The organism is Streptomyces sp. NPDC059009 (assembly GCF_042740175.1).
GTDB lineage: Bacteria > Actinomycetota > Actinomycetes > Streptomycetales > Streptomycetaceae > Streptomyces.
Map to the genome: position 1 here is coordinate 82,977 of NZ_JBHYJB010000022.1, position 56,364 is coordinate 139,340.

Below are 56,364 nucleotides of genomic sequence, written 5' to 3' on the forward strand. Positions count from 1 at the left end.
CTCGCGCGCGCCCTGAAGGTGCGCGCGCCCGTGGTGGTGCACCCGCAGTTCACGGAGCCGGAGGCGGCGCTGCGGGACGCCGGGCACGCGGTGCGCCGGGTGCTCCTCGCCCCCGGGGACGGCTTCCGGCTGTCCCCGGACGCGGTCCCCGAGGACGCGGACCTGGTCGTCATCGGCAACCCGACCAACCCCACCTCGGTCCTGCACCCGGCGGAGTCGATCGCTCAACTGGCGCGCCCCGGGCGGACGTTGGTCGTGGACGAGGCGTTCATGGACGCGGTGCCGGGCGAGCGTGAGGCGCTCGCGGGCCGCACGGACGTGCCCGGCCTCGTGGTGCTGCGCAGCCTCACCAAGACGTGGGGCCTCGCGGGCCTGCGGATCGGCTATGTTCTCGCCGCTCCGGAGACCGTCGCGGACCTGGAGCGGGCCCAGCCCCTGTGGCCGGTCTCCACGCCCGCCCTGGTGGCCGCCGAGACCTGTGTGTCGCCGCGCGCCCTCGCCGAGGCGGGCCACGCGGCGCACCGCATCGCCGCGGACCGGGCCCATCTGGTCGCCGGTCTGCGCGAGTTGGCCGCCGCGGGGGTCCGGGTGACCGGTCCCGCGGCGGCGCCCTTCGTCCTCGTACGGGCTCCGCAGGCGGCCCGCCTCCGGGAGGAGCTGCGGGAGCGGGGGTTCGCGGTGCGGCGCGGCGACACCTTTCCCGGACTCGGGGAGGAGTGGCTCCGGGTCGCGGTGCGGGACCGGTCGACGAGCGACCGGTTCCTGGCGGAGCTGCGTGCGGCGCTCGGCCGCCAGTAGGCCCGACCGCTCTGGTGGTGGCCCGTCCCGCTGAGCCCCGCTGAGCCTCAGGCCCGGTTGCGCGCCCGGCGTGACACGGCCACCGCGGCGCCGCCCGTCACGAGCAGGAGCGCGGCGCCCCCGGCGAGGTAGGGCGTGCGGGAGTCGCCGCCGGTCTCCGCGAGGTTCTCGCGGGGCTCGGCGGCCTTCGCGGCGACGGGCTCGGCCGCCTTGCCCTGCGCCTTGGGGCCCTCGTCCTCCGGCTCGGGCTCGGGCTTGGGCTCGGGCGCCGTCTCAGGCGGGGCCGTGCAGGTGGCGCCCGCCAGGGTGACGGTGCCCTCGACCTCGGCGACGTTGAGCTTCAACGGGTTGACGGACACCTCGAGTTCGAGCGCGGCGGCCGCGGCCGTACGGGATGTCGTGCTCGTCCTCGACAGGTCGAGGCGGACCTCGCCGACGCCCGGCACCTCGACCTGGGTGGTGCCGCCCGCCGACAGCGTGACCCGCTTGCCGAGGACGGTGACGGAGCCGAGCAGGTTCGACTCGGCGACGGGCCGCCTGCCCGCCGCGCACACGGCCTTCGAGGTGACCTGGTCGACCTCGATGAGTGAGAGCAGCGGCAGCCCCGGCACGTGCACCTTGGCGTGCGCGACGTTGCTGTACCCCTCCGCCCGGCCCTTCTCGGCGGTGGCGCGGGCGGTGGCCACGTCGGCGCGGAGCACACTGAAGGGGCGGCCGTGGTCGACGCCCTCCAACTCGGCGGTGAGCGCGGTCTTCTGGGCGCTCGCGGGGGCGTGGACCTCGTTCAGAGCGAGGGTGAGCGGGGCGTTCACCGTCTTGTTGAGCAGGGAGACGTCGAGCCCGGTGCGCAGGACGACGGCGCTCGCCCTGCCCTTGCCCTCGCCGTGATCGCCGGTGGCCTGTGCCGGGCCCGCGGCGACGAGGGCGAGGGCTGCGGCGGCGGCCGCCGCGAGGACGGTGGTGCGGCTGTTGCTGTTCAAGGTGGTGGGACCCCCACGAGAGAAACGGAGTCGGCGCCGGGCGCGCGACGTTCCGCATGGGGGACATGGGACATGACGTGCACGCGCCGATCACCGACATCGACGAGGGAATCTTTACGCACTGAGAGTGAACGGGCGAGCACCTGTGGTGAGTTCACTCCAACGGGAGGTTTCCGCTTTCCCATTCGAATCTGGCGGCACGGCTGTTCCCTGGAGTCACCCGAGTTGCGGAGTGACGCGCATCCGCCTGCCGACGGGGCGCGTGGAGCGGCCATCTCCAACGAGCCACAGCACCCGGGCGTCACGCCTCGTCAACCCCGCATGCCGCGCCTATGCGCGAGCTGTGCGCCGCCCGCTCGCTCCCGATATCCCGGCTGAACATGTGTCGCCCAGGATGAATTCCGGGTCGCCGACGTGCGGATGAGCCGGCGGCTTTTGGATTCGAACCTAAGGAGACCTTGTGTACAAGGGCGACATCGAGCTGCTGGAAGAGATCCAGGAGCAGGACTTCGACGGCATCGCCTACGGCGCTTGCACCACGAACACCTTCTCGCTGTCCAACAAGCTGGGCAACAACGGCGGTTGGTGCACGCTCACCAAGGAATGCCAGCCCAACTGCAACTGATTCCGGCAGCACGCCGACAGCGGAACCCGAACAAGGAGCACCTCATGCAGGACAAGAAGAACGACGTGCTGGGCGGCTACGACGAGGCCGAGCTCATCGAGCTGAGCGAGGCCGACACGCACGGCGGCACCGGCCCGTGGTGCATCGCCACGGTCACCCTGGCCAGCGCGGCCCTGTGCCCGACCACCAAGTGCAGCAGCAAGTGCTGAAGCCCGCTTCGTCCTTCGGGATAGGCGGATAGCACGGCGGAGGCGGAACGGGAGCAGCACCACCGGTTCCCGTTCCGCCTTTCGCTGTCCCGACCCTCGACTCTCGATTCTCGACTTCGCGCACTACGGAGCAGCAAGAACGTGACAACTCCCCTTCAGTACTACCCCGAGTTCGACAGTGCCGAGGTCGAAGAGACCATCACGCCCCTCAAGGAATTCGACGCGGAGACGCTGGCCGTCCTCGACGACCCGGCCGCCGCACGGCTCGGCGCACAGCTCGACGCGCAGCTCGACGCACGGCTCGGCGCGTGGCTCGACGCCCCCGAGGACTACCCGTTCCAGCGCGTCATCCGGAGCGTCGCCGCCGCCGTCGCGGACACGCGTCCGCTCGACGGCTTCGACGGTCTCCTCGCCGACCCGCAGGACGCCCTGATCCAGCTGCTCGGCCGCGCCGAGACCCGCCTGCGGGACGTGTACACCCGCCCGCTGGTCGCCGCGGTCAACCACGCGCGCGAGCAGGGCCTGCTCCAGGGCGCCACCCCAAAGGAGCGCTACGCCTCCTTCGTCGACGGCGCCCGCCGTACGTCCTTCGAGGCGTTCAGCGGCCTGTCCTTCCCGGTCCTGCGGGACGTCACCCGCGTCGTGCTGCGCAATGAGGCCGCGGCCGCCCGGGAGCTGTGCGCCCGCCTGGTGGCCGACCGCCCGGCGATCGCCGCCGCGTTCGGCATCGACGCCCACGACCGGCTGGTCTCCCTCGGCCGCTCGGAGGGGGACACACACCACCACGGCCGCAGCGTGTCGGTCCTGGTCTTCGCGTCCGGCAAGCGCCTCGTGCACAAGCCGCGCGACGTGTCCTGCGAGGCCGTCTACGTGACGCTCGCCGAGGAGCTCAACTCCCGCCTGGGGACCGGGCTCGTCAGTGCGACGGTGCTGCGGCGCGAGGGCTACGGGTACGTGGAGTTCATCGAGGCCGAGGACGTCTCGGACCGGCCGGCGGAGTTCATGCGCGCCAGCGGTGAGCTCGCCGCCGTGCTGTATCTGCTCAACGCGCGGGACATGCACTTCGAGAACATCCTGCCCACCCGCCGCGGCCCGCTCCCGATCGACCTGGAGACGATCCTGCACCCGGAGCGGATCCACACCGGACCGACCCCACAGGCCCCCGGCAACGCGTACGCGACGATCGGGCAGTCGATCTACGGCATCGGCATCCTGCCCCTCGTCATGGCCGGGAAGGACCCGGGCTCCGGCCATGTCGACCTGGGCTTCCTCGGCGACCAGGGCAGCGGCGCCTCGCCGTTCAAGTCGATGCAGTTCGTCCGGCCGTTCACGGACGAGATCGGCCTGGCCTTCCGGGCCGCGGCCGCCGAGCGCCGCCAGACCGTCGCGGGCTCCCTCTCCCGGGACGAGACGTACGAGCTCGGCCGGCACATGGCCGACGGCTTCTCGCGGGTCTTCCGTGCCGTCATGGCGGACCGGGAGAGCTGGACGGACCTGCTGCGCCGGGTCGCCGGGGACGTCCGGGTGCGGTACGTGCACAACCCCACCGCCCTGTACGCGCAGACGCTGCGGATGACGGCGGGGCCGAGCGCCCTCGACTCCCCCGCCCCGTATCTGGCGCTCCTGAAGCGCATCGCGATCGCCAGCAAGACCTCCGACCGGCAGCTCGTCCGCTCCGAGATGCGCCAGCTCGCCGGGCGCGACGTCCCGTACTTCACCGTCGCCGCGACCGGCACCGCCCTGACCGACGGCTCCGGCGCCGAGGTCGGCGCGCACTTCGCGCAGTCGCCCCTCGACCTCGCCCTCGACAAGGCCGCGCGCCTGAGCGAGTTCGGGCTCGGCGAGCAACTCCGGCTGCTGCACTCGGCGTTCGCGTCCCGCTTCCCCGACAACCACCTCATCGCCGACGCGCACCCGGCACCCGCGCCGGGCGGCCGTCCGCCGCGCGACGGCGCGCACACGCCGCTCTCCCTCGTCACCGAGCTGTGCGACCGGATGGTCGCGACGTCGCTGCCCGACACGTTCGCGCACCTGCCCCGGACCTGGATCGGCCCGCTCGCCTCCGCCGACGCGGGCCGCCCCTGGCCGCCCGGCGTCCTCGGCTACGACCTGTACACCGGCCGCACCGGCCCGGCCCTGGCGCTCGCCGCGGCCGGACGCCTCCTCGACCACGGCGCCTACCGCGAACTGGCCGCGCAGATCTTCTCGACCACCGCCGACATCCTGGCGAGCCGCCGGTACGAGACGCGCAGCATCCACCAGGCCGGGTACGGCGGTTACACGGGGATGGCGGGCATCCTCTTCGCCCTGTCGGCGGCGGGCCGCCTCCTCGACGAGCCCGACTGGACCCGGGCCGCCCAGGACGCGGTGCCGCTCGTCCTCGACCAGCTCCGCGCCCAGCCGCCGGGGCGGGTGCCGCTGGACGTCATCGGGGGCGTCGCGGGCGTGCTCGGCTGTGTCCAGGCCATCGGCGGGCCGCACGCCGAGACCGCGGTCCCCGAACTGGTCGCGCTGCTCGGGGAGTTCCTGCGCTCCGACTCCCCGGACGCGGGCGGCGAGGCGGCCCGGTCCGTCCTGACCCAGTCCGGCTTCGCCCACGGCGTCAGCGGCATCGTGCACACCCTGAGCCAAGTCCTGCCCCACCTGCCCGCCGACCGGCGGGACGACGCCGAGAAGACCCTGGCCTCGCTCGCGGGCCAACTGCACGGGTTCTACGACCCCGACGCGCGCAACTGGTCCTCCAGCCTCTCGGCACCGGGCACCTTCTCGACCGGCTGGTGCCACGGGGCCGCGGGCATCGCCCTGGCCCTGTCCTCGTACGCCTCCGTGACCGGCGACGCCTCGGTGGCCCGCCTGCGGGACCAGGCCGTGGCGCGCACCCTGGAATCCGGCTTCGGCCGCAACCTCACCTGGTGCCACGGGGACCTGGGCAACCACGACATCCTCAGCTCGCTCGCCGGGCCCGACGGCGACGCCCTGCGCGCCGAGATCGCGGCGGTCGAGGAGCGGTGGCTGCGCCCCGACGTGTTCGCCCGCAAGACCTCCGACGCCCGCAGCCGGTACGCCCACACCAACAGCCTCATGGTGGGCTCCGCCGGGATCGTGCTGCACCTGGTCAACCGCCTGGACCCGGCCCACCGGGTGTCCCCGCTGACCCTCACCGTGCGGGGGGACTGACCATGGCCCGCCAGGTACCCACCGTCACCCAGGTCACCCAGACCGAGTGCGGGCTCTGCTCGTGCGTCGCGGTCCTGCGCTACCACGGGCGCGCCGAGAGCCTCTCCAGCGCCCGCGACGCCATGGACGCGGGCCGCGACGGGCTGTCCGCGAACCAGCTCGCGCAGTACCTGTCCGCGCGCGGCATGGACGTCAAGCCGTACCGCGTGAGGGACATCTCCGCGCTGGAGAAGTTCACCTCCCCGGTGATCCTGTACTGGGAGGACTACCACTTCCTCGTCCTGGAGAAGTTCGACGGCCGCACCGCGGTCGTCATGGACCCCGCCGTGGGACGCCGCCGCATCGGCCGGGCGGAGCTCGAAGACGGCTTCAGTGACATCGTCATCGCCCCCGAGCCGGGCCCCGGCTTCGAGAAGACCCGGGCGAAGCCGTTCAGCGAGTGGCGCGGCATCCCTCTCTTCGCCGAGGGGGCCAAGAAGCGCATCGCCCTCGTGGCGCTCCTGTCGCTCAGCGGGTACGCCGCGGTCCTCGGCATCCCGATGCTCACCGAGTGGGCCGTGGACCGGGCCGGGCGGTGGCAGGGGCTCGACGACCTCTCCCTGGTCATCGCGCTGGTCCTGGCCGTGGCCGTCGGCTACTTCGCGATCCACCTGGTGCGGATCCTCGTCCTGTCGTCGCTGGTCGCCGTGCTCGGCAAACACCTGATGACGCACACCTTCGCCAAGCTGCTCTCGCTGCCCTACCGGTTCTTCACCACGCGACAACCCGGCGAGCTGCTGTTCCGGCTCAACAGCGTCAACGCGATCCGGGACCTGCTCTCCTCGCGGGTCGCCCAGGGCGTCCTCGACGTGGGCACCCTCGTCTGCGTCACCGTCTATCTGTTCGTCACCGAGTGGCGGCTCGGGCTGATCGCGCTCGTGCTGTTCCTGCTCAACGCCGCCTATCTGGCCAAGACCCGGGTGCGCGTCCGCGAGGCCGTCGACGCCGAGATCGCGCACCTGTCCAAGAGCCAGTCCACGCAGCTCGACGCGATCGTGTCGATCCCGACCATCAAGATGGGCGGCTACGCCGACGAGTTCGTCGCGGGCTGGCGCGAGACGTACGACCAGTCGCTTGACGCCATGAAGCAGCGGATGCGCCTGCAACAGGGCCGCATCTCCGGCGTGACGACCACGACGCAGATGTTCGGGCCGATCGTGCTGCTCCTGGCGAGCCTGTACTTCGTCGGCCAGGGCCAGATATCCCTGGGCGCCGCGATCGCCGTCCAGGCGGTGTCCGCCACGTACTTCGCGCTCGCGACGTCGGTGTTCCAGACGTACACGGAGTTCGCGGAGGCGTCCCGCTACGTGGCCCGCCTCAACGACATCACCGCGGCCCCGGCGGAGTCGCCCGGCGGGGAGCGCACCGAACTCCCGGACACCTCCGTCACGTTGGCGGACGTCAGCTTCCGCTACACCGCGCACAGCGCCCTCGTGGTGCGGAACGTGTCCCTTCAGATCGAGCCGGGCGCCAAGGTCGCCTTCGTCGGCGCGTCCGGCTCCGGCAAGAGCACCCTCGGCCGGATCGTCTGCGGCCTGTACGAACCCACCAGTGGGAGCGTGCGGTTCGGCGGCGTCGACATGGCCGAGTACGACAAGAACGCGCTGCGCCGCGCCATCGGCTACATCCCGCAGGAGGTGCACCTGCACAACCGCACCATCCTGGAGAACCTGACCCTCGGCCAGGACATCCCGGAGGAGCGGGTGCGGGAGTACTGCGCGAGCGTCGGCATCCTCGACTTCCTCGACGACCTGCCCATGGGCCTGAAGACCCTGGTGTCCGAGATGGGCGCCAACTTCTCCGGCGGGCAGCGCCAGCGCCTCGCGATCGTACGGGCCCTGCTCCAGCGCCCCAGGATCCTGCTGATGGACGAGGCGACCGCGTCCCTGGACACCGTCAACGAACGGCGCGTCACCCGGATCATCCAGGACATCGGCGCGACCCAGGTGGTGATCGCCCACCGGCTGGCGACGATCAAGTCGGCGGACCACATCTATGTGTTCGACGGCGGGCGCGTCGTCGAACACGGCACGCACGAGGCGCTGTTGGCCGGCGGTTCGGTCTACGCCGACCTCTACGCAGACAGCGCGGACCGCGCAGACACGACCACGGATGTCCTCGTCGGAGGCGAGCCAGCATGACCGAGCCCCACGTTTCGGCCGAGCCCCATGTCTCGGTCCCGGCCTTCCTGCCGTTCTATCTGAGCCTGATCCCGCGCGAGACGGTCGCCGAGCGGCTGCGCGACGCCGTCGCCGGGGCGTCCGCTCCGGAGTACGGGGACGCGCTGCTCGACCAGGTGTGGCACGAGCTCGTCGGCGCCGTCGAGTTCCACTCGTTCCGGATGCTGATCGGCGAGTTCCACGCCTTCCGGGAGCGGCGCGGGCTGCCGATGACGACGGAGAGCGACCAGGCCCTCAAGGAGTACGGCGGGCGCCTCGCCGACCCCGCGTACAGCCATGAGCTCATGGACCGGTACACGGTGCTGCAGCAGCGCCTCGACCGGGTCCTGAGCAACTCCCTCGACGCGTTCACCGACGTGTTCACCGCCTACGCCGAGGACCGGGCCGTGCTGCGCGACGCCGGGCTCCTCGCCGCCGACGACGCGCCCCTGACCCGGCTCTTCGCCACCGGCGCCGATCTGCACAACGACAACCGGCAGGTCGTCGGCGTCGAGGTCGCGGGCGGCGGCAAGGTCGTCTTCAAGCCGCGCGCCCTGGTCTCCGACGCCTTCGTCCGCGATCTGTACACGGCGGCCGACCAGCACCTCACGTACTCGCTGCGGGAGTGCGCCCCGGCCTCCGTCACCATCGGCGGGCACGGCTGGCAGAGTTACGTCACCCCGCGGCCGATGACGGGGGCGGACCAGGTCGCCCGCTACTTCTACCGGTTCGGCGCCCTGTGCGCGCTGTTCGGCGCCATCGGCGCCTCGGACCTGCACGACGAGAACCTCCTCGCCGCGGGCGAGAACCCGTGCGTGATCGACACCGAGACCATGGTCCGGCCCAACGCCGGGGTGGACAACGACTCGCTGCCGCACGTGCTGATCAACCAGCTGAAGCTGTCCGTGGTCTCCACGATGCTCGTCCCGATGGCCAACCCCAACTCCCCCATCGACCTGGTCATGGCGGGCGTCGGCATCGACGGCGACCAGACGTCGAAGATGAAGCGGCCGGTCATCCACGACAGCACCACCGACGGCGTCCGCGTCCGCTGGGAGCAGGTCACCCACCGCCAGACGGACAACGTGCCCCGGCTCGGCGAGCGGCCGCTGTCGCCCGTCGACCACTTCGGCGACATCCTCTCCGGCTACCGGGACGCGCTCCGGGCCGTGCGCGGCGACGGGATCGGCAAGGTCCTGGACGCGTACCCCGACATGCCGGTGCGCTGCCTGATCCGCTCGACGATGGTCTACACCCGGTTCCTGGACGCCGCCACACACCCGGACTACCTCCGCGAGATCGAGGAGGCCGAGCGGGTCTTCGGGCTCCTCGGCACCTACCCGGACTACCTGAGCCCCGAGGCCGCCGCCTACGTGGGCGAGCAGGAGCGCGCGGCGCTGCACACCGGGAACGTCCCGTACTTCGTCGCGCGCGGCGGCTCCACCGAACTGGCCACCCCCGGGACGCACTTCCCTCAGGTCCACACGACCTCGGCGCTCGACTTCGCCCGCGCGGGCGTCGCGCTCGGCGGCCGCCGCAGCGACCTCTTCCACCACTTCCTGATGGAGGAGTGCTTCAACGAGGTGACCGCGGACCACCCGACCGGCCTGTCCGCGCACAGCGTGTTCGCGCCGACGCTCGACGGGGCCGGGCCGCGCGCCTGGTGGCCGGGCATCGCCCGCACCATCGACGCCGTGAGCGTCGCCCACGACGGGCCGAGGGGGCCGGAGACGGGCTGGGTCTGCGGCATCGGCCCGGACCGGAACGCGCCCACGGTGACGCCCGGCAACTTCATCTCGTTCCACGACGCGGGCGGCATCGTCACGTTCCTGGAGAACGCGGCCCGCCACGACGCGGCGTTCACCGAGGTGGCGCGGAGCGCGGCCCGCGGCTTCGACACGCTCCTCGCCGAGTACGGCGACGTGCTCGCGGACGCGCCGGAGAGCGTGTTCACCGGGGCCGCCTCCACGCTGCTCGCCCGGCCGGGGCAGGTGGACCCGGCGTGGCTGGAGCGGACGCTCGACACGATCGACGCGCGGGCGGCGGCCGGGACGCTGGACAGCGATCTGGCGACGGGGCCCGCGGGCATCCTGATGGTCCTGCTGTCGCGCCTGGAGGCAGGCGAGCAGCCCCTGGTCGACGAGCGGCGGCTGACGGCCCTGCGCGACCTCACGCTCGCGCACGCCCAGGCGCCCAAGGCGAAGCCCTGGTTCGACGTGGCCCACGGCGAACTCGGCATGCGGTGGGCCGCCGCCCGCGTCGGCCGGGTCCTCGGGGACACCGCCCTGGCGCAGGAGTCGGCCGAGTGGCTGCTGCGGCGCCTCGTCGACGGCGACCGCTCCCCCGCGTCCGGCTGGTGCAACGGCGCGGCGGGACTGCTCCTCGCCACGGCGGAGATCCTCACATCGGCCGGGCGCCGGGACCGGCTGTCCGGGGCCCGCCTTGCGGAGCTGGTGGACGGGGCGACGCGGCTGCCCGCCGAGGGCCCGGTGGACCTGTCGGTCTGCCACGGCACCAGCGGCGTCGTGCAGTCCCTGATCGCCACGGGCCGCAGCCTCGAGGACGCCTCCCTCCTGGAGCGGGCGGAGATCTACCAGGAGCGGGTGCTCGCGGCGGCGCGCGACCGCGGCTTCCACACCGGCGTCGCGGGCCGCACCTCGCTCCTCGGCTATCTGCTCGGCTGGTCGGGCGTCGGCGACACGGACCTCATGCTGCGGGCCGCCCGCTCCGGCCGGACCACCGACGGGCCGGCCGTCCCGGTGGCCCTCATCAGCGGCCGGCCCGCCAACTGACGTACAGAGAAAAGGAGTTACCCATGAAGAACCAGAACGGCCAAAAGAACGGCCGGAAGAACAGCATGAGCACCGGCTTCCCGCTGCTCATCGGCGTCGTGATCGCGGCCGTCTGCACCACCCAGGAGAACTGGGGCGGCGCGGGCTTCGCCGTCGTCGTGGGCGGCGCGGTCTCGCTCTGGATGCTGCGGTCGTCCCGCCGCAAGTAAGGGCCGGTCCGTGCACTACTCGATCCTTCTCCCCTTCGGACCGACCCGCCCCGAGCAGGTCGTGCCGTTCGCCAACCTCGTGAAGTGGGCCGGGGCCGAGCGCCTCTGGCAGGGCCAGGGCATGGTCCTGGAGTCCCACCATGTGATCAGCCATCTGGCGGGCCTCGGCATCCGGGTGCCCGCGGGCTTCGGCGTCTCGCTGATGCCGTTCCGCTCGCCGTACCAGGCGGCGGTCGAGGCCCGGTCGGTGGCGCTCGCCACCGGGCACCCGGTCGTCGCGGGCTTCGGCCCCGGCTCCCTGTCGATCCAGGAAGGCGTGCTCGGCAAGCCGTACGCGAGCCCGCTGCGCGCCTCCCGCGAGTACATCCGGATCGTGCGCGGTCTGCTGAACGGCGACACCGTCGACGTCCGGGGCGACTACCACTCCGTCTCCGGGAACCTGATCAAGTCCCTCGCCCCGCCGGTGTCCGTGGGCCTCGGCGTGCTGCGGGAGCGGATGGCGGCCCTGGCCGGCGAGGTCGCGGACGTGGCCATCACCTGGATGGGCAACGCCCCGTACGTCGGCACCACCCTCATGCCCGCCCTGCGCGGCGCGGACCGCGCCCTGGACGAGCCGGTCAGGGTCACCGCCATCGTGCCCGTCGCCCTGTCGGGGCCCGACCGCGACGTCACGGCCCTCGCGGCGGCCGCCTGCGGCTCCCACATCCAACTCCCGCACTACCAGGACACGTTGCGCAGGGCCGGGATCACCGTGACGGGCGAGTCCGGGCCCGAGGACGCCGGGCGCCTCGTCGACGGCGGCGTGTTCCTCTACGGCACTCCGGAGGAGATCCACCAACGCCTGGACGAGTACCGGCAGTTCGGCGTGGACGAGGTCGTCCTCAACGCCACCGGGGTCGGCCAGGTCCACGGTCCGCAGGCCGCGGCGCGCGACCTGCTGAAGCTGCTGCGCACGGCACCGGCGTAACCCCGTATCCCGTAACCCCTGTATCCCCCCACCACCGAGAAGTGACAGGCAATGATCGACGTACAACACCTGACCCAGCGCTATGGAGCGACGCTCGCCGTCGACGGACTGACCTTCCGCGTCGAACCAGGGCGCGTCACCGGCTTCCTCGGCCCCAACGGCGCCGGCAAGTCCACCACGATGCGCGCCATGATCGGCCTGGAGCGCCCGGCGTCCGGCCGGGTGCTCATCGACGGCAGGCCGTACGCCGCGATCCCGCAGCCGCTGCGCACGGTCGGCGCGCTCCTGGAGGCCAAGGCCCTGCACGGCGGGCGCACCGCGCACGGGCACCTGCTCGGGCTTGCCCGCAGCAACGGCATCCCCGCGGCGCGCGTGGGCGAGGTCCTCGACATCGTGGGCCTCGCGGACGTGGCCCGCAAGCGGGCGAAGGGGCTCTCGCTGGGCATGGCGCAGCGCCTGGGCGTGGCCGCCGCACTGCTCGGCGACCCCCGGGTGCTGCTCCTGGACGAGCCGGTCAACGGGCTCGACCCCGAAGGCATCCTGTGGATACGGGAGTTGATGAAGAACCTGGCGGCGGAGGGCCGCACGGTCTTCGTCTCCAGCCATCTGATGAGCGAGATGGCGCTGACCGCGGACCACCTCGTCGTGATCGGCCGGGGCCGCCTCCTCGCGGACACCTCCGTCGAGGAGTTCATCGCCCGCCACTCCCGCTCGTACATCCTCGTCCGCACCCCGGAGCCCGAGCGCATGCGGGACGTGCTGACCGCCGACGGGATCCGGTTCGCGGACGGGCCCGAGGGCGTCATCGAGGCGGAGGGCACCACCTTGGAGACGGTGGGGGCGCTCGCCTCCCGCAACCAGGTGACCGTCTACGAGATCAGTCCCCAAGTGGCCTCCCTGGAAGAGGCGTTCATGCGGCTGACGGCCGACGCCGTCGACTACCGGGCAAAGCAGGAGGTGCGCTGACGATGGCGGCAGATGTGACGACGACGGCAGCGGGTTCGTCGGCGACGGACCTCCGCGCGGCCATGGCCTTCGAGTGGATCAAGCTCCGGACGCTGCGGTCCACCGTGTGGAACCTCGGCCTCTTCCTGGTGGTGAGCGTGGCCGTGGCCGTGCTCACGGGCTCCGTCATGCGCGGTGCGTACGACGACATGGGTGCGGAGTCGAAGGCCGACTTCGACGCGGTCGCCACCGGCTTCGGCGGGCTGCGGCTCGGTCTGATCGCCCTCGTGGTCTTCGGTGTGCTGACCGTGACCAGCGAGTACGCCTCGGGCACCATCAACAGCTCGCTCACCGCGGTGCCCCGGCGCGGCGTGTTCTATGCGGCGAAGGTGCTCACCGGCACCGCGACGGCGTTCGTGGCGTCCGTCGTCGTGGTCGCGGCCGGCTTCTTCGCCACGCAGCTCGCTCTGGGCGGGGCGCTGGCCGCGTCGGTCTCCGACGCGGGGGCGGTGCGCGCGCTGGTCGGGGCGGTGCTCTACACGACGCTGCTCTGCGCGTTCTCGATCGGCCTCGCGGCGGTGCTGCGCAGCTCCGCGCTCACCATGGGGCTGCTGGTTCCGCTGTTCTTCATGGTGTCGACGATCCTCAACAGCCTGCCGGGCGTACGGAAGTTCGCCCAGTTCCTGCCGGACGTGGCGGGCAGCCTGATCCTGTCGAGTCGGCCTCCGGAGGACACGGTGCTGACCGCGTGGACCGGCATGGCCGTCCTGGCCGCGTGGACGGCGCTCGCACTGGCGCTGGGGTACGTGGCGCTGCGCCGCCGGAACTCCTGACGCGCACAGCGTCCTGGTACGAGGCCGGTGCCGTCCCCGCTACACGAAGTCGGGGGCGGTGCCCTCGGCGGTCGAGGCGCGGGCGGCGACGAGCCGGAACGCCGCGTCGCAGTCCCAGGTGAGCGCCGCGGCCCGCATGGCCGCCACCTGGGGCGGCAGGTCGAGACCCAGGTCCTCGGCGAAGAGCTGCTGGCAGCGCTTGACCGCGTTCAGGGCGCCGACGACGTCGCCGCGGATGCAGTGCACCGCGGCCAGCAGCGCCCAGAGCTTCTGCCGGTAGGGCTCCTCGGCGATGACGGTCTCGATCCGGTAGCCGAGCAGCTCGGTCCGGCCGGCGAGGATGCAGGCGGTGAACAGGTCCTGACAGGCGTCGAAGCGGGCGTTGTTGAGGCCGACCGTATGGGCGCTGAACCAGCGCGTCGGCGGCAGGTCCTGTCCGAAGGGGCCCCGCCACAGGGCCACGGCTTCCTCGAGGGTGTCGACGGCGGCGTCGGCCCGGCCGTCGAGGAGCAGGGCGCGGCCGTGCCGGGTGGCCCGCGTGAACCGGGCCAGGTCGGATTCGTCCGGGGTGACGTCGAGTCCGTAGCCGCTCTGGCCGCCGCGGTAGGTCTTGAGGCGGCCGCTGAGCCCGGGAGCGGCCTCGTCCAAGTCGCGCCGCAGTCCGGTCACATGGCTGCGGATGTTCGCCGTGGCGGAGCAGGGCGGCTCGTCCCAGAGCAGTTCGGCCAGCTCTCCCACGGCTATGGACTGGCCCGGTCTGAGCAGAAAGGCGGTGAGGATCGCGCGCCGGACGGGCGAGCTCATTTCAGCGCTCCCCCGCATCCGGAGCGGGCCAAGAATCCTGAAAAGCATGTCCCCGATGCCTCTTCTCTCATCAAGTCGAAGGGAGCAGAGCGGCACTTCTCAGCACGCCGTCGGACCGACCCCGCGCCCCGGCCGCGCGTACGGCGTGAACGGGCGCGAGGTACTTTCCGTAACCCCTGCAGAACGGGCGATTTCGACACCCGCCAGCATGGATCAGCCACCCCCCTTGGCACGGGCTTTACCGTGTCATGGGAGGCGGATCTCGTCAATCTCCGCGAAAACCCCCAAAGGCAGCGTTCGGTGAACTCCCGCCGGAAACAGTCGAGTTCGCCTTCATCCCACCACCCGTCCGTTCAGCACCACCCGCCGCGGCGCCGCGAGCACGCCGACGTCCTGTCGGGGGTCCGCCCCGTACACCACCAGGTCCGCCGCGGCCCCCTCGTCGAGCCCGGGCCGCCCCAGCCACTCCCGCGCCCCCCACGTCGTCGCCGACAGGGCGTCCCGCACCGGGATCCCCGCCCGCACCAGCTCGGCGACCTCCCCGGCCACGAGCCCGTGCGCCAGCGAGCCCCCGGCGTCCGTGCCCGCGTAGATCGGCACCCCGGCGTCGTACGCCGCCCGCACCGTGTCGTAGCGGCGCTCGTACAAGTCCCGCATGTGCGCGGACCACTGGGGGAACTTCGCCTCGCCGCCCGCCGCCAGGTCCGGGAACGTGGCGATGTTGACCAGGGTCGGGACGATCGCCACGCCCTTCTCCGCGAAGAGCGGGATGGTGTCCTCGGTCAGGCCCGTCGCGTGCTCGATGCAGTCGATGCCCGCCTCGACCAGGTCGCGCAGCGAGTCCTCCGCGAAGCAGTGCGCCGTGACCCGGGCCCCGAGCCGGTGCGCCTCCGCGATCGCCGCCTCCACCGCGCCGCGCGGCCAGCACGCCGTGAGGTCGCCGGCCTCGCGGTCGATCCAGTCGCCGACGAGCTTGACCCAGCCGTCGCCGCGGCGGGCCTCCTGGGCGACGTACGCGACGAGGTCGTCGGGCTCGATCTCGTGGGCGTAGTTGCGGATGTAGCGGCGGGTGCGCGCGATGTGCCGGCCGGCCCGGATGATCTTCGGGAGGTCCTCGCGGTCGTCGATCCAGCGGGTGTCGGAGGGCGAACCGGCGTCGCGGATCAGCAGGGTGCCCGCCTCGCGGTCGGTGAGCGCCTGCTTCTCTGCGGTCTCGGCGTCCACGGGTCCGTGCGTGTCGAGCCCGACGTGGCAGTGCGCGTCGACGAGGCCCGGCAGCGCCCAGCCCTCGACGGTCGTCACGTCGCCCGCGGCGGGGCGGTCGTAGGTGACCCGCCCCCCGACCACCCACAGCTCGTCCCGTACGTCCTCGGGCCCGACCAGCACCCGCCCCTTCACGTGCAGCACCGCGTGATCGCTCATGTACGGAAGCTTAGGAGGCTGCGGTTACGCTCGAAGCGGCAGCCCGAGCGCACCGACAGCGGCCTGGCTGCACCAACAGACGAACCATGAAGTGAGATGACGCGACCCGTGAGCAGCAGCGTGACGCACCCCTTCCTCGACCTGGCCCCCCTCAGCGCCGCCCACTTCGCCGCCGTCGAGGACCGGGTCGCCCGCCTCCTCGGCACCGAGCAGGACGTCGTGATCATGCAGGGCGAGGCGCTGCTGCCCCTGGAGGGCTGCATCAAGGGGGCCGCGGGTCCGGGGACGACCGCGCTCAACGTCATCACCGGCCCGTACGGGCAGACCTTCGGCAACTGGCTGCGGGACTGCGGCGCGACGGTCATCGACCTGTCCGTGCCGTTCCACACGGCCGTCACCGCCGAGCAGGTGCGGGCCGCCTTCGCCGCGCACCCGGAGATCGACTTCGTCTCGCTCGTGCACGCCGAGGCCGCCACCGGCAACACCAACCCGGTCGCGGAGATCGGCGCGGTCGTACGGGAGCACGGCGCGCTGTTCATGCTGGACGCCGTCGCCTCGGTGGCCGCCGAGCCGCTGCTGCCGGACGCGTGGGGCGTCGACCTGTGCGTGATCGGCGCGCAGAAGGCCATGGGCGGTCCCGCGGGCGTCTCCGCGGTGTCGGTGAGCGAGCGGGCCTGGCAGCGGATCGCCGCCAACCCGAAGGCGCCGCGCCGCTCCTACCTCTCCCTCCTGGACTGGAAGGAGCGCTGGGTCGACGGTGGCCGCAAGGCGCTCCTGCACGCCCCGGCGCAGCTGGAGATGCTCGCCCTGGAGGCGTGCGTGGAGCGCATCGAGAACGAGGGGCTCGACGCGGTGATGGCCCGGCACGCCACGGCGGCGGCCGCCACGCGCGCGGGCGCGCTCGCGCTCGGCGGGGGACTTGAGCCGTACGTCCACGAGGCGGTGGACGCGGCGCCGGTGGCCACGACGCTGCGCGTCCCGGCCGGGGTCGACGCCTCCCAGCTGGTGGCGAAGGCCCTCGCCGCCGATCCGGTGCTGCCCCTGGTCGCGGGCGGGGGCTCGCTCGCCCAGGAGATGATCCGGGTGAACCACTACGGGCCCGACGCGACCCGTGGCGTCGTGCACGCCTCGCTCGCCGCCCTGGGCGCGGCGCTCGGCGAGGCGGGGCTGACGGTCGACCTGGAGGCGGCGCGGCGCGCGGTGACGGACGCCTGGAAGTAGCCGCACCCGCGCCGCACCCCAGTCGCACCCGCGTCGCACTCGTGTGCGCAATTCGGCGGCGGCGTCCGGCCGTTCATGACAGCGTGGTCGTCATGACGACCATGCCGGACGACGACCGCGTCATTCCCCCGCTGACCGCCGACGAGCCGACCATGCTGATGTCCTGGCTCGACTTCCACCGCGAGACGCTCGCCCTGAAGTGCGCGGGCCTGGACGACGAGCAGCTGCGGCGGCGGGCGGCCGCGCCGTCGGCCCTGACGCTGCTCGGTCTGGTGCAGCACATGGCGGGGGTCGAACGGAACTGGTTCCAGACGGTGCTCGCGGGCCGGGACGTGCCGTGGGTGTACGAGGGCGACCAGTACGGGTTCACGCTCGACCCCGGGCGCTCGCTGGACGACGCGCTGGCGGTCTGGCGGCGGGAAGTGGCCACGGCGCGGGAGATCTGCGCGAGGCGCTCGCTGGACGACACCGGGCGGTTCACCGAGCAGGACGCGGCGATGGTCGGCGGCCGGGACGTGAGCCTGCGCTGGATCCTGGTGCACCTCATCGAGGAGTACGCCCGCCACAACGGCCATGCGGATCTGCTGCGCGAGGCCATCGACGGAACCACCGGGCCCTGAATTACCGCGCCGCAAGCATCACTTTTACGCCGCATTCATGAATTCTTTATGAGCACAGCTTCCCGTATTCTTCTGCCCGCTTTCCCGGGGTCTAAACACTAAGATTTCGGCAACGCCAAACGCCGTAATTCGGTCACGCTTCGAGGAGGTTTCACTTCTGTGACGCACTCCACAGCGCGCCCCTTTTGTCGCGTATGACCGGTGCAAATCACCGCATTTCTCCTGGCGTTCCTGCGGGCGCGCGCCCCCGCGTGATAACACATCGAGGCTTCGTACGTAACCCCTTCCCCCGATGCAATCCCAGGAATTGCTCGGTAAATTCAATCCGCATGACCGCTGCACAAGCCGATCTACCGACCGACCTGCAAGCGAATTACCGAGAAATGCCCGAGGGGCTGCGCCTCAGCACTCCCGACGTCGCCGACGGCGCCGCGATCTGGCGGATCGCCCGCGACTCGAAGGTGCTCGACCTCAACTCCTCCTACAGCTATCTGCTCTGGTGCCGGGACTTCGCGGCCACCTCCGTGGTGGCCCGGGACGCCGAGGGCGAGGTGGCGGGCTTCATCACCGGCTACATCCGGCCCGACCGCCCCCGCACCCTGATGGTCTGGCAGGTGGCCGTCGACCACGCGCACCGCGGCAAGGGACTCGCCGCCGCGCTCCTCGACGGGCTGACCGCGAAGGTGGCGGGCGACCGCGAGATCGACTCCCTGGAGACGACCATCTCGCCCGACAACACCGCGTCCGAGGCCCTCTTCACCTCGTACGCGCGACGGCACGGCGCATCGGTCGCGCGCACGGTCCTGTTCGACGCGGGCCTGTTCCCCGACGACGGGCACGAGCCCGAGGTGCTCTACCTCATCGAGCCGCTCCCGCGCTGAGCGGCGGCAGGCACTCCCCCCACAGCTCCACCCGCGCTTCACCGGACACCCCCACCCCCCACTCCCCCGCACTTCTTCATCTCCCAGGAGATTCGCTGTGACCATCACCCAGCCCGACCTGAGCGTCTTCGAGACCCTGGAGTCGGAGGTGCGCAGCTACTGCCGCGGTTGGCCTACGGTCTTCGACCGCGCGCAGGGCAGCCGCATGTTCGACGAGGACGGCCACGAGTACCTCGACTTCTTCGCCGGGGCCGGTTCGCTCAACTACGGCCACAACAACCCCGTCCTGAAACGCGCCCTGATCGACTACATCGAGCGCGACGGCGTCACCCACGGCCTCGACATGTCGACGACCGCCAAGCGCGCCTTCCTTGAGACCTTCCAGAACGTCATCCTGCGGCCGCGCGACCTGCCCTACAAGGTCATGTTCCCGGGCCCGACGGGCACCAACGCCGTGGAGTCGGCGCTGAAGCTGGCCCGCAAGGTCAAGGGCCGCGAGTCGATCGTCTCGTTCACCAACGCCTTCCACGGCATGTCGCTCGGCTCGCTCGCCGTGACCGGCAACGCCTTCAAGCGGGCCGGCGCGGGCATCCCCCTCGTCCACGGCACGCCGATGCCGTTCGACAACTACCTCGACGGCCAGACCCCCGACTTCATCTGGTTCGAGCGCCTCCTGGAGGACTCCGGCTCGGGCCTGAACACCCCGGCGGCCGTGATCGTCGAGACGGTGCAGGGCGAGGGCGGCATCAACGTGGCCCGCGCCGAGTGGCTGCGCAAGCTCGCCGACGTCTGTGAGCGCTGGGACATGCTGCTCATCGTCGACGACATCCAGATGGGCTGCGGCCGCACCGGCGCCTTCTTCTCCTTCGAGGAGGCGGGCATCACGCCGGACATCGTGACCGTGTCGAAGTCCATCAGCGGCTACGGACTGCCCATGTCCCTCTGCCTGTTCAAGCCGGAGCTGGACGTCTGGGAGCCGGGCGAGCACAACGGCACGTTCCGCGGCAACAACCCCGCGTTCGTGACGGCCGCCGCCGCCCTGGAGACGTACTGGACCGACGGCGCCGCCATGGAGAAGCAGACCCTGGCCCGCGGCCAGCAGATCGAGGAGACCCTCAGCGCGCTGCGCGCCGAGTACCCCGACGACACCGTCGAGTACCGCGGCCGCGGCCTGGTCTGGGGCATCGAGTTCCGCGACAAGGAGCGGGCCGGCAAGGTCGCCAAGCGCGCCTTCGAGCTCGGTCTGCTCATCGAGACCTCCGGCCCCGAGAGCGAGGTCGTCAAGCTGCTCCCGGCGCTGACGATCACGCCCGAGGAGCTGGACGAGGGGCTGCGGACGCTGGCGCGCGCCGTGCGCGAGACCGCTTGACGGCCGCCGCCCCGCACCGTACGACTAGCAGCAAGAAAGCAGGCAACTCACCGTGATCGTCCGTTCGTTCAAGGACATTGAGGGCACCGACCGGCATGTGAAGGCCAAGTCGGGCACCTGGGAGAGCAAGCGCATCGTGCTCGCCAAGGAGCGCGTCGGCTTCTCCCTGCACGAGACCATCCTGTACGCCGGTACGGAGACGTCGATGTGGTACGCGAACCACATCGAGGCCGTCGTCTGCACCCAGGGCGAGGCGGAGCTGACCGACGACACGACCGGCGAGAAGTACACCATCACGCCGGGCACCATGTACCTGCTCGACGGGCACGAGAAGCACACCATGCGGATCAAGGAAGACTTCCACTGCCTGTGCGTCTTCAACCCGCCGGTGACGGGCCGCGAGGACCACGACGAGAACGGCGTCTACCCGCTGCTCACCGAGCCCGAGGCCGACTGACTTTCGCGTTCTACATCCCGAACAGGGCCGTACGAGAGGAGAGGCAGGCAACACCATGACCACCGCACCCGAACGCACCGCCGACCTGTACCCGACGCGAGGCACCGAAGAGGTGCTGATCGAGCGCAAGGACCCCGTGGTGTGGTCCTCGCCGGGTACCGAAGGGCCCATCGCGGCCGGGGACCTGGCGGGGTTCGAACGGGACGGGTTCCTGGCGATCGACCAGCTCATCACGCCCGATGAGGTGGCCGTGTACCACGCGGAGCTGGAGCGCCTGATGGGCGATCCGGCGATGCGGGAGAACCCGCGCTCCATCGTGGAGCCGCGCTCGCAGGAGATCCGCTCCCTCTTCGAGGTGCACAAGATCAGCGAGGTCTTCGCCAGGCTGGCGGCGGACCCGCGCGTCGTCGGCAGGGCCCGGCAGATCCTCGGCTCGGACGTGTACGTCCACCAGTCGCGGATCAACGTGAAGCCGGGCTTCGGTGCCTCCGGCTTCTACTGGCACTCCGACTTCGAGACCTGGCACGCCGAGGACGGCCTGCCGAACATGCGCACCGTCTCGGTGTCGATCGCGCTCACCAAGAACCACGACACCAACGGCGGGCTCATGATCATGCCCGGCTCGCACAAGACGTTCCTCGGCTGTGCGGGCGCCACGCCGAAGGACAACTACAAGCGGTCGCTGCAGATGCAGGACGCGGGCATCCCGTCGGACGGGACGCTCACGAGCCTCGCGTCCGACCACGGCATCCGCCTGTTCACCGGCGAGGCGGGCTCGGCGACGTGGTTCGACTGCAACGCCATGCACGGCTCGGGGGACAACATCACCCCGTACCCGCGCAGCAACGTCTTCATCGTGTTCAACAGTGTGGAGAACACGGCGGTGGAGCCGTTCGCGGCGCCCATCCGGCGTCCCGAGTACATCGGGGCGCGGGACTTCACTCCGGTCACGTGAGGTAGCTCGTACGGCAGTTGGCCCGGCCCCCGTCGTGGGGCCGGGCCAACTGGCGTTTCACAAGGCCGGGTAGTCCGTGTATCCCTTCGCGTCGCCGCCGTAGAACGTCGCCTGGTCGGGCTCGTTGTAGGGGCCGCCGGCCTGCAGACGGGCGGGCAGGTCGGGGTTGGCGAGGAAGAGCGAGCCGAAGGTGAGCACATCGGCGGTGCCGTCCTCGACCAGGGCGAGGGCGTCGGCCCCGGTGGGGCCCTCGGTCTGCGGGTTCAGGACGAATGTGCCGCTGAAGCCCTGGCGCAGCGTGGTGGTGAGCTCGCGGATGTCGCCCACCTCCATGACGTGCAGATACGCGAGGCCGAGCGCGTCCAGCTCCTTGACCAGGGCGGTGTAGGTGGGCTCGGGGTCGGGCTCGGAGATGTCGTTGAAGGGGTTGCCGGGCGAGACGCGGAAGCCGGTGCGGGCGGGGCCGATCTCGGCGCTGACGGCGCGGGCCACCTCGACGGCGAAGCGGATGCGGTTCTCGGGCGAGCCGCCCCACTCGTCGGTGCGCCGGTTGGAGCCCGGCGCGAGGAACTGGTGGATCAAGTAGCCGTTGGCGCCGTGCAGTTCGACGCCGTCGAAGCCCGCGTCGATCGCGTTCCGGGCGGCGGCCACGAAGTCCCCTATGGTGGCGCGGACCTCGGCGCCGGTCAGCTCGCGCGGGGTGACGAAGTCCTTCGGGCCCTCGGGCGTGAAGACCTGCCCCTGTGCGGCGACCGCGGAGGGCGCCACGTTCACGAGGCCGTCGGGCAGCAGCACCGGGTGGCCGACGCGGCCCGTGTGCATGATCTGGGCGAAGATCCGGCCGCCCTTCGCGTGCACGGCGTCGGTGACCTTCCGCCAGGAGGCGACCTGCTCGGCGCTGTGCAGGCCCGGCGTGAACGGATAGCCCTGGCCGATCGCGGAGGGCTGGATCCCCTCGGTGATGATCAGGCCCGCGGAGGCGCGCTGCGCGTAGTACTCGGCGGTGAGGTCGGTGGCGACGCCGCCCTCCCCTGCCCTGCTGCGGGTCATGGGCGCCATCGCGACGCGGTTGGAGAGCGTGGTGCCGGACAGGTCGATGGTGTCGAACGCGGTGGTCATCGGTGCTCCCAAGACATACGGGTGGCTGGGGACCCACATTTATGTGGTCGGCCAAGCTTTTGGCCGTGCGCCCACTGTAGCGCATTCATTGGCCGACCAAGGTATTCTCGTGGGAGCAGCCGGAAGACCGAGGAGGAGCGCGCGATGAAGGCCGACCCCGCCTGTACCGAGGAACCCGACGTGACCCTGGCGGGCCCCATCAGCCACGCCATCAGCCGGGTCGCCCGGCTGCACCGCCTGACCGCGGGCAAGCTCCTCAAGGACCTCGGCCTCTACCCCGGCCAGGAGCTCCTGATGATGCACCTGTGGGACGCGGGCGCGGTACGCCAGTCCGAGCTCATCAAGCGCCTGGAGCTGGACCCCTCGACGGTCACGAAGATGCTGCAGCGCCTGGAGCAGGCGGGACACGTGCGGCGCCGCCCGGACCCGGACGACCGGCGCGCGGTGCTCGTCGAGACCACCGAGGCCAGCTGCGGGCTGCTCACCCAAGTGGAGGGCGCCTGGGGCCAGTTGGAGGGGCACACCGTCGCGGGGCTGGACGCGGCCGAGCGCGAGCAGCTGGCCGGCCTGCTGGCGCGGGTCGAGGAGAACCTCTGCAAGGAGACGGCGGACTGCCCGGTGGAGGCCAGGCGGGCGGCGGCCGCCAACTAGCCCTTACGGGACGTCAGTTGCCGGTGCGGTCCGGCGCTCAGCCGCCCGTCCCGTCCAGCACGTCCAGGATCCGGTCCACGTCCGCCTCCGTGTTGTACAGGTGGAACGACGCCCGCAGATGGCCCGCGCGCGCCGAGGTGAGGACGCCCGCGCGCCACAGCTCGCCGTGCCGGTCGGCGAGGCCGGGCACCGAGACGATCGACGAGCCGCCCGGGACCGGGGTGTGCCCGAGGCGTGCCAGGCCCGCCCGGTAGCGGTCCGCGAGCGCCATGACGTGGGAGTGGATCGCGGCCACGCCGATCTCCTCCAGGAGGGCGAGCGCGGGGACGGCCGCGTGGTAGGCGAGGAAGGCGGGCGGCTCGTCGAACCGGCGGGCGTCCGGGGCGAGTTCGGTGAGCGGCCCGTACGTGGAGTTCCAGCTGTCGGCCGCCGCGAGCCAGCCGCCGTTGCCCGGCGTCAGGGACTCCTGCGCGGACTCGCTCACCGTCAGGAAGGACGCGCCGCGCGGGCACAGCAGCCACTTGAAGGCGCCGGTCACGGTGTAGTCCCACCAGGAGGCGTCGACGGGGTAGGCGCCCGTGGCCTGGGTCGCGTCCACGAGGGTGCGGGCGCCGTGGGCGGCCGCCGCCTCCCGCAGCGCCGTCAGGTCCGCGGTCCTGCCGTCCGCCGACTGGACCGCGGAGAACGCGACGAGCGCCGTCGAGGGCCGCACGGACGCGGCGAGCTCCGCCAGCGGGGCGTAGCGCAGCTTGAAGTCGCCGCGCAGCAGGAACGGATCGATGACGGAGCCGAACTCGCCCTCGGGGAAGAGGACTTCGCTGCCCGGCGCCAGCGAGCCCGCGATCAGGCCGACGTGCACGGCTACGGAACCGCCGGTGGCCACCCGGGAGGCGTCCGCGCCGACAAGGCGCGCGAATCGCTGCCGCGCCTCGTCCACGACCTCGAAGTCCCCCGCCCCGCCGGGCCTGCCGGAGACCAGCTCCGCGGTCAGGATGCGGACCGCCTCGGCGGCGCGGCGGGGCAGCAGCCCGCAGCTCGCGGTGTTCAAGTAGGTCGACTCGGGCGCGAATTCGTCACCGTTGATGATCCCCATGAGCCAACTGTGCCGTCCGCGCACACCGCCGTCCATTGCGGATGTGTACGCGGATCCGGTAAGCGACGCTTATACGTCGCCCTTGGCCTGCGGGACCTCGCAGCCGTCCGGGCCGCAGGCGTCGCCGGTCGCGGCCCCGTCGAGCGTCGTCAGCGGGGAGCGGCTGCCCCACGCCTGGTCCAGGGCCTGGGTGAAGACCACGGCGGGCTGGGCGCCGGAGACGCCGTACTTCCGGTCGAGGACGAAGAACGGCACGCCGTTCGCGCCCAGTTCGGCGGCCTCGCGCTCGTCGGCGCGGACCTCGGCCGCGTACCGCTCGGGGTCGGCGAGCACCGCGCGGGCCGCGTCGGCGTCCAGGCCCGCGGCGGCCGCGAGCTCCACCAGGCGCTCGTCGTCGGCGAAGACGGACCTCTCGTCGGCGAAGTTGGCGCGGTACAGCAGGTCGAGCAGCGCGTCCTGGCGGCCCTGCTCCTTGGCGAAGTGCAGCAGGCGGTGCATGTCGAAGGTGGAGCCGTGGTCGCGGCCCTCGGTCAGGTAGTCGAGGCCCTCGGCGGCGGCGTTCTCGCCGAGCCGTGCCTCGCCCTCCTTCGCCTGCTGCTCGCTCATGCCGTACTTCTGGGCCAGCATCGGGATCACCAGGCCGGTGTCGTCCTTGGCGCGGCCCGGGTCCAGCTCGAAGGAGCGGTGCACCACCTCGACGCCGTCGCGGTGCGGGAAGGCGGCGAGCGCCTTCTCGAAGCGGGCCTTGCCCACGTAGCACCACGGGCAGGCGATGTCGCTCCAGATCTCCACGCGCATGTTCTCGGCTTCTTTCCAGGTCGTGCGGGACGTACTCAGCTCCACAACACGGCCGCGGAGCCGCTCATTCCCCGACCGGCGACTCCCGGACCGGCGACTCCCCGATCGGCAGACGCATCCGTACGTGGCTGCCGCCGTCGTCGCCCGCGCCCAGCGGCTCCCAGCCCTTGGCCGCGTAGAAGCCCTGCGCCCGCGCGTTGTCCGCGTGCACGTCCAGGATCGCCTCGGTCATCCCGTCGGCCCGCCACTCCTCCACGCACGCCGCGTGCAGACAGCCGCCGATGCCGGTGCGCCACAGGTCGGGGTCCACATGGAACTGGAACAGCTTCACCGTGTCCGCGGGCGCGTCCTCGGGGGTGCGGAAGGAGGCGAGGCCCGCCACACGGCCGTCGCGGACCGCGCACAGGACATGGCCGTCGGGGCGCTCTATGGCGGCGCGCCACCGCTCCGCCCAGTCGACGCCGTCGTCCGGGAACCCGCCCTCGTAGTACGTGGCCCGGGCGCGGGCGTGCAGCTCGGTCAGGGCGGGGGCCTCGGCGGGCACGGCGGTCCTGATCATGACGTTTTGGATCATGTTGGGAAAGACGTGCCGCCCCCGGCGGAGGTTCCGCACCCCTCGCTCAGTCGCTCAGTCACCCAGCCGCTCAGTCGCTCAGTCGCTCACGAGCCGTCGCGCAGCCCCTTCGGCCAGTTCGGGCGGAACTCGATGTTCTCGTACGTCACCACGCACCCCTCCCCCACGGGCGACTGCGCCATGAAGCCGACGAGGGCGGCGCCCGCCGTCTCCTCGTCGCCGAGCGAGAAGATCCGGACGAACGTCCAGTGCTCGCCGTCCGTCGAGGCGTGGAAGGCGAACGCGGACCCGGTGCGGCTGATCCGCAGCCAGGCGCTGGAGCCGTCCACCACGAAGGCGTTGGCGTCGTCGGAACGGCCGCGCGTGACGACCGTGCAGATCGTCGGCTCGTCCGGCGACCGCTCCAGGCAGAGCTTGGCCCACTCCCGCTCACCCACGTGCAGATACAGCACGCCCGCGTCGAAGGCGGCCGCGAAGCCGACCGTGACGCGGACGATCAGCTGGAAGTCACCCTCCGGCGCCCCGAGGAGCCGGGGCGCGTCCGACGCCGGGTCCAGGGCGTCCCCGGTCGGGGCCACGAACCGGTCCTGGCGGGGCCCCGCCCAGCCGGTGAGCACCCCGGCCGCATCCCCGCCGGTCTCGTCGGCCTCGTACGACCAGTGGCCGTCAGGCCCGTACGAGCGCAGCGGAAAGGGCAGTTCGGGGAGTCGGAGGTCCATGGGCGTCAGTGTTCCAGGCGGCCGTTGAAGCGGCGCGGCAGCCCCAGCGGATTGGCGTCGCGCAGCTCGGGCGGGAGCAGCGCCTCGGGCGTCGACTGGTAGGCGACCGGGCGCAGCCAGCGCTCGACGGCCGTGCCGCCGACGGACGTCGAGGTGGACGTGGTCGCCGGGTAGGGGCCGCCGTGGTGCTGGGCGGGGGCGACGGCGACGCCGGTGGGCCAGCCGTTGACGAGCACGCGCCCGGCGAGCGGGGTGAGTTCGGCGAGCAGACCGGCGGCCGCGCCCTCGCCCGCCGCCTCGTCCGACGACAGCTGCACGGTCGCCGTGAGGTTGCCGGGGAGCCGGGACAGGACGGCGGTGATCTCGGCGGCGTCGGTGTAGCGGGCCACGACGGTGACCGGGCCGAAGCACTCCTCCAGGAGCAGGTCGTGCACGCCCTCGGCGGCGAGCCGGGCGGCCGGGACGGTGAGGTACCCCGGGGCCACGGTGTGCTCGCTGCCCGCGCCGGGCGTCACCGGGGCGTCCACGTCCGGGAGTTCACCGCGCTCGCGCACGCCCGCGACGAAGTTGTCCCGCATGCGGTGGTCGAGCAGGACGCCCGCCTCGGTGTCGCTGACGGCGGCGGTCAGGGACTTCAGGAGCCGGTCGCCGGCCGCGCCCTCGGGGGCGAGCACCAGACCGGGCTTCACACAGAACTGGCCGACGCCCAGGGTCATCGAGCCCGCGAGCCCCGCGCCGATCTCCTCGGCCCGCTCGGCGGCGGCCGCCTCGGTGACCACGACCGGGTTGAGGGAGCCGAGCTCGCCGTGGAAGGGGATGGGGACGGGCCGGGCGGCGGCCGCGTCGAAGAGGGCACGGCCGCCGCGTACGGACCCGGTGAACCCGGCCGCGGTGACCAGCGGGTGGCGCACCAGGTCCACGCCCGCGTCGAAGCCGTGCACGAGCCCGAGCACGCCCTCCGGTATGCCGTGGGCGGCGGCGGCCCGGCGCAGCACGACGGCCACCAGCTCGGAGGTGGCCGGGTGGTCGGGGTGGGCCTTGACGACGACGGGGCAGCCCGCGGCGAGGGCGCTCGCGGTGTCGCCGCCGGGCACGGAGAAGGCGAAGGGGAAGTTGGACGCCGCGTAGACGGCGACGACGCCGAGGGGCAGCTTGTAGCGGCGCAGGTCGGGGACGGGCGGAGTGGCCGACGGATCGGGGTGGTCGATGACGACGCCGAGGAAGGAACCCTCGTCGACGAGGTCCGCGAAGGCCCTCAACTGGTAGCAGGTGCGGGCCAGTTCGCCGGTGAGCCGGACCGGGCCGAGCGCGGTCTCCGCGTCGGCGGCCTCCACGAGCTGGTCCCTGGCGCCGTCGAGGAGGTCGGCGGCGGAGCGCAGGAAGGCGGCGCGCACGGCGCGGTCCGCGAGCGCGCCGCGGGCGGCGTGCGCGGCGTGGACCGCCTCGTCCACCTCTTCGGCTGTGGCCTCCACCGCAACCTGCTCGCGCTGCTTCCCGGTTCGGGGGTCGACACTCCAGACTGGTGCTGCTGCCACCGCGGGTTCCTCCAGATGTATGCCACTCACCAGGGCCGTTCGATATATTGAACGCTGTCTTCGTTCATGAACGAAGACTGGAGACTATTTCTCGGCGAACTGAGGGGTCAAGGGCGATGGCGGCTGGCGAGACGGGTGGAGCGCAGGTCAAGTCCGCTGTACGGACCGTGGAGCTGCTCGAGTACTTCGCGGGCCGCCCCGGCATGCACACGCTGGCCGCCGTCCAGGAGGCCGTCGGCTACCCCAAGTCCAGTCTGTACATGCTGCTTCGGACCCTCGTCGACCTCGGCTGGGTGGAGACGGACGCTACGGGCACACGGTACGGGATCGGGGTGCGGGCACTGCTCGTCGGGACCTCCTACATCGACGGCGACGAGGTGGTGGCGGCGGCCCGCCCGACGCTCGACCGCCTCTCCGACGACACCACGGAGACCATCCACCTCGCCCGCCTCGACGGCACGAACGTCGTCTACCTGGCGACCCGTCAATCCCAGCACTACCTGCGGCCGTTCACGCGCGTGGGCCGCCGGCTGCCCGCGCACTCGACCTCGCTCGGCAAGGCGCTGCTCGCCACGCACACCGACGAGCAGGTCCGCAAGATGCTCCCCGAGACGCTGCCCGCGCTCACCGAACACACCATCACCGACCGGGAGAAGCTCATCGAGGAGCTCCGCGTGGTGCGGGAGCAGGGCTTCGCCGTCGACCGCGAGGAGAACACGCTGGGCCTGCGCTGCTTCGGCGTGGCCATCCCCTACCGCACGCCGGCCCGTGACGCGATCAGCTGCTCGGTGCCGGTGGCGCGCCTCACCCCCGCGCACGAACAGATGGTGAAGGACGCCCTGTTCGACGCGCGCGACCGGCTGACACTGGCAACTCGTAGGCTCTGAGCCATGGTTGAGTTCACCGGTTTCACCGGATTCCCCGCACGCGAGGCGGCCGAGGTGTCCCTGCGTCCCGTCCACGACAGCGACGTGCCCGTCTTCTTCCGCTGGGCGAACGACCCCGAGTCGAACCAGGTCGCGGCATTCACGTCCCCCCGGTCCGCGGACTGGGACCGTTTCACCGCGCACTGGACCGAGCTGCGCACGTCGGCCGACACCGACGTGCGGACGATCCTCGCGGACGGCGACGTGGCGGGGCACGCGGGGGTGTGGGGCGAGCCGGGCCGCCGCGAGGTCACGTACTGGGTGGACCGCTCCCAGTGGGGCCGGGGCATCGCCACGGGGGCGCTGCGGCTGCTGCTCGCGGAGATCGTGGAGCGTCCGCTGCGGGCGCGGGCCGCTGCGGACAACGTGGGGTCGCTGCGGGTCCTTGAGAAGTGCGGGTTTCGCCCCGTGGGGCGGGAGCGGGCCTACGCGAACGCGCGGGCGGGTGAGGTGGACGAGGTGCTGCTGGCACTGCGTGGCTAGCCCCGTCGTGCCTGCGGCGCCTTCTCCCCAACCCCGCCCCTTCCCGGCTGCATCCATTGGCGCGCTCCGCGCGCGCAGGGGGCTCCGCCCCCAGACCCCCGGACGCGCTGGACCACTCAGCCCGTCCGGCGTTTGAGGACGAGGCGCGAAGCGCCGATGGGGGCAAGGGGCGCAGCCCCATGAGCCCCACCCAGGGCGACGGAGTCGCCGTTTCGGGAAGGGGCGGGGCTGGGGAAAGGACCGCCGGAGGCACCCCCCTCCCCCACGCGGCGGAGGCGGATCACCGGCAGGCAGGATGTCCGCCGCCCCCGCCCACGCGAGCGTGGACGTATGACGCCGACAACCCTCCCCGCAGCCACCGCCACAGCGACAGCGACAGCGACAGCAACAGCGGCGGGCACCCGCCACACCCCCCAGCGCGCCCGCCGCGCCCTGCGCACCCTCGCCATCACCGCCTGCCTCCCCTACATCACCCTCAAGCTCGCCTGGGTCGCGGGCAGCCACATCGGCATCCCCGACGGCAGCTCGCTCCTCGACCACCGCGCGACCATGGTCGTCGCCAACAGCGTGACGATCCTGATGGACGCCGCCGTCGTCGCCCTCGCCCTCCTGCTGACCCGCCCCTGGGGCCTGCGCGTGCCCGCCTGGCTGCTCGCGCCGCCCATGTGGGCCGCGAGCGGGCTGCTCGCGCCGATCATGACCGGGTACCCGCTGCAGCTGCTGGTGAAGGCGGCCGGCGGCACCGTGAACAAGCCCGCGGACACCGGGCGCAGGGCGTTCCTCGACGACTGGGTCTTCGGCGTCGTCTACACCGGGTTCATCCTCCAGGGCCTCGCCCTCGGCACCCTCTTCGTGCTGTACGCCCGCGACCGCTGGGGCCACCTGTGGCGGGGCAGGGTGCGCGACCTGCCGGGCAGCACCACGGGCCGGACGCAGCGCACCCTCGCCGTGGCCGCCGCCGTCGTCGCCCTGTTCCCGGTGGTGACGCACCTGATGTGGGCCGGCGACGCGGAGTGGGGGCGGAGCGAGAGCCGCTCCGGCGGGCTGACCAGCGACGCCCACGTCCTGGAGGCCATGTACGCGGTCTTCCTGCTGGCCGCCGTCGCCGGTGGCCTCCTGCTCGCCTTCCGCGCCGGGCGGACGCTGCCCGTGAAGGTACCGCTCGCCCTGGCCTGGGTGGGCTCGGGCGCCGCGGCCTGCTGGGGCGGCTGGCTCGGTCTCGCCGCGGTCACCCAGGTCTCCGAGCAGCCCACGACGGTCATGAACCTCACTTACGCTGGGCACATGATCGTCGGGATCCTCGTCGCCGCCATCGGTGTGCGGTACCTCAGGGAACGGGCGAACGCCGCGTGAACTCCCGCGCAAGGTCCGCGAGTTCGGCCCTGTTCGGGCACCGGGCGCGCCGCCGCTGGATCCATCTGATCCTCGGCGGCGCGCTCGCCATGCCGTATGTCCTCGTGGGCTCCGTCGTCATCGGTCCGCTCCTCGGCGACGGCGCCATCCTGAGCTCGATCGGCTCCCAACTCCTCTCCTTCGCCATCGGGTTGCCGCTCGCCGCCGTCACCGCGCTGTTCCCGCTGACCCGGCCCATGTCCGTGGCGGCGGTGCGGGCGCTGTGCGCGGTGCCGGACGAGGCGCTCGCGGACGGGCCCGCGCGGTCCCGGGCCGCGAAGCAGCGGACCGTCGCCTGGTTCACGCTGCACCTGGGGTTCGGCGGCGTGATCAGCGGGATGTCGATCGCGCTGCCCCCGTTCGCGCTGTTCCTGATCGCCCTGCCGTTCGCCGCCGTCCTCACCGGCAGCAGGCTCGGACTTCCCCCGTACCTCGACCACACCTGGGTGCTGGCCGTCGCCCCGGTCGCCGGTGTGCTCTTCCTGGTGGCGCTCGCGGCGTGCGCGGCGGCGGCCGGGGGGCTGCTCGCCCGCTGGGCGCCCGCCCTGCTCGGGCCGACCCCCGCCGACCGGCTCGCCGAGGCCGAGCGGCGCGCCGCCGACCTCGCCGTGCGCGGCCGCATCGCGCGCGAACTGCACGACTCGGTGGGCCACGCGCTGAGCGCCGTGACGCTCCAGGCGAGCGCGGCGCGCCGGGTCCTGGACCACGACCCCGAGTTCGTGCGCGAGGCGCTCGCCGCCATCGAGGACACCACCCGGCGCACCGTGGGCGAGCTGGACGCGGTCCTCGGGGTGCTGCGCGAGGCGGGCGACGCCCGGTCCACTGCGCCCGCGCCCACCCTCGCCGCCGACCTGGACGGGCTGCTCCGGCGCACCCGCGCGGGCGGCCTCAAGGTGACGGCCACCGTCGGCCTGGACCCGGCGGAGCTGCCGCCGCTGGTCTCCCGGGAGGCGTACCGCATCGTGCAGGAGGCGCTGAGCAACGCGCTGCGGCACGGCGGCGAGGGCACCGACGTCACCCTGCGCCTGACCCTCGGGGCGGACCCGGCGCGGGCGGGCTCCGAGCTCACCGTCATCGCCGAGAACCCGCTGCCCGCCTCATCCGGTTCCGCCGCACCCCGCCCCGGCGGCGGTCACGGCCTGCGCGGCATCGCCGACCGGGCCCGGGTGCTCGGCGGCGCCGCCGAATGGGGTCTCCCCTGCTCGAACGCAGTTGAGAGCGTGGGGAAAGGACCCGACCCCGCCGCCGGGCTGTGGCGGCTGACCGTACGGCTTCCGCTGAAGGGACATCCATGACCGTGAAGGGACATCCATGACCGAGCCCGCCCGCGACCGCCTCCGCGTCGTCCTCGCCGACGACGAGCGCATGGTGCGCACCGCGCTGCGCGCGATCCTCTCCGCCGAGCCGGGCCTGGAGGTCGTGGGCGAGGCGGCGAACGGCGCGGAGGCCGTCTCCGTCGTGCGCGACCTGGAGCCCGACGTGGTGCTCATGGACGTCCGGATGCCGGAGATCGACGGGATCCGCGCCACCGAGCAGATCCTCAAGGGCATGGCGCGTCCGCCCCGGATCGTCGTCGTGACGACCTTCGAGAACGACGCCTACGTGTACGAGGCGCTGCGCGCCGGCGCCTCCGGGTTCCTGCTGAAGCGGGCCGACGCGGACGAGCTGGTGCAGGCCGTGCAGCTCGTCGCGCGCACCGACTCGCTGCTCTTCCCCGCCGCCGTGCGCGCCCTGGCCGCCGAGCACGCCCGCGCCCGGCCCGCCGCCCCGCCCTGGGTGGCGCGGCTCACCGGGCGTGAGCACGACACCCTGCGTCTGATGGCCGAGGGCCTGACGAACGCGGAGATCGCCGCGCGCCTCGGGGTCGGCCCCGCCACGGTGAAGACCCATGTGGCCGGGATCCTGTCGAAGACGGGGGCCCGGGACCGCACCCAGGTGGTGATCGCGGCGTACGAGGCGGGGCTCATGAACGACCGGAACGGTTCCTGAGCACCCGGTGAGAACCTAAGAACTCGCTGAGAAAACCGCCACAACCGCGCCAGAGTGGAACGAATCGCTCCACCCCGCTCGTCCTCCCGTGAGATGAACAAGACGATCAGGCGCGTCTCGGTCTTCACACTGCTCCTCGTCCTGGCCCTGCTGGTCCGGGTGAGCTGGGTGCAGTTCTACGAATCGAAGGCGCTCGCGGACGACAAGCACAACCGGCGCAACGCGATAGAGCAGTACGCGTACCCGCTGGGCAACATCATCGTGGGCGGTGACTCCATCACCGGCTCCGCGCGGACGAAGGGCGGCGACCTCGCGTACAAACGCACCTACAAGAGCGGTTCCCTGTACTCGGCCGTGACCGGCTACAGCTCGCAGGTGTTCGGCGCCACGCAGCTGGAGGGGATCTACAAGGACGTCCTCGACGGCACGGACACCCGCCTGAAGAACCCCCTGGACGTCCTGACCAACAAGCGCGCCGACCCCGGTGACGTGGTCACGACCATCGACCCGGCGGTGCAGAAGGCCGGCGTCAAGGCGCTCGGGAACACCAAGGGCGCGGCCGTCGCCATCGACCCGAAGACCGGCCGGATCCTCGGCATGGTCTCGACGCCTTCGTACGACCCGTCGAAGATCAGCGGGTCCACGGACGGCGACGCCTGGAAGAAGCTCCAGGAGGACAAGGACAAGCCGATGGTGAACCGCGCGCTGCGCCAGCCGCTGCCGCCCGGCTCGACCTTCAAGCTGGTCGTCGCGGCCGCGGCCCTGGAGGACGGCCTCTACGGCTCGGTGGACGCCAAGACGGACAGCCCGAACCCGTACCGGATGCCGGGCACCGTCACGGACCTGAAGAACGAGAACCCGTCGGCCCCCTGCGAGAACGCGAACATCCGCACGGCCCTGCAGTACTCCTGCAACAACGTCTTCGGCAAGATGGCCGTCGACCTGGGCCAGGACAAGGTCAGGTCGATGGCGGAGAAGATGGGCTTCAACGCCGACAAGCTGGACATCCCGGTGCGGGCGGGCGAGAGCGTCTACCCGTCGAAGATGAACAAGTCGCAGACGGCCCTGTCCGGCATCGGCCAGTTCGACGTGACGGCGACGCCGCTGCAGATGTCGATGGTCTCGGCCGCGATCGCCAACGGCGGTGAGCTCGCGAAGCCGCACATGGTCTCGCAGGTCACCGACTCCTCCGGCAACGAGCTGCAGAAGTTCGACGACGGCGACAGCCAGCGGGTGATGAGCGAGTCCACCGCCGAGGGGCTGCAGTCCGCGATGCAGACGGTCGTCGAGAAGGGCACCGGCACCAACGCCAAGATCAGCGGCGCGACGGTCGGCGGCAAGACGGGTACGGCGCAGCACGGCGAGAACAACAGCAAGACGCCGTACGCCTGGTTCACGTCCTACGCCAAGGGCAGCGACGGCAAGGAGGTCGCCGTCGCGGTGATGATCGAGGACTCGGGCGCGGCCCGCGCCGAGGTCAGCGGCAACGGCCTGGCGGCGCCGATCGCCAAGGCGATGATGCAGGCGGCCCTGAAGGGATGACGGGCGGCGGGGGCGCCCCGGGATGGGGCGCCCCCTGAATCCGGCCTGAGCCCGGTCTGGATCCGGCCTGAGCCCGGTCTACTCCACGAAGTACGTCGGGTTCGGGAGCTTGTACGTCTTGTTCGCGTAGCCGCCCGCGAGGTCCGACGCCTGGTCGCCGAAGCTGCCGACGATGTCGTAGCCCGTCGACTCGATGTGCTTGCGGGTGCCCTCCTTGAACTGCACCGTGTCGCACTTCCAGGCGGCGGGCGTCGCGCAGTGGCTCAGGTACGCGGGCGGGTTGGGCTTGTTCTTGGTGAAGACGTGCGTCGGGTCGAGCTTCGTGTCGTAGCCCGCCTTGGCGAGGTTGGTGACGGCGCCCTCGCGCTGCGACTCGGCGAGACCGGTGAGGAAGAAGACCTCGACGCCCTTGCTCTTGGCGTACTTCACCAGCTCCGGCATGCCGAAGACGGCGGGCCGCTTGGCCGCCTTGACGTAGGCGTCCCACGTGTCGTTGTTGTACGTGAAGTTGGTGCGCTTCTCGTAGTCGAAGCTGAGCAGCGCGGTGTCGTCCACGTCCAGGACGATCGCGGGCTTCTTGCCGTGCTTGCCCTTCCCGGCGTGCGCGGCGGCCCGCTTGATGTCCTTCTTGGCCTTGGCCTGGATGCGCGCCAGGTCCTTGGCGTACGGGCTGTCGGGCGAGGAGTGCCACACGCCGTCGGCGTCCTGGGAGGCGCCGTAGTACTCGTCGATCTGGCGGACGAGCAGGGCGATGTTCTGGGGCTCCGAGGTGTGCCGGGACCCGGCGTTGTCGGCGGTGGCGGCGCCGGTGCCGTAGAGGGCGGCGCCGGCGACGGCACAGGTGGTGGCGATGCCCGCGATGCGCAAGGACTTCCGCATAGAGCGATTCTCCCGATCTGGGGTCTGGTGCTGCTGATCTCTCTCAGCAGGTCAACGACTGTCTACGCGCATCACACGCCCGCCCACCAGACGCTGTCCGGACCCTTTACTCGATCGTTAGGCCCCACCGGGTCCCGTGCGGGTCCAGCGCGGGTCCCGGCCGCTCAGGCCGAGCACCCGGTCAAGGAGCGGCGTGTCGTCCGGCACCGCGACGGGCGGGCCGAACGGCCCCTCGCCGGGCGGCAGTCCGGCGAAGGTGGCGACCAGGCCGTGGCAGGTCTCGACGTCGGCCGGGGCGGGGGCGTACTCCTGGCCGGTGGCGCGGGCCAGGTCCCAGCCGTGCAGCAGGAGCTCGTCGAGGACGACCGTCGCGGCGACCTCGCCCGGCATGGTGAAGCCGCCCGCCTGGGTCTCGCCCGCCCAGGCCGCCGGGTCCCGCCACGCCTCCACGAGGCCGTCGAGGTGCCCCGGCAGCTGGGTGCGCCAGTCGTCCGGCAGCTTGGGGATGTCGCTTCCGGGGGCGCCCTCCGTGACCGGCCCGAGGTTCTTGCGGGCCACGTCCTGGAAGGCCCGGCTCAGGTGCACCACGTGCGCGAGCAGCTGCTCGACGCGGAACTCCGAGCAGGGGGTGGGCGCGTCGAGGCGGTCGTCCGCGATGCCCTCGGCGATCCGCGCCATGAGACGGGCCTGCGGGGCGAGGTCGAACATTCCGGCCGTGGGGGTCGCTTCCGTCATGGTTCCTCCGTGCGTCGTGAGTCCTGGGGTCTGAGTCTTGGGGTCTGGGGCCTGGGTCCTGGGTCCTGGGGCCCGGGGGCCTGGGTCCCGGGTCCCCGGGTCCCCGGGTCCTGGAAGGTAGACCTCAGGCGTGGCCCGAACTCATCGGCGCGCGCCGGACGTTCCTAGGGAGGCTGCCCGATCCGGCGACAGGGGCCTTAGGCCGAGCATCGGCTGGCATGACGCATACGGAGACGGACGCGACCCCGGCGAGGACGTTCGGGCGGATCCTGCGGGACCGCAACGCGGGGCTCTATCTGGGCGCCGTCCTGGTGTCGGGCTTCGGGTCCACGGCGATGTGGCTGGCCTCCGGGATCTGGGTGAAGGAGCTGACCGGCTCCAACGGTCTCGCCGCGCTCTGCCAGCTCGCCCTCTGGCTGCCCACGCTCCTCGGCCCCCTGCTCGGCACGCTCGCCGACCGGACCCGGCGCAGACCGCTCCTGGTCGCGGTCAACCTGGGCCTCGCCGTGCTGCTCCTGCCCCTGTTCGCGGTCGACGCGGCGGACCGGCTGTGGATCCTCTTCGTGGTCCTCGTCGCGTACGGGGCGTGCGGCGTCGTCGCCGACGCGGCGGAGGCCGCGCTGGTGGCGACGGCCGTCGACAAGGAGCTGCTCGGGGACTTCAACGGGCTGCGGATGTCCGCGAACGAGGGCATGAAGCTGGTCGCGCCGCTCGCCGGGGCGGGGCTCTTCGCCGCGTACGGGGGCTCCCGGGTGGCGCTCCTGGACGCCGTCACCTTCGTGCTCGCCGCCGGGATGTACCTGCTGCTGCGGGTGTCGGAGAGCACCCCGGCGCGGGACACGGCAGGGTGGCGGACCGAGACCGCCGAGGGGGCGCGGTACTTGTGGGGACACCGGGAGCTGCGACCGCTGGTGCTCGCGGGCGGCCTGACGATGCTGGCCTCGGGCCTGGGCTCGGGCACGCTCTACGCGATCATCGACGGGCTCGGGCACTCCCCCGCGTACTCGGGGGTGCTGTATGTGGCGCAGGGCGCGGCGACGGTGCTGCTCGGGGTGGTGTCGGGGCCGGTGATGCGCCGGTTCGGGGAGCGCGGCTTCGCTGGCGCGGGCATCGCGCTCACCGGCCTGTCGGCGGCGCTCCAGGCACTGCCGAGCGACGCGGCGGTGCTCGCGGGGAGCGTCGCGAACGGGCTCGGCCTGCCGTGCGTGCTGATCGCGGGGCTCACGGCGGTGCAGCGCCGGACCCCCGACGCCCTCGTCGGCCGTGTCGCGGCCACCGCCAACACGCTGATGTTCGCGCCCACCGCGCTGGGCATCGCGCTCGGCGCGGCCCTCGTCGAGACGGTCGACCACCGCGTACTGCTGCTGATGCTCGCGGGGGCGCGGCTCCTGGTGGCCGCGCCCCTCTTCAAGTCCCTTCCTGTTCCGGCTACTTCACGTCCGCCCAGCGCTTGACGGTGGTGACCGCCTCGGCGAGCTGGGCCGGCGGCAGCTTCTCGATGGCGGCCGTGTGGTTGGCGCCGGGTGCGACGTAGCGGTACGAGTCGTGCGCGCTCGGCGTGAACCGCTCGGAGCTCCACGGGTCGTTCCCGGCGTAGATGAACATCATCCGCTCGCCCTCGGTCCTCACCCAGCGGTCGACGTCGGCCACGGTCCTGCCGTCGTGGTCGGCGCGCAGGGCGGCGGGCAGCAGGGAGTTGGGCTGCCGCAGGCCCGGGTAGCGGAGCAGGTCATCGAGGTGCTTGAACTTCAGGTCGGCCCAGCCGAGTTGGGTGGCGGCCTGCCGGTTGTACGGGTTGCCCTCGGCGTCGTCGTCGTGCTCGACGTACATGCCGTACTTCATCGACCAGGCGTAGAGCTCGTCGTCGGTGGCCTTCTTGGCGTCGGGCACGGTTGCGCAGTCGGCCTCCGTGTGACTCTGCCAGAAGCCCCACACCAGCTCGAGCACGGCGTACTCGTAGGCGCGGTCGGCGGTGCCGAGGCCCTTCTCGAAGCTGTAGCCCTCAGCCTTGGCGTCCGCCTCGAACGTGGGGAGCAGCGCGTCCCGGCGTACGAGCATCTCGCGCTGCACGGCGCCGAGTGCGTCCCTGCACGCGCGCGTGCCGACCGTCTTGAAGAAGCGCTCATAGGCGCTGTCGTCCTTGTTGTTCGCGTCGTTCGGCGCGACGACCGCGACGACGCCGTCCAGGTCGTCCGGGTAGTAGCGCTCGTGGAACGTCGCCGTCTGCCCGCCCTTGCTGGCGCCGAGGCCGATCCACTTGCCCTTCTCGACGGCGCGCAGGGCGCGGGTGATGCGGTGCTCGTCGGCCGCCTCCTGCTGGACGGTGAGCTTGGACCAGTCGTCCTTGGCCGCGCCCGTGGGGCGGGACTCCTTGAAGTACCGGTGTTCCACGCTGACTTGGTTGGCGTCGAGGATGTCGGTGAGCGTGTTGGTGTCGTAGTTGAGGCCGTAGCCGGACGTGAAGAGGACGGTCGGCTTGTCGGTGGCCTTGTGCCAGAGGGTGAGGCGCTGGGTGAAGGTGCCCGCTTCGGGGTGGCCGTGGTCGACGGGCTGCGCGTAGGTGAGCTTGTAGAGGGGGTGTCCCTTGTCGTCCTCCACCGAGGTGACGGTCATGCCCGGGATGGATTCGAGACGTTCGCGGAAGTCGTCGGCGGCCGCCGCGGACGGGCCGCTCACCATCACTGTTCCGGTCATGAGTCCGGCGCAGAGCAGCACGGATATCCCCTTGTTGCGCACCTGAATGCCTCCTTGGGCTGAAGTGACGCCTGGTAAAGAAAGTGTAAATGGCAGTCACTTCAGCCCTGCGGGCACCCCTCTCCTCAAGTGCCTTTACAGGTCGGCTACTTCACGTCCGCCCAGCGCTTGATGGTCGCCACCGCCTCCGCCTGCTGCTTCGCGGGCAGCTTGGCGATGGACGCGCCGTGGTTGGCGCCGGGCACGACGTAGCGGTGGGAGTCACGGTGGCTGGGGGTGAACTTCTCGGCGCTCCACGGGTCGTTCTGGCCGTAGACGAACATCATGCGCTCGCCCTTGGTCTTCACCCAGTGGTCGACGCCCGCGATGGCCTTGTTGGAGTAGGTGCCGCGCATCGCGGCCGGGAGCACCGAGTTGGGCTGGTAGATGTCCGGGTAGTGGCGCACACCCTTGAGGTGCTTGAACGTGAGGTCGGCCCAGCCGAGTTGGGTGGCGGCCTGGCGGTAGTAGGGGCCGGTGCCGTGGGTGCCGAGGTCCTCGTCCTGGTAGACGCTGAAGCCGTGCTTCTTCGACCATCCGTAGAGCTCTTCGTCGGTGGCCTTCTTGGCGTCGGGCACGGTCGCGCAGTCGGCGGCGGTGCCGCTCTGCCAGAAGTTCCACACCTGGTCGAGGACGGCGAACTCGTAGGCGCGGTCGGCGGTGCCGAGGGTCTCCTCGAAGGTCTGGCCCTCGGCCTTCGCGTCCGCCTCGAACTGAGGGAGCAGGGCGTCCCGGCGTACGAGCATCTCGCGCTGCACGGCGTTCAGGGCGTCCCTGCACGCGCGCGTGCCGACCGTCTTGAAGAAGCGCTCGTAACCGCTGTCGTCCTTGTTGTTCGCGTCGTTCGGCGCGACGAACGCGACGACCGCGTCCAGGTCCTTGGGGTAGAAGCGCTCGTGGTACGTCGCCGTCATGCCGCCCTTACTGGCGCCCGTGCCGAGCCACTTGCCCTTCTCGATGGTGCGCAGGGCCCGGGTGATCCGGTGCTCGTCGGCGGCCTCCTGCTCGACGGTCATCTTGGACCAGTCGTCCCCGGCCGCTCCGGAGGGGCGGGACTCCTCGAAGTAGCGGTGTTCGACGCTGACTTGGTTGGCGTCGATCAGCTTGGTGAGGGCGGTGGTGTTCGAGGCGAGGGTGTAGCCGCCGGTGTAGAGGACGGTCGGCTTGTCCGTGGCCTTGTGCCACAGGGTGAGGCGCTGGGTGAAGGTGCCCGCGCCGGGGGCGTCGTGGTCGACGGGCTGCCGGTAGGTGAGCGAGTAGAGGGGGTAGCCGTCCACGTCCTTCACCGAGGTGACCTTCATGCCCGGGAGGGACTCCAGGCGTTCACGGATGTCCTCGGCCCGGTCGGCGGCGGCCGCGCGGGCGGGGGCTCCGGTCTGTGCCGTGGCGGACACCGATCCGGCGAGCACGGCGGTGCCCGCCATGAACCCGGCGCAGACCAGCGCGGATATTCTCTTGGTACGCACCGTTCCTCCGATGGTGATCGGTTGTGGTGATCAGTGTGCTGATCAGCCGTGGTGCGCGGATCGTAACCGTGATCACTCCGGTCGCGACAGGGTCTCCCGCAGCGCCGCCCGGACGAGGCCGAGGTCATCGTCCGAGGCCAACCCGGCGTGGTAGAGCCGCAGTTCGGTGGCGCCGAGCTCCGCCGCGCGGGCCGCGTCCCGGGCGAGCGAGGCCGGACTCCCGCCCATCCCGGAGACGACGGTGAAGTTGGCGGCCACCATCCCGCGCCCCTGGGCGGCGAACGGCTCCAGGGCCCGGGCGCCGCCCGTGCACGGCACCACGACCCCGTCCGCCACGGAGAGGATGTGGGCGGGGTCGACGCCCGCGTTGGCCCCGCAGCGGTACGACAACGGGTCGGCGTGGAGCAGCACTTGGAAGCCTTCGGGAGCGGCGGCCCGTACCGCAGCGACACACGCCTCCTGGAGAGTGCGCGCCGCCTCCTCGCGCCACGCGCGCGTGGCGGCCGCCGTCTCGGCACCGAGGAGCTCCTCGACCCCGGCCCAGCCCCCGGCGGGCTCCTCGCCCCGCCCTTCCCCCTGCTCCCCCTGCCATACGGGTTCCAGGGCGCGGCGGACGCGCACCGCCAGCTCGTCCGGGTCCAGGCCGTGCCGCGCGTACCCCGCACGGCAGTCGGCGCAGAAGCAGAGCGACATCAGGTACTGCCCGGCCTCCCCCACGCCGACCCCGGCGATCTTGTCGTGGGCGTGCAGATGCGTGAGCCCGTACCAGCCGCAGGACTCCAGCTCGGTGCCGCGCGCCCCGGGCCGCACCGCCGCCTCGGCCGCGAGGGCCACCAGGTACGCGCGCGTGGCGGGCTGCGCGATGCAGGGCGCCCACGGGTAGCGGTCGCCGTACGCGTTCACCACGGAGGTGTGCGGATGCTCGGCGCCCAGGCGGGAGTTGTGGGCGAGCACGACCCAGGTGTGCACGTCGAGCCCGGCCTCCGTGAGGGCTCGGGCCGCCTCTCCGTAGGCGTCTCCCGGGGCCCACGCTCCGGCCGCGTACGGGCGCAGCGCACGACCCTCCCAGCGGGCGTCCGGCTCGTACAGGACCGCCGCGTGCTCCGCCGTGACGATGCGGTGGCGGGGGTGGCGGGGGGTGAGGGCGCGGGTGGAGTGGTAGGCGGCGGCGAGGGTGACCTGCCGGACGCCGAGGTCCGCGGTGCGGGCGGCGGCTCCGGGGTCGCCGACGACGTCCCACGGGTACAGGAAGGCGGCCGCCCTCACACGCCCTCCCCGAGCAGCGCGCGGCCGCGCTCGATCAGTTCGGCCAGCCGCTTGACGTGCTCCTCGGCGGGCTCGTGCAGCGGCGGCCGCACCGGCCCGACATCGAGGCCGCCGAGGCGCACGCCCGCCTTGACGAGCGAGACGGCATAGCCGCGGCCCTCGTTGCGCAGGTCCACGAACGGGCGGTAGAAGCCGTCGACGAGGCGGTTCGCGGTGGTGTCGTCGCCGGAGTTCAGGGCCCGGTGGAAGGCGAGGGCGATGTCGGGCGCGAAGCAGAAGACGGCCGAGGAGTAGAGGGTCACGCCGATGCCCCGGTAGGCGAGGCCGGTGAGCTCGGCGGTCGGCAGGCCGTTGAAGTAGAGGAATGCGCCCGGGACTTCGGCGCGCACGGCGCTGACGGTGCGCTGCATCAGGTCGAGGTCGCCGACGCCGTCCTTGAAGCCGATGATGCCCTCGGTGCGGGCGAGACGGACCACGGTCTCGGGGGTGAAGACGGCGTTGTCGCGCTGGTAGACGACGAGTTCGAGGGAGGTGGCGGCGGCCAGCTCGGCGTAGTGCCGCAGCAGCCCCTCCTGCCCGGCCACGACGAGGTACGGCGGCATGGCGAGCAGCCCGTCGGCGCCCGCCTGTTCGGCGAGGCGCGCGTACCGCACGGCGAGCGCGGTGCCGTACCCGGCGCCGGCGACGACGGGGACGCGGCCCGCTGTCTCCTCGACGGCGGCACGCACGCAGTCCTGGAACTCCTCGGGCGTGAGCGCGTGGAACTCGCCCGTGCCGCAGCAGGCGAAGACGGCCGCCGCGCCCGCGTCGACGCCCGCGCGCACGTGCGCGCGGAAAGCTTCGAGGTCGACGGCGCCGTCGGGCCCGAAGGCGGTGACCGGGAAGAACAGCGGCCCGCTGGGGATGCTGAGCCGAGCGGCGAGGGACACTGGGGGCGGCACTGACGTCACGGGCTCTCCCTAAGCGTGCACGTTTCTGATCCGCGTCTATATTCCTGAACGCGCCTACGCTAAGACGCCGCCACGAGCGCGGTCAAGCGCGCGAACTCGCGGCCCAGGACCGGAGTTGACTCCTCCGCACCCCCTCAATATCCCCGCGCCACCCCCTCCGCAGCACCCTTGACTCGGCACCCCTAAGATCCCTACGTTGTCCACGGATGTGAATGCGGTACACCATTTCGTACGAGGAGATCCCCTCATGCCCGCTCCCCGCACCGTCCTGCTCACCGGCGCCGCAGGCGGCGTCGGCACCCTGATGCGGGGGCTGCTGCCCGCCTACGGCTACGCGCTGCGGCTGCTCGACGCGCGCCCCATCGAGGGCGAGCCGGAGGCGGTCATGGCGGACCTCGCGGACCGGGAGGCGCTGCGCGAGGCGCTGCACGGGGTGGACGCGGTGCTCCATCTCGCGGGCATCTCCCTGGAGTCCACCTTCGACAAGATCCTCGCGGCGAACATCCAGGGCACCCACAACCTCTACGAAGCCGCGCGCGAGGCGGGCGTGGGCCGCGTCGTCCTCGCCTCCTCCAACCACGCGGTGGGCTTCACGCCCCGCCCGTCCGGTCCATACCCCCTTCCCCAGGAGGCGTTGACCCCCATCGACACCCCGCGCCGCCCCGACACCTTCTACGGCCTGTCCAAGTGCTTCGGCGAGGACCTCGCCCAGCTGTACTGGGACCGGCACGGCCTGGAGACGGTGTCGGTGCGGATCGGCTCGTGCTTCATGGAGCCGACGAGCGTGCGGATGCTGTCGGTCTGGATGTCGCCCGGCGACGGCGCCCGCCTCTTCCACGCGGCCCTCACCGCCGAGAACGTCGGGCACACGGTGGTGTACGGCTCCTCCGCCAACACCCGCCTGTGGTGGGACCTCGGCCCGGCCCGGGCGCTCGGCTACGCGCCGCAGGACGACTCGGAGCCGTACGCGGACAAGCTCATCGCCGAGCAGGGCGAGCTCGACCCGGCCAACCCCGACCACACCCACCTGGGCGGGCACTTCTGCACGAACCCGCCGGTCTGGCCGTACTGATCACCAACAGGGGCTCTCATACCAGGAGTTGATGCCGGGCGCTCGCGGGTACCCCCACGGTGGCACTCCGCTTCACACCGGGGTCCGATGTGGCTCACGACGTGGACGATCTAGGTTCGTACGCATGACCGCGATGCGTAACCGAGCGCGTGACCGCGCCGCCATGACCGTCCTCGCCCTGACCCTCGCGCTGCCCCTCGCCGGGGCGGGCAGCGCGTTGGCCGCGCCTGCGGATCCCGCCCGCTCGGCGGCCCGTCCGGCGTCAACGGCCCCCGCCACGGCCCGGATCGAGCTGCCCCGGCCCACCGGCGAGCACGCGGTGGGACGCGACACCCTGCACCTCGTCGACAAGAGCCGCCGCGACCCGTGGGTGCCGTCGGCGGGTGCCCGTGAACTGATGGTGTCGATGTTCTACCCGGCCAAGTCCCCGGGCGGGCGCCCCACTTCGTACCTGAGCACCGAGGAGGCCCGGCTCCTCCTCAGGGACAAGGGCTTGGAGGGCAAGGTGCCCCCGGAGGCGATCAGCGCCACCGGTACGCACGCGCGCGGCGGAAGCCGCCCGGTGCACGGCAGGTTCCCGCTCGTCGTGCTCTCGCCCGGCTTCACCATGCCGCGCGCCCTCCTCACGAACCTCGCCGAGGACCTGGCGAGCCGCGGCTACGTCGTCGCGACCGTCGACCACGCCTATGAGTCGACGGGCACGGCCTTCCCCGGCGGGCGGATCCTCACCTGCGTCGCCTGTGAGTCCCTGGAGAAGCCCGGCACCGGCAAGAAGATCACCGAGGGTCGGGCCGAGGACATCTCGTTCGTGCTCGACCGGCTGACCGGCCGCCACTCCGCGTGGGCGCACGCCCGCATGATCGACCGGCAGCGCATCGGTGCCGCCGGGCACTCCATCGGCGGGGCCGCCGCCCTCGCGACGATGACCACCGACCGCCGGGTCCGCGCCGGGGTGAACATGGACGGGTCCTTCCACACCACACCGAAGGGACTCGGCAAGCGGCCGTTCATGATGCTGGGCACCCGGAGCATGCACCACCCCGGCGGGAAGGACGAGAGCTGGGACAGGACCTGGGCGGGCCTGGACGGCTGGAAGCGATGGCTCTCGGTGTCCGGCACGGGCCACTCCAGCTTCACGGACGCCCCGGTCCTGCTCGGCCAGCTCGGCGTCGACGACCCCGAGGCACCACTGTCCTGGCAGCGCTCGGAGGAGATCACCCGGGCCTATGTCGCGGCCTTCTTCGACCAGCACCTGAAGGGCGAGCACCAGCCGCTGCTCGACGGCCCGATGGCACCGAACCCGGAGGTCGTCTTCCAGCGGCCCTGACGCCCCGCAAGGGCTCCCTACAGCCCCACGTCCCGCGCCCGCAGATCCTCCAGGGACTCCCGGCGCACGAGCAGCCGGGCGGCGCCGTCCGCCACCGCCACCACCGGCGGGCGGCCCACCAGGTTGTAGCCGGACGCCATCGACAGGTGGTAGGCGCCCGCGACCGGCACGGCGAGCAGATCGCCGGGGTGGACGTCCTCGGGCAGCGGCACATCGGCGGCGAGCACGTCGCCCGCCTCGCAGTGCCGGCCCACCACCGTGACGGAGTGCGCGGGCGCCGCCGAGTGGCGGCCGACCAGGCGCGGCGTGTAGCGGACCCCGTACAGGGCGGGCCGCGGGTTGTCGCTCATGCCGCCGTCGACGGCGACGAACACCCGCGTCCCGGTGCGCTTCACGGCGAGCACCCGGTACAGGGCGATGCCCGCCGAGGCCACCACCGCCCGCCCCGGCTCCACGGCGAGGCGGGGCACCGGAAGGCCCACCTGGGCGCACCCGTCGGCGAGCTCGCGGCGCACCTTGCGGGCCAGCTCGGGCACGTCCAGGGGGTGCTCGCCGGGGCGGTAGGCCACCGCGTGGCCGCCGCCGAGGTCCAGCTCGGGCAGGGTGACGCCGTGCCGGTCACGGATCCGGGCCATCAGGCCGACGAGGTGGCGCACCGCCATCACGTACGGCTTCGGGCTGTCGATCTGGGAGCCGATGTGGCAGTGCAGTCCGGTCAGTTCGAGCCGGGGCTGCTCCAGGAGGCGGGTCACGGCGTGCATGGCCGAGCCGTCCGCGATGGACAGGCCGAACTTCTGGTCGTCGGTGCCGGTGCGGATCGCGGCGTGGCCGCCCGCGGCGACACCGGGCACCACGCGCACCATGACGCGCTGCGCGGACTCGGCGGGCACATTGGCCGCGAGCCTGCTGATCTCACAGGTGCTGTCCACGACGATGCGGCCGACGCCGAGGCGCAGCGCCGCGCGCAGGTCCTCGGGGCTCTTGGCGTTGCCGTGGAAGACGATGCGCTCGGGCGGCAGGCCCGCGACGACGGCGAGCTCCAGCTCCCCGGCCGAGCACACATCGAGCCCGAGCCCCTCCTCCTGCACCCAGCGGACCATGGCCCGGCAGAGGAACGCCTTGGCCGCGTACAGCACGTCGGCGTCGGGGAACGCGGCCTTGTAGGTGCGGCAGCGCTCGCGCACCTCGGCCTCGTCGAGGACGTAGACGGGGGTGCCGAACCGCTCGGCCACCTCGTGGAGTTCGACGCCGCCGACGGTGGGCAGGCCCTGCTCGCCGGGGGTCGTGGAGGCGGGCCAGACCGCGAGGTCGTCGCCGGAGGAGTCCTCCGGGAGCTGCGCGGTGGCGATGGTGGTGACTGCCATGGTGGTCCGTCCCCTCAGCCGATGGTCACGGTGGCGCGCGGCCCGGGCGCGGCCGAGCGGGCGCGGGCGGGCGCCGACGCCGGTGCGGTCAGGCGCGGGTCGACGGTCAGCTCGGTGACGCCGGCCGGGCGGGTCAGCTCGCGCAGCGCGGGCTCGGCGAGCCGGATCCAGGCGTGGCCCGGGCCGAGGGCCGCGGCCAGGCGGCGCTCGCTGGTGAAGGCGACGGCGGTGCGGCCGCCCATCGGGGTGCGGAAGATGCGGGCCGCGCAGGCCCCGGCTCCCGGCCGGACGGGGACGAACAAGGGTCCGGCCGGGGTGCGTTCGAGAGGCTCGGAATCTCCGGCATCCCCGGCTTCGATGCGGTGGGTCATGGTGACGGCTCCTGACGTACTGCTCGGTCACTGAGCGGACGCGGCGGCGAACTCCGCGTCCCGGCACCGACGTTATGCCCGCCCGCCCCCTGATCCGGCCCGCCGGTAACGCACTGTTGACGCTCCGTGGTGACTTCTTGACGCGGCTCCCCCGCCCACCCCTTACCGGCACCCGGGCAGCGAACGGGCAGCCCCGGCCCCCCAAGCGGGCAGGGCCCTGCCCGCTTCCGCGCCGCCCCGCAGGTCCGCGGCGGGCGGCCGCCCCGGCAAGCGGGCGCACCCGGGCACCATCAGGCGCGCAACAGACCTGGTCAGGCCGGTGGGCCCGCTGTAGAAACTCTTCAGGGCCGACGCGAGGCCCGAACGGGCAGCAGCAGGAAGCAGCGGTCAGCAGCAGGGCACACAGGGAGGTGCGGGCCATGAGCGCCGAGGAACGCCAGCGGGAGATCGTCCGGGCGGCACGCCGCACCGGCAGCGTCGACGTCACCGTGCTCGCCGCCCAGCTGGGCGTGGCGAAGGAGACCGTGCGCCGCGACCTGCGCGCCCTGGAGGACCACGGACTGGTCCGCCGCACCCACGGCGGGGCCTATCCCGTGGAGAGCGCCGGGTTCGAGACGACGCTCGCCTTCCGTACGACCATGCACGTCCCGCAGAAGCGGCGGATCGCGGCCGCGGCCGTCGAACTGCTCGGGGACGCCGAGACGGTCTTCGTCGACGAGGGGTTCACCCCCCAGCTGGTCGCCGAGGCGCTGCCCCGGGACCGTCAACTGACCGTCGTCACCGCCTCGTTGGCGACGGCGGGCGCCCTCGCCGAGGCCGAGAACGTCACGGTGCTGCTGCTCGGCGGCCGGGTGCGGGCGGGCACGCTCGCGACGGTCGACCACTGGACCACCAAGATGCTGGCCGGCTTCGTCATCGACCTGGCGTACATCGGCGCCAACGGCATCTCCCGCGAGCACGGCCTGACCACGCCCGACCCCGCCGTGAGCGAGGTCAAGGCACAGGCGATGCGGGCCTCCCGGCGCACCGTTTTCACGGGCGTGCACACCAAGTTCGGGGCGGTCAGCTTCTGCCGGTTCGCGGAGGTCGCCGAGCTGGAGGCGATCGTCACGAGCACCGCCCTGCCCGCGTCCGAGGCCCACCGCTACGCCCTGCGCGGACCCCAGGTCATCCGCGTCTGACCGCACGCCCGCATCCGTCCCCCCGGGGTGCCCGCACACCTTCCGCGCGCCCCTTATCTCCCCATACGTCAATCGTCATACGTCCAGGAGCGATCCATGCGAACCCAGAGCCGACGGAGGTCCCGCGCACTGCTCGCGCCGGCCGCCGCGGGGACGCTGCTCGCCCCGCTGCTCACCGGCTGCTGGGCCGGTGCGGGCGGGACCGGGTCAGGCGGCGACTCCATCAACGTCCTCATGGTCAACAACCCGCAGATGACCGAGCTCCAGAAGCTCACCGCCGCGCACTTCACCAAGAAGACCGGCATCAAGGTGAACTTCACCGTGCTGCCCGAGAACGACGTCCGCGACAAGATCAGCCAGGACTTCGCCAACCAGGCGGGCCAGTACGACGTCGCCACGCTCAGCAACTACGAGATCCCCATCTACGCGAGGAACGGCTGGCTGCACGAGGTCGGCTCGTACGCGCGGAAGGACCGGGCCTACGACGAGCGCGACGTCCTGCCGTCCATGCGGCAGTCCCTCACCGGGAACGACGGCAGGCTCTACGGCCAGCCCTTCTACGGAGAGTCGTCCTTCCTGATGTACCGCAAGGACGTCTTCGCCCAGAAGGGCCTGACCATGCCGGAGCACCCCACCTGGCGGCAGGTCGCGAGGCTGGCCGCCCAAGTGGACGGCGCCCGGCCCGGGATGAAGGGCATCTGCCTGCGCGGGCTGCCCGGCTGGGGCGAGCTGATGGCGCCCCTGACGACAGTGGTCAACACCTTCGGGGGCACATGGTTCGACAAGGACTGGAAGGCCCGCCTGGACTCCCCCGAGTTCGAAAAGGCGACGCGCTTCTACGTGGACCTCGTCCGCGACCACGGCGAGTCCGGCGCAGCCCAGTCCGGCTACGCCGAGTGCCTCAACAACCTCACCCAGGGCAAGACGGCGATGTGGTACGACGCCACGGCCGCCGCGGGTTCCCTGGAGTCGGCCAAGTCCCCGGTCAAGGGCAAGATCGGCTACGTCCCGGCACCGGTCGAGCGCACGAAGAGCTCCGGCTGGCTCTACACCTGGGCGTGGGGCCTGCAGAAGGCGTCCCACAACCCCGACAAGGCGTGGAAGTTCATCTCCTGGGCGTCCGGCAAGGAGTACGAGAACCTGGTCGGCGAGAAGATCGGCTGGTCCAACGTCCCGGCGGGCAAGCGCGCCTCGACCTACACCAACCCGGCGTACCGCAAAGAAGCCGCCGCCTTCCAGGACGTCACCCGCGCCGCCATCGAAGGGGCCCGCCCCCGCGACCCGGGCGTGCAGCCTCGGCCCGCGCCCGGCATCCAGTTCGTCGGCATCCCCGAGTTCACCGACCTCGGCACCCGGGTCTCCCAGGAGATCAGTGCGGCCATCGCCGGACGCCAGTCCGTCGGATCGGCCCTGGAGAAGTCGCAGCGGATCGCCGAAGAGATCTCCGAGGAGTACGAGGGGCGAGGCCGATGACCGTCACAGCGAGCACCACTGTCACGCCCACGCGCGCGCCCGCCGCAAGGAAGGCGCCACCGGGACGGCTGCGCGCCTGGGCCACCCGGGCCCCGCTCCTGCCCGCCCTGATCTTCATGATCGCCGTGACCCAACTCCCGTTCGTGGCCACCCTGGTGATCTCCTTCTTCGACTGGAACGCGCTCTACCCGGACGCCCGCCACTTCACCGGCTTCGCCAACTACCACGACGTCCTCACCGACCCGGACCTGCGCAAGTCCGTCTTCACCACGATCCTGCTCACCGCGGCCGTGGTGCTCGCGAGTCTGGTCATCGGGCTCGGCCTGGCGCTGCTCCTGGACCGGAAGTTCCGCGGCCGCGGACTGGTCCGCACGCTGCTGATCGCACCGTTCCTGCTGGTCCCGGTGGCGGCCGCGCTGCTGTGGAAGCACGTGCTCTACAACCCCGAGTACGGCCTCTTCAACGGCCTGCTGCACTGGGCCGGCGGCGACTCGGCGGCCCAGCCCGACTGGATCTCCAACACCCCGCTGCTCGCCGTGGAGGCGTCCCTCGTCTGGCAGTGGACGCCCTTCATGATGCTGATCCTGCTCGCGGGCCTGCAGAGCCGCGACCCCGAACTCATCGAGGCGGCCCGCATGGACGGCGCCGGCAACTGGCAGGTCTTCCGCCACCTGACCCTCCCCCACCTGCGCCGCTACCTCGAACTGGGCGCCCTGCTCGGCTCGATCTACATCGTGCAGAACTTCGACGCGGTGTTCACGATCACCTCCGGCGGCCTCGGCACAGCCAACCTCCCGTACACCGTGTACCAGAGCTTCTACCAGGCCCATGAGAACGGCCTGGCGTCGGCGGCGGGCGTCCTCGTCGTGATCGGCTCGATCCTCATCGCGACGTTCGCGCTGCGGGTCGTGTCGTCCCTGTTCCGCGAGGAGACGTCCCGATGAACCTCTCAACCGGCCTGCAGGGCAAGGGGATCGTGAAGGGCAAGGGGATCGTGAAGGGCAAGGGCCTCGGCCTGGTGGCGTGGCTCGCCGGAATCCTCTTCTTCCTGCCCATCGCCTGGATGACGCTGACGTCCTTCCACTCCGAGGAGGACGCGGCCACCAACCCGCCCTCGCTCGCCGCCTCGCTCACCCTCGACGGCTACCGCGACTTCTTCGGGGCGGGCGGCGGCGCGAGCCCCTGGCCCGCGCTGATCAACTCGACGGTGGCATCAGTGGTTTCCACCATCTGCGTCCTCCTCCTGGCCCTCCCCGCGGCCTACGCTCTCTCGATCCGCCGGGTCCGCAAATGGACGGACGTCCTCTTCTTCTTCCTCTCGACGAAGATGCTGCCGGTCGTCGCCGGCCTCCTCCCGATCTACCTCTTCGCCAAGAACACCGGGATGCTCGACAACATCTGGCTCCTGGTCATCCTCTACACGTCGATGAACCTGCCGATCGCCGTGTGGATGATGCAGTCGTTCCTCGCCGAGGTGCCGAAGGCCGTCATCGAGGCCGCACAGATCGACGGCGCGCGCCTGCCCGTCATCCTCGCCCGCGTCGTGGCCCCCATCGCCCTGCCCGGCATCGCCGCCACGGCCCTGATCTGCTTCATCTTCAGCTGGAACGAGCTGCTCTTCGCCCGTGTCCTGACCGGGGTCGTCGCGTCGACCGCCCCCGTCTTCCTGACCGGATTCATCACCAGCCAGGGCCTGTTCCTGGCGAAGGTGTGCGCCGCGTCGCTCGTGATCTCCCTGCCGGTGCTCGCCGCGGGGTTCGCCGCCCAGGACAAGCTGGTCCAGGGCCTGTCGTTGGGAGCTGTCAAGTGAAAGCCGCCATCATCGAGTCCGTGGGCAAGGCCGTCGTGGGCGAGGTGCCCGACCCCACCCCCGGCCCACGGGACGTCGTCGTGGAGGTGGCGGCATGCGGCCTGTGCGGAACGGATCTCCACATCCTCCAGGGCGAGTTCGCGCCCACGCTGCCGGTGGTGCCCGGCCATGAGTTCGCGGGCGTCGTGGTGGAGCGGGGCAGCGAGGTGCGCGATCTCGCGCCGGGCGACCGGGTGGCGGTCGACCCCTCCCTCCACTGCCACGAGTGCCGCCACTGCCGGGACGGGCGGGGCAACCTGTGCGAGCGCTGGGCGGCGATCGGGGTGACCACGGCGGGCGGCGCGGCCCAGTACGCGCTCGCCCCCGCCGCTAACTGCGTCCGCCTGCCCGACCACGTCCGCACCCAGGACGCCGCCCTGATCGAACCGCTCTCCTGCGCGGTCCGCGGCTACGACGTGCTGCGCACCCGCCTCGCCTCCCGGGTCCTGATCTACGGCTCCGGAACGATGGGCCTGATGATGCTGGAGCTCGCGAAGCGGACGGGCGCGGCGAGCGTCGAGGTGATCGACCTGAACGCGGAACGCCTGGCGACGGCGCGGAAGTTGGGCGTGTCCGGGGCCGCCGCGAACGCGGACGAACTGGACCGGCCCGGCGGCTGGGACGTGGTGATCGACGCGACGGGGAACGCGGCGGCGATCCAGGACGGCCTCGGCCGCGTGGCCAAGGCGGGCACCTTCCTCCAGTTCGGCGTGGCCGACTACGCGACCCGGGTCACGATCGACCCGTACCGGATCTACAACCAGGAGATCACCATCACCGGGTCGATGGCGGTCCTGCACAGCTACGAGCGGGCGGCGGAGCTGTTCGCGGCGGGGGTCCTCGACCCGGACGTCTTCATCAGCGACCGGATGCCGCTGGCGGACTACCCGGCGGCCCTCGACCACTTCGCCTCGGGGGCGGGCCGTAAAACGGTGGTGGTGCCCTAGCCCCCGCCGTACTCTCCTCGGCATGCCGAGACCTCAGGGATTCACGTACGCCGTGCGGGGCGACGGGACCGTCGTGATCACGCACGGCCCGCGCACCGCGGCCACGCTGCGCGGTGCGCGGGCCGCGGAGTTCGTCGCCGAGGTGGACTCCGGCGACGCACAGCTGGTGATGGCGCGCTGGACGGGCAACTACAAGCGGGGCAACGAGAGGGCGGCGCGGCGGCATCCGCGCAACGGGGGCTGAGCCTCTGCCTCCGGCGGTTCTTTCCCCGGTCCCGCCCCTTCCCGAATCCGCGACTCCGTCGCCCGGGGGCACCCCTGTCGCCGCTGCCGCGGCTCGTCCTCAAGCGCCGGACGGGCTATCCCTAGCCCGTCCGGTTCGGGAAGGGGCGGGATCGGGGAAGGAAAAGCTGCGGGTAAGGGAACGGTAAAGCGGGCCCGGTCGTTACCCGGGGCATGACCGCTATGACCCCCGGCTCGAACATCCCGCTCACCGCCACCCGCGTGGCAGTGGACGTCTCCGCCCCCGTGCGCCTCGACGTCTCGGGCCTCCTGCTCACCGCCGACGGCAAGGTGCGCTCGGACGACGACTTCATCTTCTTCAACCAGCCCTCGGGCCCCGGCGTCACCTACCAGTCGGGGGGCGGCACGACGCCCGACGTGATCACGGTCGACACCGCCTCCGTCCCGCCCGGCATCGAGAAGATCGTCGTCACCGCGAGCCCGGACGCGGCCGGCCAGACCTTCCAGGGCATCGAGCCCACCGCCACGATCCGCAACGCGGACGACGGCTCGGTCCTCGCCACCTTCACCCCGCCGCAGCTCGGCACCGAGACCGCCCTGGTCATCGTCGAGGTCTACCTCCGGGGCGGCGCGTGGAAGGCACGCGCGGTCGGCCAGGGCTATGCGAACGGCCTCGCGGGCATCGCCACCGACTTCGGCGTGAGCGTCGAGGAGCCCGCCCCGGCGGCCACCCCGGCCCCGGCCGCCCCCACCGCTCCGCCCGCCGCCATGGCACCCCCGTCCGGCCCCCCGGTCCAGGGCCCGCCCCCGCCGGCCGCGGCCGACCCCCGTATCGCCGCACCCCCGGCGGCCCCCGCCGCCCCCGCACCGCCCGCCCCCGGCGCCGGGAAGATCAACCTCGACAAGGGCCGCGTCAGCCTCCAGAAGAACCAGACCGTGTCCCTGGTCAAGGCCGGCCGCCCGCTGCTCGCGCAGGTCAAGATGGGCCTCGGCTGGGAGCCCGCGTTCCGGGGCAAGGACATCGACCTGGACGCCTCCGTCATCGCGTACGGCCCGCAGCGCAACCACATCGACAGCTGCTACTTCGGCAAGCTCTCGATCCTGAACGGAGCGGTGAAGCACTCCGGCGACAACCTCACGGGCGAGGGCGGCGGTGACGACGAGGTGATCGTCGTCGACCTCGGCCGCCTCCCCCAGGAGGTCACGGGCCTGGTCTTCACGGTGAACTCGTTCTCGGGCCAGAAGTTCACCGAGGTCGCCAAGGCGTACTGCCGCCTGATCGACGCGGCGACCAACGAAGAGCTGGTCCGCTTCGACCTCACCAACGCCGAGTCGCAGACCGGCGTGATGATGGCGAAGCTGGTCCGGCAGTTCTCCGGCGAGTGGGACATGACGGCCATGGGCGACTTCGTGAAGTCCCGTACGGTGCGCGGGATGGTGAAGCCCGCCGCGCAGGCGCTGTAGGGCCTCTACAGCAAGAGGCATGTGGGAGACGCATCGCCGCCAAGCCGATCTGTCTCCCACTGCCAACTTCCCCCGAAAGCTAACAAGTTGACGTGCTAGCTTGTGAAGCATGAGGGCCACGCACGTGAAGCGGGCGTTCAAGTACCGCTTCTATCCGACCGATGCGCAGGCGGCCGAGCTGTCGCGCACGTTGGGGTGTGTGCGCAAGGTCTACAACATGGCGCTCGCCGCCCGGACCGAGGCATGGGCGCGCCAGGAGCGGGTCAACTACAACGCCACCTCGGCGATGCTGACCGCGTGGAAGAAGACCGAGGAACTGGCCTACCTGAACGTGGTCTCCTCGGTCCCGCTCCAACAGGCCCTGCGGCACTTGCAGGCGGCGTTCGCGAGCTTCTTCGGCAAGCGGGCGAAGTACCCGCGCTTCAAGTCGAAGAAGAAGTCGCGGAAGTCCGCCGAGTACACCACCAGCGGGTTCCGTTTCCGGGACGGCGAGTTGATGCTCGCGAAGATGGCGGAACCCCTGGCGATCGTGTGGTCCCGCCCCCTCCCGGAAGGCGCGAAGCCTTCCACGGTGACGGTCTCGCAGGACGCGGCGGGACGCTGGTTCGTCTCCCTGCTGTGCGAGGACCCCACCGTCAAGCCGCTGCCCGCCAACGGCAAGGCCGTGGGCATTGACGTGGGCCTGGAACACCTGCTGGCTCTCTCCACCGGGGAGAAGGTCGCCAACCCTCGGCACGAACGTCGTGACCGGGAACGGTTGGCGAAGGCCCAGCGGGAGCTGGCCCGCAAAGCCAGCGGCGATGGCGCGAACCGGGCCAAGGCCCGGCGCAAGGTCGCCAAGATCTATGCCCGCATCGCCGACCGGCGACGCGACGCGCTGCACAAGCTGACCACTCGTCTCGTGCGTGAGAACCAAACGCTCGTGATCGAGGACCTGACCGTGCGCAACATGGTCACCAACCGGAAACTGGCCCGCGCCATCTCCGACGCGTCATGGGCCGAGTTCCGCAGCATGCTGGAGTACAAAGCCCAGTGGTACGGGCGGGACGTGGTCGCGGTCGACCGCTTCTTCCCCTCCTCCAAACTGTGCTCCCACTGCGGCACCCTCGCCAAGGCGATGCCGCTCAACGTCCGCACCTGGACATGCGAGGGCTGCGGCACGACCCATGACCGGGACGTGAACGCGGCACGCAACCTCAAGGCCGCCGGGCTGGCGGCATCGGCCTGTGGAGCTGGTGTAAGACCTCAACGGAGAACTCCGGACGGGCAGTCGGCGACGAAGCAGGAAACCCCACGGCGCGAGCCATAGGGATTCCCTCTCGTTCGCGAGTAGGGAAGAAGTCAACCAGACCATGTTCGGGCCGGACGGCAGCGGCGGCGAGACCCCGGGCTCCGGTGCGGAGTCCCAGGGTCTGCGCGTGCTCCTTGGCACGGACGGCAAGCTGACGGTGGAGTCCCGCGACTTCCGCCGCAACAAGCTCATCCGCACCCTGACCGTCTGAACCTCACCGGCGGGTTCAGCGGCGCCGGCGCCGCCACGGTCCCGTGATCGCCAGCATGATGCCCGGCGTCTGGATGTTGGCGTACAGGGTCTTGCCGTCGGGCGAGAAGGTGACCCCCGTGAACTCGCTGTACTCCGGCTTCTCTTCGGTGCCGATGTTGAGCTCGTTGCGCGCGATGGGATACGTGCGGCCGCTCTCCGTGGCGCCGAAGAGGTGCTGGATCCCTTCCCCGTCCTCGGCGATGACGAGCCCTCCGTACGGGGAGACCGTGATGTTGTCCGGTCCGTCGAAGGCGCCGTCTTTCGACGGGTCGGGGTTGACCCCGAGGAGCACCTTCAGCGTCAGGGTGCGGCGCGACGGGTCGTAGAACCAGACCTGGCCGTCGTGCCGGACGGGGCTCTCCTCGCGGGCGTACGAGGAGACGATGTACGCGCCGCCGTCGCCCCACCACATGCCCTCCAGCTTGCGGGCGCGGGTGATCTCACCGTCCTTGAACTGCCCCCGCACGGGCACGGTCTGCGCGTCGCGGTCGGGGACCTCCACCCAGTCCACGCCGTACACGGTGCCGATCTTCGTGGCGCGCGACAGGTCGTCGACGAAACGGCCGCCGGAGTCATAGCACTTGGGGGCCTTGAGGGCGCCCGCGTCGTCGGCGAGCGTGCGGAGCCGGCCGCGGCCGTGGTGGAAGCCCTGCGGCGGAGTCCAGCGGTAGAGCAGGCCGTTGGGGCCCGAGGCGTCCTCGGTGAGGTAGGCGTGGCCGCGCTTGGGGTCGATGACGACGGCCTCGTGGGCGTACCGGCCGAACGCCTTGACAGGCTTCGGGGCGCGGTTGGCCCTGCGGTCGAGGGGGTCGACCTCGAAGACGTAGCCGTGGTCCTTGGTCATGCCGTTCTTGCCGGCCTTGTCCTCGGTCTCCTCACAGGTCAGCCAGGTACCCCAAGGGGTGCGTCCGCCCGCGCAGTTGGTGGCCGTGCCCGCGATGCCGACCCACTCGGCGACCTGCCCGTCGGGGCGGACCTCGACGACGGTGCAGCCGCCGGAGGCCGCCGGGTCGTAGACGAGCCCCTCAGTGAGCGGGACCGGGTACTTCCAGTCCGCGCGCGGGCCCTTCAGCTCGTGGTTGTTGACGAGGAGGGTGGTGCCGCGCGGGCCGGGGAAGGTGGCGGTGCCGTCGTGGTTGGACGGCGTGAACTCGCCGCTCTCCAGCTTGGTCCGCCCGCTGTAGGTGATGACCTTGTACGAGAAGTGGGCGGGCAGCG

The 56,364-nt window shown here is 71.9% G+C and carries 53 protein-coding genes (2 of these 53 running past the window's edge); 35 read left to right on the forward strand and 18 right to left on the reverse strand.

Going from position 1 to position 56,364, the window contains the following annotated elements:
- A protein-coding gene (gene cobC, locus ACFWYM_RS22400; protein ID WP_384839842.1) for an Rv2231c family pyridoxal phosphate-dependent protein CobC crosses the window boundary here: on the forward strand, positions 1–798 show its 3' portion. 318 nt of this gene lie to the left of the window's left edge; the window shows 798 of its 1,116 coding nt (coding positions 319–1,116); the start codon falls outside the window, past its left edge; its stop codon occupies positions 796–798.
- A gap of 47 nt (positions 799–845) precedes the next feature.
- Here the strand turns inward: cobC and ACFWYM_RS22405 are convergent, their stop codons facing one another.
- Positions 846–1,778, reverse strand: a complete 933-nt coding sequence (locus tag ACFWYM_RS22405; protein WP_384839845.1) for an SCO1860 family LAETG-anchored protein — start codon at positions 1,776–1,778, stop codon at positions 846–848.
- A 460-nt stretch (positions 1,779–2,238) separates the two neighbouring features.
- On the opposite strand from ACFWYM_RS22405, the gene ACFWYM_RS22410 reads away from it, so the two are divergent.
- The 9 genes from ACFWYM_RS22410 (at position 2,239) to ACFWYM_RS22450 (ending at position 13,733) form a co-directional block, all read left to right on the forward strand.
- A complete protein-coding gene (locus ACFWYM_RS22410; RefSeq protein WP_384839848.1) occupies positions 2,239–2,403 on the forward strand; it encodes a plantaricin C family lantibiotic in 165 nt (54 codons plus the stop codon).
- Between the two features lie 44 nt (positions 2,404–2,447).
- Positions 2,448–2,612 (forward strand): class II lanthipeptide, LchA2/BrtA2 family, encoded by a 165-nt coding sequence (locus ACFWYM_RS22415; RefSeq protein ID WP_384839851.1) that lies wholly within the window; start codon positions 2,448–2,450, stop codon positions 2,610–2,612.
- A gap of 141 nt (positions 2,613–2,753) precedes the next feature.
- The gene (locus ACFWYM_RS22420; RefSeq protein ID WP_384839854.1) at positions 2,754–5,789 is read left to right on the forward strand and encodes a type 2 lanthipeptide synthetase LanM family protein; all 3,036 of its coding nucleotides are present in this window, start codon (positions 2,754–2,756) and stop codon (positions 5,787–5,789) included.
- Between the two features lie 2 nt (positions 5,790–5,791).
- Positions 5,792–7,969: a peptidase domain-containing ABC transporter gene (locus ACFWYM_RS22425; protein WP_384839857.1), complete on the forward strand. Its 2,178-nt coding sequence runs from the start codon at positions 5,792–5,794 to the stop codon at positions 7,967–7,969.
- Positions 7,966–10,779, forward strand: a complete 2,814-nt coding sequence (locus ACFWYM_RS22430) for a DUF4135 domain-containing protein (RefSeq protein WP_384839860.1) — start codon at positions 7,966–7,968, stop codon at positions 10,777–10,779. Before ACFWYM_RS22425 ends, ACFWYM_RS22430 begins: the two co-directional genes overlap by 4 nt.
- A 23-nt stretch (positions 10,780–10,802) precedes the next feature.
- The gene (locus ACFWYM_RS22435; RefSeq protein ID WP_384839863.1) at positions 10,803–10,988 is read left to right on the forward strand and encodes a hypothetical protein; all 186 of its coding nucleotides are present in this window, start codon (positions 10,803–10,805) and stop codon (positions 10,986–10,988) included.
- A 10-nt stretch (positions 10,989–10,998) separates the two neighbouring features.
- Positions 10,999–11,955, forward strand: a complete 957-nt coding sequence (locus ACFWYM_RS22440) for an LLM class flavin-dependent oxidoreductase (RefSeq protein WP_384839865.1) — start codon at positions 10,999–11,001, stop codon at positions 11,953–11,955.
- Positions 11,956–12,006: 51 nt separating this feature from the next.
- A complete protein-coding gene (locus ACFWYM_RS22445; RefSeq protein WP_384839868.1) occupies positions 12,007–12,921 on the forward strand; it encodes an ABC transporter ATP-binding protein in 915 nt (304 codons plus the stop codon).
- A gap of 2 nt (positions 12,922–12,923) precedes the next feature.
- The gene (locus tag ACFWYM_RS22450) at positions 12,924–13,733 is read left to right on the forward strand and encodes an ABC transporter permease subunit (RefSeq protein ID WP_384839870.1); all 810 of its coding nucleotides are present in this window, start codon (positions 12,924–12,926) and stop codon (positions 13,731–13,733) included.
- Positions 13,734–13,772: 39 nt separating this feature from the next.
- Here the strand turns inward: ACFWYM_RS22450 and ACFWYM_RS22455 are convergent, their stop codons facing one another.
- Entirely contained in the window at positions 13,773–14,537 is a 765-nt protein-coding gene (locus tag ACFWYM_RS22455) for a BTAD domain-containing putative transcriptional regulator (RefSeq protein WP_384839873.1), read from the reverse strand.
- 333 nt (positions 14,538–14,870) lie between these two features.
- Entirely contained in the window at positions 14,871–15,959 is a 1,089-nt protein-coding gene (locus ACFWYM_RS22460) for an amidohydrolase family protein (RefSeq protein ID WP_384839876.1), read from the reverse strand.
- Between the two features lie 120 nt (positions 15,960–16,079).
- Here ACFWYM_RS22460 and ACFWYM_RS22465 point away from each other — a divergent pair, with 120 nt between their 5' ends.
- The 6 genes from ACFWYM_RS22465 to thpD all read left to right on the forward strand — a co-directional run bounded on the left by ACFWYM_RS22465 (position 16,080) and on the right by thpD (position 21,462).
- Positions 16,080–17,180, forward strand: a complete 1,101-nt coding sequence (locus ACFWYM_RS22465) for a pyridoxal-phosphate-dependent aminotransferase family protein (RefSeq protein WP_384840035.1) — start codon at positions 16,080–16,082, stop codon at positions 17,178–17,180.
- A gap of 92 nt (positions 17,181–17,272) precedes the next feature.
- Positions 17,273–17,800, forward strand: coding sequence for a DinB family protein (locus ACFWYM_RS22470; protein ID WP_384839879.1), 528 nt, complete (start codon positions 17,273–17,275; stop codon positions 17,798–17,800).
- 329 nt (positions 17,801–18,129) lie between these two features.
- Entirely contained in the window at positions 18,130–18,681 is a 552-nt protein-coding gene (gene ectA, locus ACFWYM_RS22475; protein WP_384839882.1) for a diaminobutyrate acetyltransferase, read from the forward strand.
- A gap of 97 nt (positions 18,682–18,778) precedes the next feature.
- Positions 18,779–20,050 carry a diaminobutyrate--2-oxoglutarate transaminase gene (gene ectB, locus ACFWYM_RS22480; RefSeq protein WP_384839884.1) on the forward strand — a complete coding sequence of 424 codons (1,272 nt, stop codon included), beginning with the start codon at positions 18,779–18,781 and terminating at the stop codon, positions 20,048–20,050.
- Between the two features lie 52 nt (positions 20,051–20,102).
- Positions 20,103–20,507: an ectoine synthase gene (locus ACFWYM_RS22485; RefSeq protein WP_384839887.1), complete on the forward strand. Its 405-nt coding sequence runs from the start codon at positions 20,103–20,105 to the stop codon at positions 20,505–20,507.
- A gap of 55 nt (positions 20,508–20,562) precedes the next feature.
- Complete coding sequence (gene thpD / locus ACFWYM_RS22490; protein WP_384839890.1) at positions 20,563–21,462, forward strand: ectoine hydroxylase; 900 nt, start codon at positions 20,563–20,565, stop codon at positions 21,460–21,462.
- Positions 21,463–21,519: 57 nt separating this feature from the next.
- Here the strand turns inward: thpD and ACFWYM_RS22495 are convergent, their stop codons facing one another.
- Positions 21,520–22,581, reverse strand: coding sequence for an alkene reductase (locus tag ACFWYM_RS22495; protein WP_384839893.1), 1,062 nt, complete (start codon positions 22,579–22,581; stop codon positions 21,520–21,522).
- Between the two features lie 144 nt (positions 22,582–22,725).
- On the opposite strand from ACFWYM_RS22495, the gene ACFWYM_RS22500 reads away from it, so the two are divergent.
- Positions 22,726–23,232, forward strand: a complete 507-nt coding sequence (locus ACFWYM_RS22500) for a MarR family winged helix-turn-helix transcriptional regulator (protein ID WP_384839895.1) — start codon at positions 22,726–22,728, stop codon at positions 23,230–23,232.
- A 37-nt stretch (positions 23,233–23,269) separates the two neighbouring features.
- On the opposite strand, the gene ACFWYM_RS22505 is transcribed toward ACFWYM_RS22500, so the two are convergent.
- The 5 genes from ACFWYM_RS22505 to ACFWYM_RS22525 form a co-directional block, all read right to left on the reverse strand.
- A complete protein-coding gene (locus ACFWYM_RS22505) occupies positions 23,270–24,325 on the reverse strand; it encodes an aminotransferase class V-fold PLP-dependent enzyme (RefSeq protein WP_384839898.1) in 1,056 nt (351 codons plus the stop codon).
- Positions 24,326–24,394: 69 nt separating this feature from the next.
- Positions 24,395–25,123: a DsbA family oxidoreductase gene (locus ACFWYM_RS22510; protein ID WP_384839901.1), complete on the reverse strand. Its 729-nt coding sequence runs from the start codon at positions 25,121–25,123 to the stop codon at positions 24,395–24,397.
- Between the two features lie 64 nt (positions 25,124–25,187).
- The gene (locus ACFWYM_RS22515; protein ID WP_384839904.1) at positions 25,188–25,682 is read right to left on the reverse strand and encodes a GNAT family N-acetyltransferase; all 495 of its coding nucleotides are present in this window, start codon (positions 25,680–25,682) and stop codon (positions 25,188–25,190) included.
- Between the two features lie 101 nt (positions 25,683–25,783).
- Positions 25,784–26,416 carry a DUF1349 domain-containing protein gene (locus ACFWYM_RS22520; RefSeq protein WP_384839907.1) on the reverse strand — a complete coding sequence of 211 codons (633 nt, stop codon included), beginning with the start codon at positions 26,414–26,416 and terminating at the stop codon, positions 25,784–25,786.
- Between the two features lie 5 nt (positions 26,417–26,421).
- Positions 26,422–27,951 (reverse strand): aldehyde dehydrogenase (NADP(+)), encoded by a 1,530-nt coding sequence (locus ACFWYM_RS22525; protein ID WP_384839910.1) that lies wholly within the window; start codon positions 27,949–27,951, stop codon positions 26,422–26,424.
- Between the two features lie 116 nt (positions 27,952–28,067).
- On the opposite strand from ACFWYM_RS22525, the gene ACFWYM_RS22530 reads away from it, so the two are divergent.
- From ACFWYM_RS22530 to ACFWYM_RS22555, 6 genes are all read left to right on the forward strand, one after another.
- Positions 28,068–28,838 carry an IclR family transcriptional regulator gene (locus ACFWYM_RS22530; protein WP_384839913.1) on the forward strand — a complete coding sequence of 257 codons (771 nt, stop codon included), beginning with the start codon at positions 28,068–28,070 and terminating at the stop codon, positions 28,836–28,838.
- Positions 28,839–28,841: 3 nt separating this feature from the next.
- Complete coding sequence (locus tag ACFWYM_RS22535) at positions 28,842–29,360, forward strand: GNAT family N-acetyltransferase (protein ID WP_384839915.1); 519 nt, start codon at positions 28,842–28,844, stop codon at positions 29,358–29,360.
- A 330-nt stretch (positions 29,361–29,690) separates the two neighbouring features.
- The gene (locus ACFWYM_RS22540; RefSeq protein ID WP_384839919.1) at positions 29,691–30,713 is read left to right on the forward strand and encodes a hypothetical protein; all 1,023 of its coding nucleotides are present in this window, start codon (positions 29,691–29,693) and stop codon (positions 30,711–30,713) included.
- Positions 30,710–32,047, forward strand: a complete 1,338-nt coding sequence (locus ACFWYM_RS22545; protein ID WP_384839922.1) for a sensor histidine kinase — start codon at positions 30,710–30,712, stop codon at positions 32,045–32,047. The genes ACFWYM_RS22540 and ACFWYM_RS22545 overlap by 4 nt, the downstream gene beginning before the upstream one ends.
- 16 nt (positions 32,048–32,063) lie before the next feature.
- Positions 32,064–32,741, forward strand: a complete 678-nt coding sequence (locus ACFWYM_RS22550) for a response regulator (RefSeq protein ID WP_384839925.1) — start codon at positions 32,064–32,066, stop codon at positions 32,739–32,741.
- A 93-nt stretch (positions 32,742–32,834) separates the two neighbouring features.
- On the forward strand, positions 32,835–34,283 hold the full coding sequence (locus ACFWYM_RS22555; protein WP_384839929.1) for a peptidoglycan D,D-transpeptidase FtsI family protein: 1,449 nt from the start codon (positions 32,835–32,837) through the stop codon (positions 34,281–34,283).
- Positions 34,284–34,361: 78 nt separating this feature from the next.
- Here the strand turns inward: ACFWYM_RS22555 and ACFWYM_RS22560 are convergent, their stop codons facing one another.
- On the reverse strand, positions 34,362–35,162 hold the full coding sequence (locus ACFWYM_RS22560) for an HAD family acid phosphatase (protein ID WP_384839931.1): 801 nt from the start codon (positions 35,160–35,162) through the stop codon (positions 34,362–34,364).
- 117 nt (positions 35,163–35,279) lie between these two features.
- Positions 35,280–35,897, reverse strand: coding sequence for a TIGR03086 family metal-binding protein (locus ACFWYM_RS22565; RefSeq protein ID WP_384839934.1), 618 nt, complete (start codon positions 35,895–35,897; stop codon positions 35,280–35,282).
- Between the two features lie 218 nt (positions 35,898–36,115).
- On the opposite strand from ACFWYM_RS22565, the gene ACFWYM_RS22570 reads away from it, so the two are divergent.
- A complete protein-coding gene (locus tag ACFWYM_RS22570) occupies positions 36,116–37,351 on the forward strand; it encodes an MFS transporter (protein ID WP_384839937.1) in 1,236 nt (411 codons plus the stop codon).
- On the opposite strand, the gene ACFWYM_RS22575 is transcribed toward ACFWYM_RS22570, so the two are convergent.
- The 4 genes from ACFWYM_RS22575 to ACFWYM_RS22590 form a co-directional block, all read right to left on the reverse strand.
- Positions 37,326–38,633, reverse strand: coding sequence for a S28 family serine protease (locus ACFWYM_RS22575; RefSeq protein ID WP_384839940.1), 1,308 nt, complete (start codon positions 38,631–38,633; stop codon positions 37,326–37,328). The two genes, ACFWYM_RS22570 and ACFWYM_RS22575, sit on opposite strands and share 26 nt — an antisense overlap.
- Before the next feature lie 104 nt (positions 38,634–38,737).
- Positions 38,738–40,096, reverse strand: coding sequence for a S28 family serine protease (locus ACFWYM_RS22580; RefSeq protein ID WP_384839943.1), 1,359 nt, complete (start codon positions 40,094–40,096; stop codon positions 38,738–38,740).
- Positions 40,097–40,168: 72 nt separating this feature from the next.
- Entirely contained in the window at positions 40,169–41,362 is a 1,194-nt protein-coding gene (locus tag ACFWYM_RS22585) for a hypothetical protein (RefSeq protein WP_384839946.1), read from the reverse strand.
- Complete coding sequence (locus ACFWYM_RS22590; RefSeq protein WP_384840038.1) at positions 41,359–42,303, reverse strand: 5-dehydro-4-deoxyglucarate dehydratase; 945 nt, start codon at positions 42,301–42,303, stop codon at positions 41,359–41,361. Before ACFWYM_RS22590 ends, ACFWYM_RS22585 begins: the two co-directional genes overlap by 4 nt.
- Positions 42,304–42,559: 256 nt before the next feature.
- Between ACFWYM_RS22590 and ACFWYM_RS22595 the strand changes: the two genes are divergently transcribed.
- Together ACFWYM_RS22595 and ACFWYM_RS22600 are read left to right on the forward strand one after the other, a co-directional pair.
- Complete coding sequence (locus ACFWYM_RS22595) at positions 42,560–43,384, forward strand: NAD-dependent epimerase/dehydratase family protein (RefSeq protein WP_384839949.1); 825 nt, start codon at positions 42,560–42,562, stop codon at positions 43,382–43,384.
- A gap of 133 nt (positions 43,385–43,517) precedes the next feature.
- Positions 43,518–44,711 (forward strand): alpha/beta hydrolase family protein, encoded by a 1,194-nt coding sequence (locus ACFWYM_RS22600; RefSeq protein WP_384840040.1) that lies wholly within the window; start codon positions 43,518–43,520, stop codon positions 44,709–44,711.
- Between the two features lie 17 nt (positions 44,712–44,728).
- Here ACFWYM_RS22600 and lysA read toward each other — a convergent pair whose 3' ends face one another.
- Positions 44,729–46,075 carry a diaminopimelate decarboxylase gene (gene lysA / locus ACFWYM_RS22605; RefSeq protein WP_384839952.1) on the reverse strand — a complete coding sequence of 449 codons (1,347 nt, stop codon included), beginning with the start codon at positions 46,073–46,075 and terminating at the stop codon, positions 44,729–44,731.
- Positions 46,076–46,089: 14 nt separating this feature from the next.
- The gene (locus tag ACFWYM_RS22610) at positions 46,090–46,446 is read right to left on the reverse strand and encodes an SAV_915 family protein (protein WP_384839955.1); all 357 of its coding nucleotides are present in this window, start codon (positions 46,444–46,446) and stop codon (positions 46,090–46,092) included.
- Positions 46,447–46,856: 410 nt separating this feature from the next.
- Between ACFWYM_RS22610 and ACFWYM_RS22615 the strand changes: the two genes are divergently transcribed.
- The 9 genes from ACFWYM_RS22615 to ACFWYM_RS22655 all read left to right on the forward strand — a co-directional run bounded on the left by ACFWYM_RS22615 (position 46,857) and on the right by ACFWYM_RS22655 (position 55,105).
- Positions 46,857–47,627, forward strand: coding sequence for a DeoR/GlpR family DNA-binding transcription regulator (locus tag ACFWYM_RS22615; protein ID WP_384839958.1), 771 nt, complete (start codon positions 46,857–46,859; stop codon positions 47,625–47,627).
- A gap of 96 nt (positions 47,628–47,723) precedes the next feature.
- Positions 47,724–49,100, forward strand: coding sequence for an ABC transporter substrate-binding protein (locus tag ACFWYM_RS22620; RefSeq protein ID WP_384839960.1), 1,377 nt, complete (start codon positions 47,724–47,726; stop codon positions 49,098–49,100).
- Positions 49,097–50,044, forward strand: a complete 948-nt coding sequence (locus ACFWYM_RS22625) for a carbohydrate ABC transporter permease (RefSeq protein WP_384839963.1) — start codon at positions 49,097–49,099, stop codon at positions 50,042–50,044. The genes ACFWYM_RS22620 and ACFWYM_RS22625 overlap by 4 nt, the downstream gene beginning before the upstream one ends.
- A complete protein-coding gene (locus tag ACFWYM_RS22630) occupies positions 50,041–50,910 on the forward strand; it encodes a carbohydrate ABC transporter permease (RefSeq protein ID WP_384839966.1) in 870 nt (289 codons plus the stop codon). The genes ACFWYM_RS22625 and ACFWYM_RS22630 overlap by 4 nt, the downstream gene beginning before the upstream one ends.
- Entirely contained in the window at positions 50,907–51,896 is a 990-nt protein-coding gene (locus tag ACFWYM_RS22635) for a zinc-dependent alcohol dehydrogenase family protein (RefSeq protein WP_384839969.1), read from the forward strand. The genes ACFWYM_RS22630 and ACFWYM_RS22635 overlap by 4 nt, the downstream gene beginning before the upstream one ends.
- Before the next feature lie 22 nt (positions 51,897–51,918).
- The gene (locus ACFWYM_RS22640) at positions 51,919–52,140 is read left to right on the forward strand and encodes a hypothetical protein (RefSeq protein ID WP_384839972.1); all 222 of its coding nucleotides are present in this window, start codon (positions 51,919–51,921) and stop codon (positions 52,138–52,140) included.
- A gap of 221 nt (positions 52,141–52,361) precedes the next feature.
- Positions 52,362–53,603, forward strand: coding sequence for a TerD family protein (locus ACFWYM_RS22645; protein ID WP_384840043.1), 1,242 nt, complete (start codon positions 52,362–52,364; stop codon positions 53,601–53,603).
- 109 nt (positions 53,604–53,712) lie between these two features.
- Complete coding sequence (locus ACFWYM_RS22650) at positions 53,713–54,912, forward strand: RNA-guided endonuclease InsQ/TnpB family protein (protein WP_384839974.1); 1,200 nt, start codon at positions 53,713–53,715, stop codon at positions 54,910–54,912.
- Positions 54,913–54,955: 43 nt separating this feature from the next.
- Positions 54,956–55,105: a hypothetical protein gene (locus tag ACFWYM_RS22655; RefSeq protein ID WP_384839976.1), complete on the forward strand. Its 150-nt coding sequence runs from the start codon at positions 54,956–54,958 to the stop codon at positions 55,103–55,105.
- Between the two features lie 15 nt (positions 55,106–55,120).
- Here the strand turns inward: ACFWYM_RS22655 and ACFWYM_RS22660 are convergent, their stop codons facing one another.
- On the reverse strand, positions 55,121–56,364 hold the 3' portion of the coding sequence (locus tag ACFWYM_RS22660) for an alkaline phosphatase PhoX (protein ID WP_384839979.1). 223 nt of this gene lie beyond the right edge of the window; only the last 1,244 of its 1,467 coding nucleotides appear in the window; its start codon lies off the right edge, out of view; the stop codon is at positions 55,121–55,123.

Bases quoted from the DNA above. Each gene is read 5' to 3' on its own strand.
- ACFWYM_RS22520 (WP_384839907.1), bottom strand. From the start codon at position 26,416: ATGGACCTCCGACTCCCCGAACTGCCCTTTCCGCTGCGCTCGTACGGG.
- ACFWYM_RS22450 (WP_384839870.1), top strand. From the start codon at position 12,924: ATGGCGGCAGATGTGACGACGACGGCAGCGGGTTCGTCGGCGACGGAC.
- ACFWYM_RS22570 (WP_384839937.1), top strand. From the start codon at position 36,116: ATGACGCATACGGAGACGGACGCGACCCCGGCGAGGACGTTCGGGCGG.
- ACFWYM_RS22425 (WP_384839857.1), top strand. From the start codon at position 5,792: ATGGCCCGCCAGGTACCCACCGTCACCCAGGTCACCCAGACCGAGTGC.
- ACFWYM_RS22620 (WP_384839960.1), top strand. From the start codon at position 47,724: ATGCGAACCCAGAGCCGACGGAGGTCCCGCGCACTGCTCGCGCCGGCC.
- ACFWYM_RS22470 (WP_384839879.1), top strand. From the start codon at position 17,273: ATGACGACCATGCCGGACGACGACCGCGTCATTCCCCCGCTGACCGCC.
- ACFWYM_RS22550 (WP_384839925.1), top strand. From the start codon at position 32,064: ATGACCGAGCCCGCCCGCGACCGCCTCCGCGTCGTCCTCGCCGACGAC.
- ACFWYM_RS22555 (WP_384839929.1), top strand. From the start codon at position 32,835: ATGAACAAGACGATCAGGCGCGTCTCGGTCTTCACACTGCTCCTCGTC.
- thpD (WP_384839890.1), top strand. From the start codon at position 20,563: ATGACCACCGCACCCGAACGCACCGCCGACCTGTACCCGACGCGAGGC.
- ACFWYM_RS22535 (WP_384839915.1), top strand. From the start codon at position 28,842: ATGGTTGAGTTCACCGGTTTCACCGGATTCCCCGCACGCGAGGCGGCC.
- ACFWYM_RS22510 (WP_384839901.1), bottom strand. From the start codon at position 25,123: ATGCGCGTGGAGATCTGGAGCGACATCGCCTGCCCGTGGTGCTACGTG.
- ACFWYM_RS22430 (WP_384839860.1), top strand. From the start codon at position 7,966: ATGACCGAGCCCCACGTTTCGGCCGAGCCCCATGTCTCGGTCCCGGCC.
- ACFWYM_RS22655 (WP_384839976.1), top strand. From the start codon at position 54,956: ATGTTCGGGCCGGACGGCAGCGGCGGCGAGACCCCGGGCTCCGGTGCG.
- ACFWYM_RS22415 (WP_384839851.1), top strand. From the start codon at position 2,448: ATGCAGGACAAGAAGAACGACGTGCTGGGCGGCTACGACGAGGCCGAG.
- ACFWYM_RS22595 (WP_384839949.1), top strand. From the start codon at position 42,560: ATGCCCGCTCCCCGCACCGTCCTGCTCACCGGCGCCGCAGGCGGCGTC.
- ectA (WP_384839882.1), top strand. From the start codon at position 18,130: ATGACCGCTGCACAAGCCGATCTACCGACCGACCTGCAAGCGAATTAC.
- ACFWYM_RS22455 (WP_384839873.1), bottom strand. From the start codon at position 14,537: ATGAGCTCGCCCGTCCGGCGCGCGATCCTCACCGCCTTTCTGCTCAGA.
- ACFWYM_RS22610 (WP_384839955.1), bottom strand. From the start codon at position 46,446: ATGACCCACCGCATCGAAGCCGGGGATGCCGGAGATTCCGAGCCTCTC.
- ACFWYM_RS22565 (WP_384839934.1), bottom strand. From the start codon at position 35,897: ATGACGGAAGCGACCCCCACGGCCGGAATGTTCGACCTCGCCCCGCAG.
- ACFWYM_RS22505 (WP_384839898.1), bottom strand. From the start codon at position 24,325: ATGGGGATCATCAACGGTGACGAATTCGCGCCCGAGTCGACCTACTTG.
- lysA (WP_384839952.1), bottom strand. From the start codon at position 46,075: ATGGCAGTCACCACCATCGCCACCGCGCAGCTCCCGGAGGACTCCTCC.
- ACFWYM_RS22650 (WP_384839974.1), top strand. From the start codon at position 53,713: ATGAGGGCCACGCACGTGAAGCGGGCGTTCAAGTACCGCTTCTATCCG.
- ACFWYM_RS22640 (WP_384839972.1), top strand. From the start codon at position 51,919: ATGCCGAGACCTCAGGGATTCACGTACGCCGTGCGGGGCGACGGGACC.
- ACFWYM_RS22645 (WP_384840043.1), top strand. From the start codon at position 52,362: ATGACCCCCGGCTCGAACATCCCGCTCACCGCCACCCGCGTGGCAGTG.
- ACFWYM_RS22630 (WP_384839966.1), top strand. From the start codon at position 50,041: ATGAACCTCTCAACCGGCCTGCAGGGCAAGGGGATCGTGAAGGGCAAG.
- ACFWYM_RS22495 (WP_384839893.1), bottom strand. From the start codon at position 22,581: ATGACCACCGCGTTCGACACCATCGACCTGTCCGGCACCACGCTCTCC.
- ACFWYM_RS22500 (WP_384839895.1), top strand. From the start codon at position 22,726: ATGAAGGCCGACCCCGCCTGTACCGAGGAACCCGACGTGACCCTGGCG.
- ACFWYM_RS22435 (WP_384839863.1), top strand. From the start codon at position 10,803: ATGAAGAACCAGAACGGCCAAAAGAACGGCCGGAAGAACAGCATGAGC.
- ACFWYM_RS22530 (WP_384839913.1), top strand. From the start codon at position 28,068: ATGGCGGCTGGCGAGACGGGTGGAGCGCAGGTCAAGTCCGCTGTACGG.
- ACFWYM_RS22460 (WP_384839876.1), bottom strand. From the start codon at position 15,959: ATGAGCGATCACGCGGTGCTGCACGTGAAGGGGCGGGTGCTGGTCGGG.
- ACFWYM_RS22540 (WP_384839919.1), top strand. From the start codon at position 29,691: ATGACGCCGACAACCCTCCCCGCAGCCACCGCCACAGCGACAGCGACA.
- ACFWYM_RS22445 (WP_384839868.1), top strand. From the start codon at position 12,007: ATGATCGACGTACAACACCTGACCCAGCGCTATGGAGCGACGCTCGCC.
- ACFWYM_RS22625 (WP_384839963.1), top strand. From the start codon at position 49,097: ATGACCGTCACAGCGAGCACCACTGTCACGCCCACGCGCGCGCCCGCC.
- ACFWYM_RS22600 (WP_384840040.1), top strand. From the start codon at position 43,518: ATGCGTAACCGAGCGCGTGACCGCGCCGCCATGACCGTCCTCGCCCTG.
- ACFWYM_RS22560 (WP_384839931.1), bottom strand. From the start codon at position 35,162: ATGCGGAAGTCCTTGCGCATCGCGGGCATCGCCACCACCTGTGCCGTC.
- ACFWYM_RS22515 (WP_384839904.1), bottom strand. From the start codon at position 25,682: ATGATCAGGACCGCCGTGCCCGCCGAGGCCCCCGCCCTGACCGAGCTG.